This window comes from Streptomyces sp. NBC_00285, assembly GCF_036174265.1.
GTDB lineage: Bacteria > Actinomycetota > Actinomycetes > Streptomycetales > Streptomycetaceae > Streptomyces.
The window spans coordinates 5822003-5879673 of record NZ_CP108055.1 but is presented as its reverse complement, the minus strand read 5'-3'; the positions used below and the strand labels follow the sequence as shown (position 1 = coordinate 5879673).

49 protein-coding genes and 1 tRNA gene (1 of these 50 cut by a window edge) are annotated in these 57671 nt (G+C 70.7%); 24 read left to right on the top strand and 26 right to left on the bottom strand.

Translation table 11 applies throughout. From position 1 onward, the window contains the following. Window positions 1–40: 40 nt before the first annotated feature. A complete protein-coding gene (locus OHT57_RS27055; RefSeq protein ID WP_328749105.1) occupies window positions 41–865 on the bottom strand; it encodes an oxidoreductase in 825 nt (274 codons plus the stop codon). 101 nt (window positions 866–966) lie between these two features. On the opposite strand from OHT57_RS27055, the gene OHT57_RS27050 reads away from it, so the two are divergent. Then, on the top strand, window positions 967–1953 hold the full coding sequence (locus OHT57_RS27050) for an ATP-binding protein (protein ID WP_328749104.1): 987 nt from the start codon (window positions 967–969) through the stop codon (window positions 1951–1953). A 3-nt stretch (window positions 1954–1956) separates the two neighbouring features. Here OHT57_RS27050 and OHT57_RS27045 read toward each other — a convergent pair whose 3' ends face one another. After that, the gene (locus OHT57_RS27045; protein ID WP_328749103.1) at window positions 1957–3234 is read right to left on the bottom strand and encodes a hypothetical protein; all 1278 of its coding nucleotides are present in this window, start codon (window positions 3232–3234) and stop codon (window positions 1957–1959) included. Window positions 3235–3533: 299 nt separating this feature from the next. Between OHT57_RS27045 and OHT57_RS27040 the strand changes: the two genes are divergently transcribed. Then, the gene (locus OHT57_RS27040) at window positions 3534–5933 is read left to right on the top strand and encodes a bifunctional SulP family inorganic anion transporter/carbonic anhydrase (RefSeq protein ID WP_328749102.1); all 2400 of its coding nucleotides are present in this window, start codon (window positions 3534–3536) and stop codon (window positions 5931–5933) included. Window positions 5934–6021: 88 nt separating this feature from the next. On the opposite strand, the gene OHT57_RS27035 is transcribed toward OHT57_RS27040, so the two are convergent. Continuing rightward, a complete protein-coding gene (locus OHT57_RS27035; RefSeq protein WP_328749101.1) occupies window positions 6022–6645 on the bottom strand; it encodes a hypothetical protein in 624 nt (207 codons plus the stop codon). Further along, window positions 6642–7277: an RNA polymerase sigma factor gene (locus OHT57_RS27030; RefSeq protein WP_328749100.1), complete on the bottom strand. Its 636-nt coding sequence runs from the start codon at window positions 7275–7277 to the stop codon at window positions 6642–6644. Before OHT57_RS27030 ends, OHT57_RS27035 begins: the two co-directional genes overlap by 4 nt. Before the next feature lie 238 nt (window positions 7278–7515). Between OHT57_RS27030 and acs the strand changes: the two genes are divergently transcribed. The 5 genes from acs to OHT57_RS27005 all read left to right on the top strand — a co-directional run bounded on the left by acs (window position 7516) and on the right by OHT57_RS27005 (window position 12899). Continuing rightward, window positions 7516–9474 carry an acetate--CoA ligase gene (gene acs, locus OHT57_RS27025; protein ID WP_328749099.1) on the top strand — a complete coding sequence of 653 codons (1959 nt, stop codon included), beginning with the start codon at window positions 7516–7518 and terminating at the stop codon, window positions 9472–9474. A gap of 177 nt (window positions 9475–9651) precedes the next feature. After that, a complete protein-coding gene (gene nhaA / locus OHT57_RS27020) occupies window positions 9652–11076 on the top strand; it encodes a Na+/H+ antiporter NhaA (protein ID WP_328749098.1) in 1425 nt (474 codons plus the stop codon). Window positions 11077–11140: 64 nt separating this feature from the next. Further along, on the top strand, window positions 11141–11647 hold the full coding sequence (locus tag OHT57_RS27015; protein WP_328749097.1) for a phage holin family protein: 507 nt from the start codon (window positions 11141–11143) through the stop codon (window positions 11645–11647). Beyond that, window positions 11644–12585 carry an alpha/beta fold hydrolase gene (locus OHT57_RS27010; RefSeq protein ID WP_328749096.1) on the top strand — a complete coding sequence of 314 codons (942 nt, stop codon included), beginning with the start codon at window positions 11644–11646 and terminating at the stop codon, window positions 12583–12585. Before OHT57_RS27015 ends, OHT57_RS27010 begins: the two co-directional genes overlap by 4 nt. Before the next feature lie 128 nt (window positions 12586–12713). Continuing rightward, window positions 12714–12899 carry a hypothetical protein gene (locus OHT57_RS27005; protein WP_328749095.1) on the top strand — a complete coding sequence of 62 codons (186 nt, stop codon included), beginning with the start codon at window positions 12714–12716 and terminating at the stop codon, window positions 12897–12899. A gap of 20 nt (window positions 12900–12919) precedes the next feature. Here the strand turns inward: OHT57_RS27005 and OHT57_RS27000 are convergent, their stop codons facing one another. The 3 genes from OHT57_RS27000 to nth form a co-directional block, all read right to left on the bottom strand. Further along, complete coding sequence (locus OHT57_RS27000) at window positions 12920–14119, bottom strand: MarP family serine protease (RefSeq protein ID WP_328749094.1); 1200 nt, start codon at window positions 14117–14119, stop codon at window positions 12920–12922. Between the two features lie 119 nt (window positions 14120–14238). Next, window positions 14239–14928, bottom strand: a complete 690-nt coding sequence (locus OHT57_RS26995; RefSeq protein WP_328749093.1) for an NUDIX hydrolase — start codon at window positions 14926–14928, stop codon at window positions 14239–14241. A 97-nt stretch (window positions 14929–15025) separates the two neighbouring features. Beyond that, on the bottom strand, window positions 15026–16015 hold the full coding sequence (gene nth, locus OHT57_RS26990; RefSeq protein WP_443053492.1) for an endonuclease III: 990 nt from the start codon (window positions 16013–16015) through the stop codon (window positions 15026–15028). Window positions 16016–16351: 336 nt separating this feature from the next. On the opposite strand from nth, the gene OHT57_RS26985 reads away from it, so the two are divergent. Together OHT57_RS26985 and OHT57_RS26980 are read left to right on the top strand one after the other, a co-directional pair. Next, on the top strand, window positions 16352–17026 hold the full coding sequence (locus OHT57_RS26985; RefSeq protein ID WP_015658871.1) for a Crp/Fnr family transcriptional regulator: 675 nt from the start codon (window positions 16352–16354) through the stop codon (window positions 17024–17026). Between the two features lie 293 nt (window positions 17027–17319). Then, window positions 17320–18150 carry a nucleotidyltransferase gene (locus OHT57_RS26980; protein WP_328749091.1) on the top strand — a complete coding sequence of 277 codons (831 nt, stop codon included), beginning with the start codon at window positions 17320–17322 and terminating at the stop codon, window positions 18148–18150. A 151-nt stretch (window positions 18151–18301) separates the two neighbouring features. On the opposite strand, the gene OHT57_RS26975 is transcribed toward OHT57_RS26980, so the two are convergent. The 4 genes from OHT57_RS26975 to OHT57_RS26960 all read right to left on the bottom strand — a co-directional run bounded on the left by OHT57_RS26975 (window position 18302) and on the right by OHT57_RS26960 (window position 21003). After that, window positions 18302–19132, bottom strand: coding sequence for an MBL fold metallo-hydrolase (locus OHT57_RS26975; RefSeq protein WP_328749090.1), 831 nt, complete (start codon window positions 19130–19132; stop codon window positions 18302–18304). Next, window positions 19129–19995 carry an NUDIX hydrolase gene (locus OHT57_RS26970; protein ID WP_328749089.1) on the bottom strand — a complete coding sequence of 289 codons (867 nt, stop codon included), beginning with the start codon at window positions 19993–19995 and terminating at the stop codon, window positions 19129–19131. The genes OHT57_RS26975 and OHT57_RS26970 overlap by 4 nt, the downstream gene beginning before the upstream one ends. A 379-nt stretch (window positions 19996–20374) precedes the next feature. Next, window positions 20375–20842, bottom strand: a complete 468-nt coding sequence (locus tag OHT57_RS26965) for a RidA family protein (protein ID WP_328749088.1) — start codon at window positions 20840–20842, stop codon at window positions 20375–20377. Continuing rightward, window positions 20839–21003 (bottom strand): DUF4177 domain-containing protein, encoded by a 165-nt coding sequence (locus OHT57_RS26960; protein ID WP_328749087.1) that lies wholly within the window; start codon window positions 21001–21003, stop codon window positions 20839–20841. The genes OHT57_RS26965 and OHT57_RS26960 overlap by 4 nt, the downstream gene beginning before the upstream one ends. A gap of 149 nt (window positions 21004–21152) precedes the next feature. On the opposite strand from OHT57_RS26960, the gene OHT57_RS26955 reads away from it, so the two are divergent. Together OHT57_RS26955 and OHT57_RS26950 are read left to right on the top strand one after the other, a co-directional pair. Continuing rightward, window positions 21153–22130: an ArsA family ATPase gene (locus OHT57_RS26955; RefSeq protein ID WP_328749086.1), complete on the top strand. Its 978-nt coding sequence runs from the start codon at window positions 21153–21155 to the stop codon at window positions 22128–22130. Further along, entirely contained in the window at window positions 22127–23602 is a 1476-nt protein-coding gene (locus OHT57_RS26950; protein ID WP_328749085.1) for an ArsA family ATPase, read from the top strand. The genes OHT57_RS26955 and OHT57_RS26950 overlap by 4 nt, the downstream gene beginning before the upstream one ends. Window positions 23603–23619: 17 nt before the next feature. Here OHT57_RS26950 and wblA read toward each other — a convergent pair whose 3' ends face one another. Next, complete coding sequence (gene wblA / locus OHT57_RS26945; protein WP_328749084.1) at window positions 23620–23958, bottom strand: transcriptional regulator WblA; 339 nt, start codon at window positions 23956–23958, stop codon at window positions 23620–23622. 527 nt (window positions 23959–24485) lie between these two features. Here wblA and OHT57_RS26940 point away from each other — a divergent pair. Further along, window positions 24486–26771 (top strand): transglycosylase domain-containing protein, encoded by a 2286-nt coding sequence (locus tag OHT57_RS26940; protein ID WP_328749083.1) that lies wholly within the window; start codon window positions 24486–24488, stop codon window positions 26769–26771. A gap of 180 nt (window positions 26772–26951) precedes the next feature. On the opposite strand, the gene OHT57_RS26935 is transcribed toward OHT57_RS26940, so the two are convergent. Beyond that, window positions 26952–27416 carry a GatB/YqeY domain-containing protein gene (locus tag OHT57_RS26935; RefSeq protein ID WP_328749082.1) on the bottom strand — a complete coding sequence of 155 codons (465 nt, stop codon included), beginning with the start codon at window positions 27414–27416 and terminating at the stop codon, window positions 26952–26954. Between the two features lie 113 nt (window positions 27417–27529). On the opposite strand from OHT57_RS26935, the gene OHT57_RS26930 reads away from it, so the two are divergent. From OHT57_RS26930 to OHT57_RS26915, 4 genes are all read left to right on the top strand, one after another. Beyond that, window positions 27530–28459, top strand: coding sequence for a metallophosphoesterase (locus OHT57_RS26930; protein WP_328749081.1), 930 nt, complete (start codon window positions 27530–27532; stop codon window positions 28457–28459). A 200-nt stretch (window positions 28460–28659) separates the two neighbouring features. Continuing rightward, window positions 28660–29445, top strand: a complete 786-nt coding sequence (locus tag OHT57_RS26925; protein WP_328749080.1) for a Pr6Pr family membrane protein — start codon at window positions 28660–28662, stop codon at window positions 29443–29445. 40 nt (window positions 29446–29485) lie between these two features. Beyond that, window positions 29486–29559, top strand: a tRNA-Pro gene (locus tag OHT57_RS26920). A gap of 329 nt (window positions 29560–29888) precedes the next feature. Further along, a complete protein-coding gene (locus OHT57_RS26915; RefSeq protein ID WP_328749079.1) occupies window positions 29889–31139 on the top strand; it encodes a helix-turn-helix domain-containing protein in 1251 nt (416 codons plus the stop codon). A gap of 230 nt (window positions 31140–31369) precedes the next feature. Here OHT57_RS26915 and OHT57_RS26910 read toward each other — a convergent pair whose 3' ends face one another. Both OHT57_RS26910 and OHT57_RS26905 read right to left on the bottom strand, forming a co-directional pair. Further along, window positions 31370–31951 (bottom strand): hypothetical protein, encoded by a 582-nt coding sequence (locus OHT57_RS26910; RefSeq protein ID WP_328749078.1) that lies wholly within the window; start codon window positions 31949–31951, stop codon window positions 31370–31372. Window positions 31952–31998: 47 nt separating this feature from the next. Further along, a complete protein-coding gene (locus tag OHT57_RS26905) occupies window positions 31999–32289 on the bottom strand; it encodes a hypothetical protein (protein WP_328749077.1) in 291 nt (96 codons plus the stop codon). A 1200-nt stretch (window positions 32290–33489) separates the two neighbouring features. Between OHT57_RS26905 and OHT57_RS26900 the strand changes: the two genes are divergently transcribed. Both OHT57_RS26900 and OHT57_RS26895 read left to right on the top strand, forming a co-directional pair. Further along, a complete protein-coding gene (locus OHT57_RS26900) occupies window positions 33490–34956 on the top strand; it encodes a DUF4041 domain-containing protein (protein WP_328749076.1) in 1467 nt (488 codons plus the stop codon). A 31-nt stretch (window positions 34957–34987) separates the two neighbouring features. Next, window positions 34988–35881: a phosphorothioated DNA-binding restriction endonuclease gene (locus OHT57_RS26895; protein WP_328749075.1), complete on the top strand. Its 894-nt coding sequence runs from the start codon at window positions 34988–34990 to the stop codon at window positions 35879–35881. A 116-nt stretch (window positions 35882–35997) separates the two neighbouring features. On the opposite strand, the gene OHT57_RS26890 is transcribed toward OHT57_RS26895, so the two are convergent. After that, a complete protein-coding gene (locus OHT57_RS26890; RefSeq protein WP_328749074.1) occupies window positions 35998–36282 on the bottom strand; it encodes a polymorphic toxin type 24 domain-containing protein in 285 nt (94 codons plus the stop codon). Window positions 36283–36412: 130 nt separating this feature from the next. On the opposite strand from OHT57_RS26890, the gene OHT57_RS26885 reads away from it, so the two are divergent. After that, entirely contained in the window at window positions 36413–36643 is a 231-nt protein-coding gene (locus OHT57_RS26885) for a hypothetical protein (RefSeq protein WP_328753341.1), read from the top strand. 29 nt (window positions 36644–36672) lie between these two features. Here the strand turns inward: OHT57_RS26885 and mgtA are convergent, their stop codons facing one another. Then, entirely contained in the window at window positions 36673–39369 is a 2697-nt protein-coding gene (mgtA, locus tag OHT57_RS26880) for a magnesium-translocating P-type ATPase (RefSeq protein ID WP_443053630.1), read from the bottom strand. Window positions 39370–39574: 205 nt separating this feature from the next. Next, window positions 39575–39934: an ArsR/SmtB family transcription factor gene (locus OHT57_RS26875; protein WP_328749073.1), complete on the bottom strand. Its 360-nt coding sequence runs from the start codon at window positions 39932–39934 to the stop codon at window positions 39575–39577. A gap of 358 nt (window positions 39935–40292) precedes the next feature. Between OHT57_RS26875 and OHT57_RS26870 the strand changes: the two genes are divergently transcribed. After that, on the top strand, window positions 40293–44264 hold the full coding sequence (locus OHT57_RS26870) for an nSTAND1 domain-containing NTPase (RefSeq protein WP_328749072.1): 3972 nt from the start codon (window positions 40293–40295) through the stop codon (window positions 44262–44264). Window positions 44265–44460: 196 nt separating this feature from the next. Next, window positions 44461–45201 (top strand): glycosyltransferase family 2 protein, encoded by a 741-nt coding sequence (locus OHT57_RS26865; protein WP_328749071.1) that lies wholly within the window; start codon window positions 44461–44463, stop codon window positions 45199–45201. A 132-nt stretch (window positions 45202–45333) separates the two neighbouring features. Here OHT57_RS26865 and OHT57_RS26860 read toward each other — a convergent pair whose 3' ends face one another. The 3 genes from OHT57_RS26860 to OHT57_RS26850 form a co-directional block, all read right to left on the bottom strand. Further along, window positions 45334–46575, bottom strand: coding sequence for an amidohydrolase family protein (locus OHT57_RS26860; protein ID WP_328749070.1), 1242 nt, complete (start codon window positions 46573–46575; stop codon window positions 45334–45336). A 345-nt stretch (window positions 46576–46920) separates the two neighbouring features. After that, window positions 46921–47682, bottom strand: a complete 762-nt coding sequence (locus OHT57_RS26855; RefSeq protein WP_328749069.1) for a TIGR03943 family putative permease subunit — start codon at window positions 47680–47682, stop codon at window positions 46921–46923. Next, window positions 47679–48713, bottom strand: coding sequence for a permease (locus OHT57_RS26850; RefSeq protein ID WP_328749068.1), 1035 nt, complete (start codon window positions 48711–48713; stop codon window positions 47679–47681). The genes OHT57_RS26855 and OHT57_RS26850 overlap by 4 nt, the downstream gene beginning before the upstream one ends. Before the next feature lie 222 nt (window positions 48714–48935). Here OHT57_RS26850 and OHT57_RS26845 point away from each other — a divergent pair, with 222 nt between their 5' ends. Further along, entirely contained in the window at window positions 48936–50813 is a 1878-nt protein-coding gene (locus tag OHT57_RS26845; RefSeq protein ID WP_328753339.1) for an NAD-binding protein, read from the top strand. Between the two features lie 155 nt (window positions 50814–50968). Here the strand turns inward: OHT57_RS26845 and OHT57_RS26840 are convergent, their stop codons facing one another. Beyond that, entirely contained in the window at window positions 50969–52783 is a 1815-nt protein-coding gene (locus OHT57_RS26840; protein ID WP_328749067.1) for a S9 family peptidase, read from the bottom strand. Window positions 52784–53024: 241 nt separating this feature from the next. On the opposite strand from OHT57_RS26840, the gene OHT57_RS26835 reads away from it, so the two are divergent. Beyond that, complete coding sequence (locus OHT57_RS26835; RefSeq protein WP_328749066.1) at window positions 53025–53399, top strand: nuclear transport factor 2 family protein; 375 nt, start codon at window positions 53025–53027, stop codon at window positions 53397–53399. 43 nt (window positions 53400–53442) lie between these two features. Continuing rightward, the gene (locus OHT57_RS26830; RefSeq protein WP_328749065.1) at window positions 53443–54255 is read left to right on the top strand and encodes an SURF1 family protein; all 813 of its coding nucleotides are present in this window, start codon (window positions 53443–53445) and stop codon (window positions 54253–54255) included. 28 nt (window positions 54256–54283) lie between these two features. On the opposite strand, the gene OHT57_RS26825 is transcribed toward OHT57_RS26830, so the two are convergent. From OHT57_RS26825 to OHT57_RS26810, 4 genes are all read right to left on the bottom strand, one after another. Further along, the gene (locus OHT57_RS26825) at window positions 54284–55309 is read right to left on the bottom strand and encodes a hypothetical protein (RefSeq protein ID WP_328749064.1); all 1026 of its coding nucleotides are present in this window, start codon (window positions 55307–55309) and stop codon (window positions 54284–54286) included. 107 nt (window positions 55310–55416) lie between these two features. Continuing rightward, window positions 55417–56070 (bottom strand): SigE family RNA polymerase sigma factor, encoded by a 654-nt coding sequence (locus tag OHT57_RS26820; RefSeq protein ID WP_443053491.1) that lies wholly within the window; start codon window positions 56068–56070, stop codon window positions 55417–55419. A 377-nt stretch (window positions 56071–56447) separates the two neighbouring features. Then, window positions 56448–57506 (bottom strand): aspartate-semialdehyde dehydrogenase, encoded by a 1059-nt coding sequence (locus tag OHT57_RS26815; RefSeq protein WP_328749063.1) that lies wholly within the window; start codon window positions 57504–57506, stop codon window positions 56448–56450. Then, window positions 57506–57671, bottom strand: the final stretch of a protein-coding gene (locus OHT57_RS26810) for an aspartate kinase (RefSeq protein ID WP_328749062.1). The gene runs 1115 nt beyond the window's last position; the window shows 166 of its 1281 coding nt (coding positions 1116–1281); its start codon lies off the right edge, out of view; its stop codon occupies window positions 57506–57508. Before OHT57_RS26810 ends, OHT57_RS26815 begins: the two co-directional genes overlap by 1 nt.

Sequence of the window (57671 nt, the reverse complement as noted above, 5' to 3'; positions counted from 1 at the left end):
TACGAATCCTCGTACCGCCGCATCCCTGTTCCGGGGCCTTTTACGCCGCCCCGCGCTGGAGCGCCTCGCACACCGCGGTCGACTCGCGGGCTCCCAGTTCGATCGCCCTGCCGCAGTGGGCGATCCAGGCGGCCATGCCCTCGGGGGTGCCGGAGACGTATCCGTCCAGTGCCGCCAGATAGGCCGCGCGGCCCAGTTCGGCGTGACCGACCTCAGCCGGGCAGACCGACTTCGGGTCGAGGCCGCTGCCGACCAGGACGACCCGCGCCGCCGCACGCGCGACCAGGCCGTTGTACGAGACGAAGGGCCTCAGGGCGAGCAGTTCTCCCTGTACGACGGCTGCCGTGACCAGGGCGGGGGCGGAGCCGCCCGCGATGATCAGCTCGGACAGCCCCTCCAGCCGGACCGAGACCTCTGCCGCGCCCGGCGGTGACAGCTCGATGAGTGGCTCCTGGACGGCCTCACCCGCCTGACGCGGACGCCCGACCTCCTCCCCGTCGGTGGCCGCGGCCACCAGGTGCAGCCGGGCCAGCACGCGCAGGGGTGACTGCCGCCAGATGGACAGCAGTTGGCCGGCCTCGGCGGTCAACCTCAGAGCCGCACCCATGACCCGTGCCTCGTCGTCGACACCGAAGTCCGAACGCCGGCGCACCTCTTCGAGGGCCCAGTCCGCACCGGACAGCGCGGCTGAGCCGCGGGCTCCGCGCAGGGCCGCCTCTGAGGTGATCTCGTTGCTGCGGCGCCGCATGACACGGTGTCCGTAGACCCGGTCCACGGACTTGCGCACGGACTCCACGGACTCGGCCACGCCGGGCAGCGAGCCCAGGGCCGCGAGCGGATCGGCGGTCGCGCCTGTCGTACTCATGAGTACGACATTACGCATCCCAGCCCCACACTCCTCGATGGAGTGGTCTTCTTCACGCACCGCTGACACGCACGGCTATCTCACGACTACGCTTCGTGAACATGAAAATTGCTTTCGTCGGGAAGGGCGGCAGCGGCAAGACCACCCTGTCCTCCCTGCTCATCCGCCATCTCGCGACCACCGGAGCACCGGTGATCGCCGTCGATGCCGACATCAACCAGCATCTGGGACCGGCGCTCGGCCTGGACGACGCGGAGGCTGCCGCGCTGCCCGCGCTGGGCGACCGACTGCCGCTGATCAAGGAGTACCTGCGCGGCAGCAACCCGCGGATCGCCTCCGCCGCGGAGATGATCAAGACCACTCCGCCCGGCGAGGGCTCGCGGCTGCTGCGGGTGCGCGAGGACAACCCGCTGTACGACGCCTGCGCCCGGCCGGTGGAACTCGACGGCGACGTGGTCCGTTTGATGGTCACCGGCCCCTTCACGGACGCCGACCTGGGGGTCGCCTGCTACCACTCCAAGACCGGAGCGGTGGAGCTGTGCCTGAACCACCTGGTGGACGGGCGGGGTGAGTACGTCGTGGTGGACATGACGGCGGGCTCCGACTCCTTCGCCTCCGGCATGTTCACCCGCTTCGACATCACGTTCCTCGTCGTCGAGCCGACCCGGAAGGGGGTCTCCGTCTATCGCCAGTACAAGGAGTACGCCCGCGACTTCGGCGTCACCCTGCGAGTCGTCGGCAACAAGGTGCAGGGCCAGGACGACCTCGACTTCCTCCGCGCCGAGGTCGGGGACGACCTGCTGGTGACGCTCGGGCACTCCGACTGGGTACGCGCCCTGGAGAAGGGGCGGCCGCCCCGGTTCGCTCTCCTGGAGGACGTCAACCGCCGCGCCCTGCACAGGTTGCGGACGGCTGTCGACGCGACGTACGACCTGCGGGACTGGGAGCGCTACACCCGGCAGATGGTGCACTTCCATCTGAAGAACGCCGAGTCCTGGGGCAACGAGCGCACGGGGGCCGACCTGGCGGCGCAGATCGACCCCTCGTTCGTGCTCGGCGAGAGCGCGGTGACGGCAGCGACCGTCTGACGGCTACTGCTTCTTGGCCGCCGGCGCCCCCGGTACTCCCTTCGGTGCCGGAGCGGGGCTGCCGGACATGAAGGCCGGCCAGCCCTGCTTCGGTGCCTCGCCGACCTCCAGGGCGCCCAGCTTCTGAAGGGTCTTCGGGTCCTGGGCGTCCAGCCAGTCGGCGAGCTGCCGGAAGGAGACACAGCGCACGTCGGGCTTGTTGCACACCCGCTCGACGGTCTCCTTGACGGCACGCATGTAGGTGCCGCCGTTCCAGGACTCGAAGTGGTTGCCGAGGATCAGGGGAGCGCGGTTGCCGTCGTAGGCCCGGTGGAAGCCCTTGAGCAGGCCGTCGCGCATCTGGTCGCCCCAGAACTCGTACTTGTTCGGGTCGCCCTGGGTCGCGGTGCCGGACTGGTTGACCATGAAGTTGTAGTCCATAGTGAGCTGCTCGTAGGAGTGCCCGGGGAAGGGCACGAGCTGCATCGACAGGTCCCACAGGCCCTGCTTCTTCTTCGGCCACAGCTGCTCATTGACGCCGCTGGTGTCGTAGCGGAAGCCCAGCTCGGCGGCGGCCCGCATGAAGTTCTTCTGACCCTCCAGGCAGGGGGTGCGGGCGCCGATGAGCTCCTTGTCGTAGTCGAACGGCAGCGGGGACGCCTTCGTCATCCCCGTGTTGGTCTTCCAGGACTTCACGAACTTCTTCGCCTGGGCGATCTCGTCCTTCCACTCCTCGACCGACCACTGGCCGACCCCACCGCCGCTGCCGCAGAAGTGGCCGTTGAAGTGGGTGCCGATCTCGTTGCCCTCCAGCCACGCGAGGCGCAGCTGCTTGACGGTGTCGGCGATGCCCTGCTCGTCGTTGAAGCCGATGTCGGAGCGGCCCGGGGAGTGCTGCGGCGGCTTGTACTCGTCGCGCTTTTCCTCCGGCAGCATGTACACGCCGCTCAGGAAGTACGTCATCGTCGCGTGGTTCGCCTTGGCGACCTCGCGGAAGTGGGAGAACAGCTTCTGGCTGTCCTCGCCCGCGCCGTCCCAGGAGAAGACCACGAACTGCGGGGGCTTCTGACCGGGCTTCAGGCGCTCGGCTCTGGGCAGGTGCGGCTGGGCTCCGGTGTACGAGGTGGAGCCGTCGCCGATCAGGCGGACCACGTGCTTGGGGGGTGCCTGGGCCGGCTTCGCCTTCTGCGGACCGGCAACCCCTCCTTTCGAGGCGTCGGTGCCGGTCGCGCAACCGGCCAGTGAGGCGGCACAGACCGCGGCGACCACGGCTCCCGCGGCAATCCTCTGGGTGGCGGCCATCTTCCGCCCACCTTCTTCCTTCTCTCGGGGCCAACGACAGCGCCGCCAAGTTCGCATGAGACCGAGAAGGAATTAATACGACAAGCCGATGAAATTGCCACTTCACCCATTCAGGGGAGTTGTTAGCCTATTTGACCGGAAAGTCTATGCCTGGCCTTTACTCTGCATTACGATCCATTTACCGAGCGTTGATCCATCCCGCCGCTGCACGCCGTGACCCACGGCCGCGACCCGACCCTCCGTCACCGATGGGGGTCCACCTGTTCCGCGACCGCGCTGCCCCGGAGGAGACGGGAAATATGTCAGCCTGCGTCCCCGCCCGCACCACCGACCCGAGCGACTCGGACCGTACGAGGCGCACCCACCGACCCCACAGCCCCCCGCCGACACCGCCCCGCCGCTTCCGCATCGCGGGTGCCGACGTGTCGGCCTCGATCGCGGTCTTCCTGATCGCCCTGCCCCTGTCCCTGGGCATCGCCCTCGCCACCGGAGCGCCCCTCCAGGCCGGCCTCGTGGCCGCCGCCGTCGGAGGGATCGTCGCCGGTCGGCTCGGCGGATCCCCCCTCCAGGTCAGCGGCCCCGCCGCCGGACTCACCGTGGTCACCGCCGACCTGATTCACCGTTACGGCTGGCGGACGACCTGCGCCATCACCGTCCTGGCCGGAGTGGTCCAACTCTGCCTCGGCTGCCTGCGCGTGGCCCGCACCGCGCTCGCCGTCAGCCCCGCGATCGTGCACGGCATGCTCGCCGGCATCGGCGTCACCATCGCCGTGGCCCAACTGCACATCGTCCTCGGCGGCACCCCGCACAGCGCCGTCCTCGACAACCTCCGTGGTCTGCCGTCCCAGTTGGCGCGCGTCCAACCGTCCGCGGTGTCGGCCAGCGCGCTGACCCTGTTGCTGCTCTTCCTCTGGCCGCGCATCCCCGGCCGGGCCGGTCAGCTGCTGCACAGGATCCCTGCCGCCCTCGTCGCCGTCGGCGGAGCCACCGTCGCCGCCTCGCTCGCCGGGCTGACCCTGCCCAGGGTCGACCTGCCGTCCTGGAGCAGCCATGCCCTGGCCGGACTGCCCGAAGGCCCCGTGCTGGGCCTCGTCGCCGCCGTGCTCACCACGACGCTGGTGTGCAGCGTGCAGTCACTGCTCGGCGCGGTCGCCGTGGACAAGCTGGTCGCCGGCCGCCCCGATCTGCTCACCACCGGCCGCGCTGCCCGTGTCGGCCGCTCCCATCTGGACCGCGAGTTGCTGGGACAGGGCGCCGCCAACATCGTCTCCGGCACGCTCGGCGGACTGCCCGTCGCCGGTGTGGCGGTGCGGAGTTCGGCGAATGTCCAGGCGGGTGCCGTCAGTCGGAACTCCACGATGCTGCACGGCGTTCTCGTAGTGATCGCCGCGCTGCTGATGGTCCCGGTCCTGGAGTTCATCCCGCTCGCCTCGCTCGCCGCCCTGGTGATGGCCGTCGGCATCCAGATGGTGTCCCTGCACCACATCCGTACGGTGACCCGCCACCGAGAAGTGCTGGTCTACGCCGTCACCACCCTCGGTGTGGTCCTCCTCGGCGTCCTGGAGGGCGTCACGCTGGGGATCGCCGTCGCGGTCGGGGTCGCCCTGCACCGCCTCACCCGCACCCGCATCACGCACGACGCGAGGGAGGGAGTCCATCACGTACACGTACGAGGCCAGTTGACGTTCCTGGCGGTGCCCCGGCTCAGCCGGGCCCTGCATCTCGTCCCTCAAGGCGCCGACGCCGTCGTGGAGTTGGACGGGTCGTTCATGGACCACGCGGCGTACGAGTCGCTCCACGACTGGCAGAAGACGCACACCGCGCAGGGCGGCACGGTCGAGCTGACCGGCCGCAGACCGGGCACACGGATCGCCGAGCCGTCCGATTCCGCCGACTGCCGCTGCCGTCCCTGGACGGCCTGGCGCAATCACCAGTGCGAGCGCCCGAACACCGCGTCCGCCGCCACAGCACCGGGAGCGCCCGGTGAGCCCGGTACAGCGCTCGGTCCGAGCGCGCCCCGTGAGTCGAGCGGGCGTGAACTGGCCCGTGGGATCAGCGCGTTCCAGCGCAACACCGCGCCGATCGTGCGGGGCGAGCTGGCCCGGCTGGCGCGCGAGGGCCAGCAGCCGTCGCAGCTCTTCCTCACCTGCGCCGACTCACGGCTGGTCACCTCGATGATCACCTCCAGTGGCCCGGGCGACCTCTTCGTCGTGCGCAACGTGGGCAACCTCGTCCCGCTGCCCGGCGAGGAGAGCGGGGACGACTCGGTGGCGGCCGCGATCGAGTACGCCGTGGACATCCTGAAGGTGCGGTCCATCACCGTGTGCGGTCACTCCGGCTGCGGGGCCATGCAGGCGCTGCTCAACTCCGAGCCGGGCGGCGCCCAGACCCCGCTGAAGCGGTGGCTGCGGCACGGACTGCCGAGTCTGGAGCGGATGGCCGACGACAGCCGCCCCTGGGCGAGGCTCGCCGGGCGGGCCCCCGCCGACGCGGTCGAACAGCTCTGCCTGACCAACGTGGTGGAGCAGCTGGAGCATCTGAGCGCTCACGACTCGGTCGCCCGGGCCCTGCGCGCAGGGGCGCTGGAGCTGCACGGGATGTACTTCCACGTGGGTGAGGCCCAGTCGTACCTGCTCAGCGGGACGGGTGGGGACGAGCGATTCGACCATGTGGAGGCGGCGACCGACCTGCCGGTGTGAGCCGGCCGGCGACCGACCTCACGGTGACCGCCACGCGGTGTGCGGCCCTCCGTTGGAGAGGCTGCACACCGCCGGACAGGCACTTCGCCTAGGCGCGCTGGGACCGGTTCGGCGTCGGCTTCACCGGGACGCAGGGCTCGACGTCGGCCTCGGTCGGGTAGACGTAGACCCTGTACGGCTCCGTCCAAGCGTTGAGGTTCACGAAGACCAGCACATTGCCGCGACGCAGGGTGATCTTCCGGGTCCACTGGAAGACGAAGAGCGGAGTCCGTTCGCCCCGGACATCGATTCCCCAGAGCACCGGATCGCCCTTGCAGGCATAGCCGGGGCGGAGGATCTGCACGTCCGTCTCGATGCCGTTCTGGCGCAGCTTCCGCGCGAGTTCACGCTGGGCGTCCACGTCGATGTCCTGGTCCTTGACGGTGAGCGTGACAGTGCCGTCGTCGTGGCGCTCCAGCGCGTACGCCGGGGCGCCCGCCGGCGTCCCGGGCGCCAGCACCACTCCGAGCCCGGCCACCACACAGGCCGCCACGGCCAGGGCCAGCCGACGGCTCGTGAGCACAGAGCCCTTGAGCACAGAGCCCATGCGCTCAGGCCCCCTGAGCAGACGGCGACGCGCGGTCGGCGCCCGTTCCGGCACGGCCTGCCGCCGCTCGATCTCCTCCCGCAGCTCCGCCAGCAACCGGTCCTCGAACGTCGTCCTCGTCGTCATGCCTCTCCCCCGTTTCCTCCGCTGACGTACGACAGTGATGCCCCGCGCGGACCCACGCCCGGCGAACCCGCGCCCGGCGCATCCACGGCGGCCGAATCCGCCGCCCCCCGCAGGGACTTGCGCGCCCGGTGCAGCCGTACACGCGCCGCGACCTGGCTGATGCCCAGCGCCGTCGCGGCCTCGGTGACCGTGAGCTGGTCGACTGCGACGAGTTCCAGGACGGCTCTCTCCCCCGCGGGGAGCCGTTCCAGCGCGGCCAGGGCGCGGCGGCCCGGGCTCTCCGCGTCGAGCTTGTCCTCCAGACGGGCGATGTCGTCGGGCTCCAGCAGTCGCCGCCCCGAGATGCGCCGGGCGCGGTCGGTCTCGCGGGCGACCCGGCGGCGCTCGCCGGCGACGACGTTGCGGGCGATGCCGTACAGCCACGCGCGTTCGCTGCCCCGGGAGGCGCGGTAGGTGTGGGCCGAGTCCAGGACCGCCAGGAAGATCTCGGCGGTCAGGTCGGCCACGGTGTGCGGGTCGGCGACACGCCGGGCCACGAAGGACGTGATCGCGTCCACATGGCGCCGGTAGAACTCCTCGAAGATCTGTGGGTCGCGAGCCGCCGCCCGCGGCCCGCCCCGTATCCCGTCCACTCGGGCTCCCTTCACGTCGATGTGCCGATGGCGCTTCACCCGTACTTGGGCGGGAGTGTGAAAGGCGTTACAGGCGCTGAACTCCGCCTGGTCGGCGTACGTGGGTACGGATGACCCGGGCGGCCGGACTCGACGCCCGACTGGTCTAAACCAATTCCCAATCGACCCTTGTCATCGCACCTTTGGTCTGATGAGCTGTGGCCCGGGACACAACGGACACCCTGGAAAGGCAGATGCCGTGAGCAACGAAAGCCTGGCCAACCTGCTCAAGGAAGAGCGCAGGTTCGCACCCCCCGCCGACCTGGCCGCCAACGCCAACGTCACCGCGGAGGCGTATGAGCAGGCCAAGGCTGACCGGCTCGGTTTCTGGGCCGAACAGGCCCGCCGACTGAGCTGGGCCACCGAGCCGACCGAGACGCTGGACTGGTCGAACCCGCCGTTCGCCAAGTGGTTCAAGGACGGCGAGCTCAATGTGGCGTACAACTGCGTCGACCGGCATGTCGAGGCGGGCAACGGCGACCGGGTCGCCATCCACTTCGAGGGCGAGCCCGGCGACAGTCGCGCGATCACCTACGCCGAGCTCAAGGACGAGGTCTCCAAGGCCGCGAACGCCCTGCTGGAGCTGGGCGTGCGCAAGGGCGACCGGGTCGCCGTCTACATGCCGATGATCCCCGAGACCGCGATCGCGATGCTCGCGTGCGCCCGGATCGGCGCCGCGCACTCCGTGGTCTTCGGCGGCTTCTCCGCCGACGCGCTCGCCACCCGCATCCAGGACGCCGACGCCAAGGTCGTCATCACCACCGACGGCGGCTACCGGCGCGGCAAGCCGTCCGCGCTCAAGCCCGCCGTCGACGAGGCCGCCGACAAGGCCGGCAACGTCGAACACGTGCTCGTCGTCCGCCGTACCGGCCAGGAGGTCGCCTGGAACGACAGCCGGGACGTGTGGTGGCACGAGGTCGTCGACCGGCAGTCCGCCGAGCACGCCCCGGAGGCGTTCGGCGCCGAGCAGCCGCTGTTCATCCTGTACACGTCCGGGACGACGGGTAAGCCGAAGGGCATCCTGCACACCTCCGGCGGCTACCTCACCCAGACCGCGTACACCCACCACGCCGTCTTCGACCTCAAGCCCGAGACCGACGTCTACTGGTGCACTGCCGACGTCGGCTGGGTCACCGGGCACTCCTACATCGTCTACGGCCCGCTCGCCAACGGTGCCACCCAGGTCATGTACGAGGGCACGCCGGACACCCCGCACCAGGGCCGTTTCTGGGAGATCATCCAGAAGTACGGCGTCACCATCCTGTACACGGCGCCCACCGCGATCCGTACATTCATGAAGTGGGGTGACGACATCCCCGCGAAGTTCGACCTCAGCAGCCTGCGTGTGCTCGGTTCGGTCGGTGAGCCGATCAACCCCGAGGCGTGGATCTGGTACCGCAAGCACATCGGTGCGGACCGGACCCCGATCGTGGACACCTGGTGGCAGACCGAGACCGGCGCGATGATGATCTCCCCGCTGCCGGGTGTGACCGCGACCAAGCCCGGTTCCGCGCAGACCCCGCTGCCCGGCATCTCGGCCACCGTGGTGGACGACGAGGCCGAGGAAGTCCCCAACGGCGGGGGCGGCTATCTCGTCCTCACCGAGCCGTGGCCGTCGATGCTGCGCACGATCTGGGGTGACGACCAGCGCTTCCTCGACACGTACTGGTCGCGCTTCGAGGGCAGGTACTTCGCCGGCGACGGCGCGAAGAAGGACGACGACGGCGACATCTGGCTCCTCGGGCGCGTCGACGACGTCATGCTCGTCTCCGGCCACAACATCTCGACGACGGAGGTCGAGTCGGCGCTCGTCTCGCACCCCTCGGTCGCCGAGGCGGCCGTCGTCGGCGCCGCCGACGAGACGACCGGGCAGGCGATCGTGGCCTTCGTGATCCTGCGCGGCACCGCGAACGCCGAGGACGAGAACCTCGTCGCCGACCTGCGCAACCACGTCGGCGTCACCCTTGGCCCGATCGCCAAGCCCAAGCGGGTCCTGCCGGTGCAGGAACTGCCCAAGACCCGCTCCGGCAAGATCATGCGCCGCCTGCTGCGGGACGTCGCCGAGAACCGTCAGCTCGGTGACGTGACGACCCTGACCGACTCATCGGTCATGGACCTCATCCAGACGAAGCTGCCGGCCGCGTCCAGCGAGGACTGACAGCCGTGACCGCGAAGGGGTGCCGGGCGCGCGGAGCGCCGGGCACCCCTTTTAGGTAAACTAAACAAAGCTAGGTAAACTAAACAAGCAACACGTTTCTCCACGTGATCCTCAAGGTGTGCCGGGAAGTCTGGTCGGCGAACAGTTCCGCCCTGCCCCCGACCGGAGGTCACCCTCATGGCAGCGCCCGCCCGCAAGGCCCTCGGACGCCTGTCCCTCCCCGAGCGGACCTACGTCACGGATGCGCTGCGCACCGAGACGGTCGGCGGGGTACTGCTGCTCGTCGCCGCGCTCACCGCACTGATCTGGGCGAACGTCCCCGCGCTGCACGACAGTTACCAGAGCGTCAGCCACTACCACCTGGGCCCCGCGACTCTGGGCCTGAACCTCTCCGTCGCCCACTGGGCCGCCGACGGGCTCCTCGCGATCTTCTTCTTCGTGGCCGGCATCGAGCTCAAGCGCGAGCTCGTCGCCGGTGACCTGAAGGACCCCAGGGCGGCCGCGCTGCCCGTGGTCGCGGCCCTGTGCGGCATGGCCGTACCCGCGCTCGTGTACACGCTCACCAACCTCACAGGCGGCGGCTCCCTCAGCGGCTGGGCCGTGCCCACCGCCACCGACATCGCCTTCGCGCTCGCCGTGCTCGCCGTCATCGGCACCTGGCTGCCGAGCGCGCTGCGCGCCTTCCTGCTCACGCTCGCCGTCGTCGACGATCTCTTCGCGATCCTGATCATCGCGGTCTTCTTCACCGCCGACATCGACTTCGCCGCGCTCGGCGGCTCGGTGGCCGGCCTCGCTGTCTTCTGGGTGCTGCTGAGGAAGGGCGTACGCGGGTGGTACGTCTATCTCCCGCTCGCGCTGGTGAACTGGGCGCTGATGTACAACAGCGGGGTCCACGCCACCATCGCGGGCGTCGCGATGGGCCTGATGCTGCGCTGCAGCACCCGGGGCGACGAGAAGCACTCCCCCGGCGAGTACATCGAGCATCTCGTACGACCGCTCTCGGCGGGCCTGGCCGTGCCCCTGTTCGCCCTGTTCAGCGCGGGTGTCTCCCTCTCCGGCGGGGCGCTCGGCGACGTGTTCACGCAGCCGGAGACGCTGGGCGTGGTCCTCGGGCTGATCGTGGGCAAGACGGTCGGCATCTTCGGCGGGACCTGGCTGACGGCCCGTTTCACCCGGGCCTCACTCAGCGACGACCTCGAGTGGGCCGACGTGTTCGCGGTGGCGACCCTGGCCGGTATCGGGTTCACCGTCTCGCTGCTCATCGGGGAACTCGCCTTCGACGGCGACGCCACGATGACGGACGAGGTCAAGGCCGCCGTACTCATCGGCTCGCTCATCGCCGCGACCCTGGCGACCGTGCTGCTGAAGCTGCGCAACGCCAAGTACCGCAGGCTCTACGAGACCGAGGAGCGCGACGACGACCTCGACGGCATCCCGGACATCTACGAGGAGGACGATCCGGCGTACCACCTGCGCATGGCGGTCATCCTCGAACGCAAGGCCGCCGAGCACCGCCGGATCGCCGAACTGAAGGCCGCCGAGCGCGCGCGGCTTGCCGAAGTGGCGGGCGGGGCAGGCGAGGACGACGGCCGTCCGGCATGATCTGACGGGACGGTACAAAAAGACGAGACCATACGCACTTGGTCGGAAGCAGGGAGACCGCGACATGAGCGCACCCGACGGCAGCCCGGTCGGCGCCGAACGCAGCATCGGCCAGCTCTTCGCCTCGGCGACGACCGAGATGTCTGCGCTGGTGCACGACGAGATCGCACTGGCGAAGGCGCAGCTCAAGCAGGACGTCAAGCGCGGCGCGGTGAGCGGCGGCGCGTTCAGCGTGGCCGGCGCCGTCCTGGTGTTCTCGCTGCCGATGCTGAGCTTCGCACTGGCCTACGGCATCCGGACCTGGAGCGACTGGAACCTCGCGGTCTGTTTCCTGCTGTCCTTCGCGGCCAACGTCCTCGTCGCGCTCGTCCTCGCGCTGATCGGCGTCGTCTTCGCGAAGAAGGCGCAGAAGGGCAAGGGCCCGCAGAAGGTCGCCGCGTCGATGAAGGAGACGGCGGGCGTGCTCCAGAACGCCAAGCCCCACCCGCGGACCGACGACGACACCAAGGTCCTTGAGGAGCGGGTCCGAAACACGAAGGCCATCGAGGCTGTGGCACGCTCGTCGTCATGACGGATCCCGCCCCTTCTTCGGCGCAGCAGCCCGCCTCTCTCGTACGGCCCGACGGTCCCTGGACGCACCGGGACGTGGCCGCCAACGGCGCGCGCTTCCACATCGCCGAACTGGGCGACGGACCGCTGGTGATGTTCCTGCACGGCTTCCCCCAGTTCTGGTGGACCTGGCGGCACCAGCTGGAGGCGCTCGCCGAGGCCGGCTTCCGGGCCGTGGCCATGGATCTGCGCGGAGTCGGCGGCAGCGACCGCACTCCGCGCGGCTACGACCCCGCCAACCTCGCCCTGGACGTCACCGGGGTGATCCGCTCCCTCGGCGAGCCGGACGCCGCGCTGGTCGGACACGACCTGGGCGGCTATCTGGCGTGGACGGCGGCCGCGATGCGTCCCAAGCTCGTCCGGCGGCTCGCGGTCGCCTCGATGCCTCATCCCCGGCGCTGGCGCTCGGCGATGCTCTCGGACGTCAAGCAGACGCGTGCTGGTTCCTACATCTGGGGGTTCCAGCGGCCCTGGATCCCGGAGCGCCGGCTGACCGCGGACGACGGCGCGCTGGTGGCCGAGCTGATCCGGGACTGGTCCGGCCCGCGCCTGCCGGACGACGACGCGGTGGAGACGTACCGCAGGGCGATGTGCATCCCCTCGACGGCGCACTGTTCGGTCGAGCCGTACCGCTGGATGGTCCGCTCGATGGCCCGTCCGGACGGGATCCAGTTCAACCGGCGCATGAAGCGGCCCGTGCGGGTGCCGACGCTGCATCTGCACGGCTCGCTCGACCCGGTGCTGCGCACCCGGAGCGCCGCCGGGTCCGGGGAGTACGTCGAAGCGCCGTACCGCTGGCGGCTGTTCGACGGTCTCGGGCACTTTCCGCACGAGGAGGATCCGGTCGCGTTCTCGACCGAGTTGATCAACTGGCTGAAGGATCCCGAACCCGATCGGTGACCGTGTCACCGCGCCCGGTATCCGAACAGCGAACACCTGTCCTACGAACGGCCACTTGCCTGGCGCATAGGCCAATTGAGGGGCGTGGGGGAGGTTATCGACCTTGGGGCAGGGGCAGACGTCGGGGTATGGGCTGGACGCACGACTACAGTGACGTAGCACGCAACCGACGCTCGGGCGGTGGCCTGAGCTCCCCTCATCAGGGCGGTGCCCCGCAACTGGCGGGCGGCACGGACCTGAGGGTGGGCATCCCGCGCATCCTGCGCCGCCGGGCCCGCTGGGTCTCGGTGCGCCTGCGTCACCCTCGAGGCTGACGCGCCCGGCCCGACACCTCTCACAGCGCGCAGCTGTCGCTGTCCACCTGCTGGTTCGCGGTGCGCCCCTTGGCGATGTCCTCCTGGATCTCGTCCGCGGTGAGCGCGTAGCCGGTGTCGGCGTCGTCGAGCGACTTCGCGAAGACCACGCCGTACACCTTGCCGTCGGGGGTCAGCAGCGGGCCGCCGGAGTTGCCCTGGCGGACGGTCGCGTAGAGGGAGTAGACGTCGCGGCTGACGGTGCCGCGGTGGTAGATGTCCGGTCCGTGGGCGTCGATGCGCCCGCGCACACGCGCGGAGCGGACGTCGTACGAGCCGTTCTCCGGGAACCCTGCGACGATCGCGCTGTCGCCGCTGGCCGCGTCCTTTGACGTGAACCGGAGGGCGGGCGCCTTCAGATCGGGCACGTCCAGTACGGCGATGTCGCGCCGCCAGTCGTAGAGGACGACCGTGGCGTCGTACTTGCGGCCCTCGCCGCCCAGCTGGACGGTGGGCTCGTCGACGCCGCCGACGACATGGGCGTTGGTCATGACACGGCGGTCGCCGAAGACGAACCCGGAGCCCTCCAGCACCTTGCCGCAGCTCTGGGCGGTGCCCATGACCTTGACGATGGAGCGCTGGGCTCGGGCGGCGACCGCGCTGTTCGCGAGCTTGGGGTCGGGCGGCTGGACCTCCTTGATCGGCTCGTCGGAGAACGGGCTGAAGACCTGCGGGAAGCCGTTCTGCGCGAGGACCGAGGTGAAGTCCTTGAACCAGGTGTCGGCGTCGGAGGGCAGCGCCTCCTGCACGCCGAGGAGCACCTTGGAACCGCGGACCTCCTTGCCGACGGTCGGCATCGTGGTCTGCGCGAGGGTGGCACCGATCAGCCAGGCGACCAGGAGCATCGCGAGGACGTTCACCAGGGCGCCGCCGGTCGCGTCGACGGCGCGGGCCGGGGACCAGGTGATGTAGCGGCGCAGTTTGTTGCCGAGATGGGTGGTCAGGGCCTGGCCGATGGAGGCGCAGACGATGACGACGACCACCCCGACCACGGCGGCGACCGTGCCGACCTCGGCGTGGTCGGTCAGCGCGTCCCAGATGACGGGGAGGGTGTAGACGGCGACGAGACCGCCGCCCAGGAAACCGATCACCGACAGGATGCCGACGACGAAGCCCTGGCGATAGCCGACGATCGCGAACCACACGGCGGCGACCAGCAACAGGATGTCCAGCACGTTCACCGGTTCGAGCCTCGCCTCATCACTTCACGTACACCACGGGTCGGCCGGGGTCTGGCCCGCCGCGAAGCGGCAGTCGGACACAGCGTCCCCCGATAAGACCCAACACGGAGTTCACCCTGTCATGCGCGCCAGTCGAGCGGGACCTGCTTCTCGCGGTCCCAGGGGCGCTCCCAGCCCGCGTAGTGCAGGAGCCGGTCGATGATTCCGGCGGTGAAGCCCCAGACAAGGGCCGATTCGACCAGAAATGCCGGACCTCGGTGACCGCTGGGGTGGACGGTCGTCGCACGGTTGTCGGGGTCCGTGAGATCCGCCACGGGGACGGTGAAGACGCGTGCCGTCTCGTTCGGGTCGACGGCGCCGACCGGGCTCGGCTCGCGCCACCAGCCCAGCACCGGGGTCACCACGAACCCGCTGACCGGGATGTACAGCCTGGGCAGCACTCCGACGAGCTGGACGCCGGACGGGTCGAGGCCGGTCTCCTCCTCGGCCTCGCGCAGGGCGGCCCTCAGGGGCCCGTCGCCCTTCGGGTCTCCGTCCTCGGGGTCGAGCGCGCCGCCGGGGAACGACGGCTGCCCGGCGTGCGAGCGCAGCGAACTCGCCCGCTCCATGAGCAGCAGTTCGGGACCGCGCTCTCCCTCGCCGAACAGGACCAGCACGGCCGACTGCCGCCCCGTGCCGTTCTCCGGCGGCAGGAAGCGGCTCAGCTGCCGCGGCTCGACCGTCTCCACGGCGCGCACCACCGGCTCCAGCCAGCCCGGCAGGCCGTCCTTGTCGATCATCACGCCCTTCGTATGGCTTGCGCGTGTCATCGCCACCCCCGTTCTGCCGGTTCCAACGCCCGACGCACCTGTGATCGTTCCTGGGAACGTACCCAACGGCGTGTCGCCCGGCAGGTGTTCCGGCGTGTCATCCGGCCCCCAGGGGCGGCGCGGCCTTCCCGCCCGCGTCGAGGTAGGCCTGCGGCGGATTCAGCCGCTGTCCGGGGAAGCCGCCCTTCTCGTACTTGAGGAGCTTCCGGGCCTTCTCCGGGTCGGTCTCGCCTTCGCCGTAGGCCGGGCAGAGCGGGGCGATGGGGCAGGCACCGCAGGCCGGCTTACGGGCGTGGCAGATACGGCGGCCGTGCCAGATGACGTGGTGCGAGAGGTCGGTCCAGTCGCTCTTCGGGAAGAGTGCGGCAACGGCGGCCTCGATCTTCTCGGGCTCGCTCAGGTCGGTCCACTTCCAGCGCCTGACCAGCCGCTGGAAGTGCGTGTCCACGGTGATGCCGGGCCGGCCGAAGGCGTTGCCGAGCACGACGAAGGCGGTCTTGCGGCCGACGCCGGGCAGCTTGACGAGGTCTTCGAGCCGCCCCGGGACCTCGCCTCCGAAGTCCTCCACCAGGGCCTTGGACAGCCCTATCACCGACTTGGTCTTGGCCCGGAAGAAGCCCGTCGGCCGGAGGATCTCCTCGACCTCCTCGGGGTTCGCCGCGGCCAGGTCCTCGGGGGTCGGGTACTTGGCGAAGAGCGCGGGGGTCGTCTGATTGACCCTCAGGTCAGTGGTCTGCGCGGACAGGACCGTGGCGACGACGAGCTGGAAGGGGTTCTCGAAGTCCAACTCGGGGTGGGCATACGGGAACACCTCCGCGAGTTCGCGGTTGATCCGGCGGGCACGGCGGACCAGGGCGGTCGGCGACTCGGCCCCCGACTGCTTGACGGCGACTTTCTTGAGCGGCGCCTTTTTCGCGACGACCTTAGGAGCGGCGACCTTCTTGGCGACGCCCTTCTTAGCGACGCCCTTCTCAGTCGCATCCTTCTCCACAACGGCCTTCTCGGCAGCGCCCTTCGCCGTAGCGCTCCGCTCGGTCGTGCCCCGCCTCGTGGTGGCCGTCTGCACAGCCTCCGGAACCTTCTTCACCACAGCCTTCTTCGTCGCTTTTGCCGCTTTCTTTCCACCACTCGAGCCTTGTTCGCCCACGGCGGAATCCCGACCTGCAACCACCCGCCCAACCCCCTCGGCCTGCGCTCTCACCGGCGTTTTGGACACCCGGCCAGCCTAGAGCCCGACACTGACAATCGCCCCGGACCCAGAAGATCGGTCCCCGATTGGACCCCTGCCGCTTACCGGTGGACAGGTGTACGGCATCCTTGTGACAGATCACACTGTTTGGACCGTCCGGCAAAATGGGCACCACGGTCCCTTGGTACCAAGGGGGAACAAGATCCCCTGAGCAGGTCGACAAGGAGAGAACTCGTGGACGACGTTCTGCGGCGCAACCCGCTCTTCGCGGCACTTGACGACGAGCAGTCCGCGGAACTGCGCGCCTCCATGAGCGAGGTGACCCTCGCGCGAGGCGACTCCCTGTTCCACGAGGGCGACCCGGGCGACCGGCTCTACGTCGTCACCGAGGGCAAGGTCAAGCTCCACCGCACCTCCCCCGACGGCCGCGAGAACATGCTGGCCGTGGTCGGCCCCGGCGAACTCATCGGCGAACTGTCGCTGTTCGACCCGGGCCCGCGCACAGCGACCGCCACCGCGCTCACCGAGGTCAAGCTGCTGGGTCTCGGCCACGGCGACCTCCAGCCCTGGCTGAACGCCCGCCCCGAGGTGGCCACCGCGCTGCTGCGCGCCGTCGCCCGTCGACTGCGGCGCACCAATGACGCGATGTCCGACCTGGTGTTCTCGGACGTCCCCGGCCGTGTGGCCCGCGCGCTCCTGGACCTCTCGCGCCGCTTCGGTGTGCAGTCCGAGGAGGGCATCCACGTCGTCCACGACCTCACGCAGGAGGAGCTGGCCCAGCTGGTCGGCGCCTCCCGCGAGACGGTCAACAAGGCCCTCGCGGACTTCGCCCAGCGCGGCTGGCTCCGGCTGGAGGCCCGCGCGGTGATCCTCCTGGACGTCGAGAGGCTCGCCAAGCGCTCCCGGTGAGCGACTGACCGTACGAACGACGTAGAGGGCCCCGCCACACGGCGGGGCCCTCTACGTGTACGGCCGCGGGCCGGTTCTCCGAGCGCCGCTCCTTCGGTGGGACCCCGCGCGCCGCCTCGACGTGACCCCCGCCAAAGACACGCTTCGCCGCCACGCCCTTCCCGCAGGGACACGCGTCACCTCCGCGCCCCCATCTCGATGCCGCCGCACGTTCGGCCCCACACGGCCCCACACGGCCCGTCCAGGGCCATAAATGACCTGACCCCGCGCCCACCCCCGGGCACAGTGATCCCATGGCCGCCGAAACCGTTCGCCCCGTCGCCCTCAAGGGGCTCGACGCCCAGGGCTTCATCGAGCGCGAGGGTTCCCTCGGGAGAATCCCGCTCCCCTTCCGCCCGGTCGTCGCTGCCGCACGGGACCGGGTGCTCGACCTGTTCGGGTCACGGCTGGACAGCGCCTACCTGTACGGCTCGATCCCGCGCGGCACCGCGCGGGTGGGCCGCAGCGACCTCGACCTCCTGCTCGCCCTGCGGGACGAACCGGCCGACGCGGACCGGGAGGGCGTACAGGCGCTCGGGGAGGCACTCGACAAGGAGTTCCCGCAGATCGACGGCGTCGGAACGCTGCTGTACGGCCGCGGGCTGCTGCTGAGCGAGCTGGAACGACACGACCTGGGCTGGTTCGTGGCGTGCCTGTGCACCCCGCTGCTCGGCGAGGACCTGGCCGAGTACCTGCCCCGCTACCGTCCCGACTCGCTGCTCGCCCGGGAGACGAACGGCGACCTCGCCCTCCTGCTGCCCCGCTGGCGCGAGCGGATCGACGCGGCGGACTCCGACGAGACCCGGCGCCCCCTGGTCCGCTTCATGTCACGCCGCCTGGTCCGCACCGCGTTCACCCTGGTCATGCCCCGCTGGAACGGCTGGACGAGCGACCTGGGCGAGATGGCGGAGATCTTCGCCGGGTACTACCCGCAGCGCGCCGACGAGCTACGGTCGGCGGCCGTTCTGGGCCACGCCCCGACCGCCGACCCGGCCGACTTGCGGAGGTACGTCGACGACCTGGGCCCGTGGCTGGCGGACGAGTACACGCGTGTGCACGGCACGAAGGCGCAGGGCCCCTTCTGATGGATCTCCGCGGGAGAAGGAGCGGCGTTCGGTGCGTGCGCTCGGCGTGCGGTGTGAAGGGTCATGTGGCGGAGCCACCTGGCCCTTCACACCGTGCGTCGAGGGAGCGTGCCGGGCGTCGCGACGCCGCGGAGATCCATCAGAAGGGGCCCTAGATGAGCCCGTGCTCCTCCAGGTACTCCAGCTGCGCCCGCACCGACAGCTCGGCGGCCGGCCAGAGTGAGCGGTCTACATCCGCGTACACGCGTTCCACGACGGCCTCGGGTGCCCGGTGGCCGTTCTCCACGGCCGTCTCGACCTGCGCGAGCCGGTGGGCGCGGTGCGCGAGATAGAACTCGACGGCGCCCTGGGCGTCCTCCAGGACAGGCCCGTGGCCGGGCAGGACCGTGTGGACGCCGTCGTCGACCGTCAGCGACCTCAGCCGCCGCAGCGAGTCCAGGTAGTCGCCCAGGCGGCCGTCAGGATGGGCCACCACGGTCGTCCCGCGCCCCAGGACGGTGTCACCGGTCAGGACGGCCTGATCGGCCGGGAGATGGAAGCACAGCGAGTCGGCGGTGTGCCCGGGCGTCGAAACGACCCTCAGCTCCAGCCCTCCGACGTTGACCACGTCCCCGGCGCCCAGGCCCTCCTCCCCCAGCCGCAGCGCCGGATCCAGGGCCCGCACCGCGGTGCGGGTCAGTTCCGCGAATCGGGCGGCGCCCTCGGCGTGGTCGGGGTGGCCGTGGGTGAGCAGCGTGAGGGCGACGCGCTTGCCGGCCGCCTCGGCCGTGTCGACGACGGCACGGAGGTGCCCCTCGTCGAGCGGACCGGGGTCCACGACCACGGCGAGCTCGGAGCCGGGCTCCGACAGGATCCACGTGTTGGTGCCGTCCAGGGTCATCGCGGAGGCGTTGGGCGCGAGAACGTTGACGGCCCGTGCGGTGGCGGGGCCCGCGAGAACCCCGTCCCGTGGCCGGCCGGGCAGGGCTGCGGCGTCGGTCATGCGGAGGCTCCACCGGTCGGGATGTGTTTGGTGAACTCGTCGTGTCCCGGCCAGGAGAGCACGATCTCGTCGTCCACCAGCCGGGCCCGCGCGAGGACGGGGGTCAGGTCGCGGTCGGCGGCGGCGGCGAGCGCGTCGGCGGCACCGTGGGCGGTGAGCTGCCGCAGGGTGGCGATGGTGGGCGGCATCATCAGCAGCTCGCCCTTGTCGTAGCCCTCCGCCGCGTCCTGGGGCCGGATCCACACGGTGCGGTCGGCCTCCGTGGAGGCGTTGCGGGTGCGCTGGCCCTCCGGGAGGGCGGCGACGAAGAACCACGTGTCATAGCGACGGGGTTCGAAGTCGGGCGTGATCCAGCGTGTCCAGGCGCCGAGCAGATCCGAGCGCAGGACGAGGCCCCGGCGCTCCAGGAACTCGGCGAAGGAGAGCTCCCGGGCGACGAGAGCGGCACGGTCGGCCTCCCATTCGGGGCCCGTCGTGTCCCCGACGACCGAATCGGGCGTCGGCCCGGCGAGCAGGACGCCCGCCTCCTCGTAGGTCTCCCGAACGGCCGCGCAGACGATCGCCTGGGCCGTGGTCTCGTCCACCCCGAGCCGAGTCGCCCACCACGCGCGTGTGGGGCCCGCCCAGTGGATCTGGTGGTCGTCGTCACGGGGGTCGACACCGCCGCCGGGATAGGCGTACGCGCCTCCCGCGAAGGCCATGGAGGCACGTCTGCGCAGCATGTGCACGACGGTCCCGGTCGCCGTGTCCTTCAGCAGCATCACGGTGGCCGCGCGTTTCGGCACGGCCGGCTGGAGCGTGCCGTCCGCGAGTGCGCGGATACGGTCCGGCCACTCCGCTGGGTACCACTGCCCGTTTGCCATGGGCGGAGGCTAACTCGTGGGGCGCGGATGTTCGAGAGCCGGGCCCGTGAGGGGATCGGCGGGTGAAGTCGCACGCCACGACGTGCCGGCGGCCGCCGGCGGCGCGAAGGGGCCGGGGTGGGGGGTGCCCGCCCGCAGCGGCCGGCGTCAGTCACCGAGCACTCTTCAAGGAACCGAGCCGCCGGACCGAGGACGGACACCCCCCACCCCAGCCCCGACCCACCCACCGCACCCGCACGCGCTACACGAGCCCCCACCGAACCGAAACAGGCCGCCGCAGGCATCAGGGGCGCGGGGAACTGCGCAAAAAACGCCCGCCCCCACCAACCCGCACAGACCGCCGCAGGCACCCGCAGGCACCCGCGGGCACCCGCAGGCATCACACCTCGGTGAGCTCCACCTGCACCTCGACCTCGACCGGCGCGTCCAGCGGAAGCACCGCGACACCCACCGCACTCCGCGCGTGCACGCCCTTGACGCCGAGCACCTCGCCCAGCAGCTCACTCGCGCCGTTGATCACACCCGGCTGGCCCGTGAAGTCCGGGGCGGACGCCACGAACCCCACGACCTTCACCACGCGCGCGACCCTGTCCAGGTCCCCCACGACCGACTTCACCGCCGCCAGCGCGTTCAGCGCGCAGGTGCGGGCCAGCGCCTTCGCCTCCTCGGCCGTGACCTCCGCGCCCACCTTGCCGGTGACGGGAAGCTTGCCGTCGACCATGGGCAGCTGGCCCGAGGTGTACACGTACACCCCCGACTGCACGGCCGGCTGATACGCGGCCAACGGCGGCACGACCGCCGGCAGCGTCAGCCCCAGCTCCGCGAGTCGCTCCTCGACCGCGCTCACGCCGCCCGCTCCCGCTTCAGGTAGGCCACCAGCTGCTCGGGGTTGTTCGGCCCGGGCACGACCTGCACGAGCTCCCAGCCGTCCTCGCCCCAGGTGTCCAGGATCTGCTTCGTGGCATGGACGAGCAGCGGCACGGTCGAGTATTCCCACTTCTTGGTCATGCGGCCGACTTTAGCCGCTGCCCGACCACGGCCCGCCGCCCGCCCATGAGCCGTGACCTGGCCAGGATTCGCCGTTCGCCCACAGCCCGTACCCGCGTTATCCACAGCCTCTTGCTTAGGTTCGCCGCCGACTGGTTACGCTCGAATACGTGAGCAGGCTCCAGGTCGTCAGCGGTAAGGGCGGGACCGGTAAGACCACGGTCGCCGCAGCCCTAGCGCTGGCCCTCGCCACCGAGGGGAAGCGGACGCTTCTCGTCGAGGTAGAGGGCCGCCAGGGAATCGCGCAGCTCTTCGAAACGGAGACGCTGCCCTATGAGGAACGGAAGATCGCCGTCGCTCCGGGGGGCGGGGAGGTGTACGCCCTCGCCATCGACCCCGAACTGGCCCTTCTGGACTACCTCCAGATGTTCTACAAACTGGGCGGAGCGGGACGCGCCCTGAAGAAGCTCGGCGCGATCGACTTCGCCACCACCATCGCGCCCGGCCTCAGAGACGTCCTTCTGACGGGCAAGGCCTGCGAGGCGGTCCGCCGCAAGGACAAGTCCGGCCGCTTCAGCTACGACTACGTCGTGATGGACGCACCCCCCACCGGCCGTATCACCCGCTTCCTGAACGTCAACGACGAGGTCGCCGGGCTGGCCAAGATCGGCCCGATACACAATCAGGCACAGGCCGTGATGCGGGTGCTGAAATCCCCGGAGACGGCCGTCCACCTGGTCACCCTCCTGGAGGAGATGCCCGTCCAGGAGACCGCGGACGGCATCGCCGAACTCCGGTCCGCCCGCCTGCCCGTGGGGCGGATCGTCGTGAACATGGTGCGCCCGGAGGTGTTGGACGGCACCGACCTGGAACTCGTACGGACCACCCCGCGTGCGGCCGTGGCGAAGGCGCTGTCCTCGGCCGGACTCGGCGGCGCCCGCCGCGGGGGCAACGCCGAGAAACTGGTCGGCCCGCTGGTCAGGCAGGCCGAGGAGTACGCCGAGCGGTACGAGCTGGAGCACGAACAGCGCGCGGTCCTCGGCGAGTTGGGACTGCCGCTGCACGAACTGCCCTTGCTGACCGAGGGCATGGACCTGGCAGGTCTGTACGAACTGGCCACCGAGCTGCGAAAGCAGGGGATGTCATGAGCCCGGACGCCGACCGGCACAACCGAACCCCCCAGAGTTCGCGCCCGGACCGCCCGCACCGCCTCTCCCCCGCACCCGTGCTCGACCTAGACCCTCTGATCGACGATCCGGGGACCCGCATCGTGGTGTGCTGCGGCTCGGGCGGTGTCGGCAAGACCACGACCGCTGCCGCCCTCGGCCTGCGCGCCGCCGAGCGGGGCCGCAAGGTCGTCGTCCTCACCATCGACCCGGCCCGCCGGCTGGCCCAGTCCATGGGCATCGACTCGCTCGACAACACCCCGCGCCGTGTGAAGGGCGTCGACGGCGAGGGCGAACTGCACGCGATGATGCTCGACATGAAGCGCACCTTCGACGAGATCGTCGAGGCGCACGCGGACGCCGAGCGGGCGGCCGCGATCCTGGGCAACCCGTTCTACCAGTCGCTCTCGGCGGGCTTCGCGGGCACGCAGGAGTACATGGCGATGGAGAAACTCGGGCAGCTGCGGGCCCGGGACGAGTGGGACCTGATCATCGTGGACACGCCCCCGTCCCGCTCGGCGCTGGACTTCCTGGACGCCCCGAAGCGGCTCGGGTCCTTCCTCGACGGACGCCTCATCCGGCTGCTCACCGCCCCCGCCAAGCTCGGCGGCCGCGCAGGCATGAAGTTCCTGAACGTCGGGATGTCGATGATGACCGGCACCCTCGGCAAGCTGCTGGGCGGCCAACTCCTCAAGGACGTCCAGACGTTCGTCGCCGCGATGGACACGACCTTCGGCGGCTTCCGCACCCGCGCGGACGCGACGTACAAGCTTCTCCAAGCGCCCGGGACGGCGTTCCTCGTGGTGGCGGCCCCGGAGCGGGACGCACTGCGCGAGGCCGCGTACTTCGTGGAGCGGCTGGCCGCGGAGGACATGCCGTTCGCCGGGCTGGTGCTCAACCGGGTCCACGGCAGCGGAGCCGACCGGCTCTCGGCCGAGCGGGCACTCGCCGCCGCGGAAAATCTCGAGGCCGCAGAAAATCTCGAGGCTGCGGAGAATCTCGAGGCCGTAGAAAATCTTGAAGTGCCCCGCATTGTCGATCAGGAGGGCGGGAAAGCTGGACTTCGTAACTCTCCCGACACGTACGGCAGTTCAGAGTCTCCCGCTTCCGAAGCACCGGCTCCTGACGAAGGCTCCCCCGCCGACTCGGAGAACACCGTCTCGGAGCGCACGGAGAAGGAGCGGTCCGCCGACCTTGGTGACCGGTCCGCCAACCCCGCCGACCGGTCCGTCGACCAGCTCACGGCAGGCTTGTTGAGACTGCATGCCGACCGTATGCAACTGCTCTCCCGCGAGCAGCGCACGCGTGACCGCTTCACGGCACGCCACCCCGAGGTGGCGGTGGCCGAAGTGGCCGCCCTGCCCGGCGACGTGCACGACCTCGCGGGGCTGCGGCACATCGGAAGCCGGCTCGCGGCCGGGCAACCGGAGCTGCCCGAGTCTGCCGGGGACTGAACCGGGGGGTGCCCCCCTCAGCTCACCGCCAAGTAGTTCTCGTACACCTCGTCGTCGTCGAGGGGCAGGATGCCGACCCCTCGCTCGTACTCGACGCGCGCGGTCTCCAGGAGCCGGCGCCACGAGGTGACCGTCGGACGCCTGCGCAGCAGTGCGCGGCGCTCGCGCTCCGTCATGCCTCCCCACACGCCGAACTCGACGTGGTTGTCCAGCGCGTCGGCGAGGCACTCCGTGCGCACCGGACATCCGGTGCACACTGCCTTCGCCCGGTTCTGCGCTGCTCCTTGAACAAACAGTTCATCCGGATCGGTAGTGCGGCAGGCCGCCTGCGCACTCCAGTCGACTACCCAGCCCATACCGGCGCCGTCCTCTCCCGAATCGAGGCTCCCCCACGGCGGCAGCGGCATATTCACCGCTGCCAGTTGAGGACGTTACGGAAGGCAGGCACAGCGCAACACCCCCTTCGGGCCCAATCTTGAATGGCCCGAACGGACTATGCGTAAGCGGCAGATCACCCGGGGGAGTGAGCCCGCGACATACATGACTATCCCGGCGAACCAGGACACTTGTCTTGCGTCACAACGGGCACCTGATGACACACGAGGCGGATTCGGACACGTGCCCACCAAAAAAAATGGGGACGACCGCAACGATTCGGGATCGGCGGACGTATTGATACGTAGCCCTACTGCTGTGACAGTTGAGAGCAGCTTAGGCCAAGGCCTGTGCGCGTGTCCGGTGAATGAGAAGGTAGAGCGCTCCTGTCGTCATGCCCTCTTGGCTGCCGTCGTGGAACCGCTCCGACGCCCTGGTGCCGCTTCCGTCGCCGTGCCGTGACATGGGCTCCCTCGGAACACACATCAGTACGGATTAGGCTGCCCCCATGTCGAAGAAGCGCTCGGGTGGCGGTCTGTCGCCCACGCAGCAGGCCGCCAAGTTCCTCGGAGTCAGTGTTCTCGCGGGAGCGGTGATGGCCGGCATCGCGTTGCCCGCGGCCGGCGCGCTGGGGCTCGCGGCCAAGGGGTCGGTGGAGAGTTTCGACGAGCTCCCGACCAACCTGAAGACGCCGCCGCTGAGTCAGCGCACCACGATCCTCGACAGCAAGGGCGGCACCATCGCCACGGTGTACTCGCGCGACCGCACGGTGGTCGAGCTCAAGGACATCTCGCCGTACATGCAGAAGGCGATCGTCGCGATCGAGGACTCGCGCTTCTACCAGCACGGCGCGGTCGACCTGAAGGGCGTCCTGCGCGCGCTGAACAAGAACGCGCAGAGCGGCGGGGTCTCGCAGGGCGCCTCCACGCTGACCCAGCAGCTCGTGAAGAACGTCGCGGTGGAGGAGGCCGGCGACGACCCGACGAAGGTCGCCGAGGCCACCCAGCAGACCATCGGCCGCAAGATCCGCGAGCTGAAGTACGCGATCCAGCTCGAAGAGGAACTCGGCAAGAAGAAGATCCTCGAGAACTACCTCAACATCACCTTCTTCGGTCAGCAGGCGTACGGCGTCGAGGCAGCATCCCAGCGCTACTTCTCGAAGCACGCGAAGGACCTCGACCTGGAGCAGTCGGCGCTGCTCGCCGGCATCGTGCAGTCCCCGAGCCGCTACGACCCTGTCAACGACGAGGCCGAGGCGACCAAGCGGCGCAACACCGTGCTCCAGCGCATGGCCGAGGTCGGCGATGTCTCCAAGGCGGAGGCCGACAAGGCCAAGGAGCAGCCGCTGGGCCTCAAGGTCAGCAAGCCCAAGAACGGCTGCATCACCGCGGTCAAGGGCGCGGGATTCTTCTGCGACTACGTCCGTGAGGTCTTCCTGACCGACCCGGTCTTCGGCAAGACCAAGGAGGCCCGGGCCAAGGTCTGGAACCAGGGCGGCCTGACGATCCGCACCACCATGGACCCGCAGGCCCAGAAGTCGGCACAGAAGTCCATCAAGGAGCACGTCTACCAGAAGGACGACGTGGCCACCGCGGCCACCATCGTCCAGCCCGGCACCGGCAAGATCCTGGCGATGGGCCAGTCGCGGCCGTACGGCATCAACACCAAGAAGAACGAGACGACGCTCAACCTCTCGGTCAACCAGTCCATGGGCGGCGGCGCGGGCTACCAGCCCGGTTCGACGTTCAAGCCGATCGTGGCCGCGGCAGCCATCGAGGGCGGTACGCCGGCGACGCAGATGTACCCCTCGCCGTACGAGATGGACTATCCGGCACCGGTCCAGGAGTGCAGCGGCAACGTCTGGAACGAGAAGGGTGTCCCGGTCTCCAACGAGAACGAGTCCGAGGTCGGCCCGTACGACATGAAGACCGCGACCGCGAAGTCGGTCAACACCTACTACGTGCAGCTGATCAGCGACATCGGCATCTGCCCGGTGACGGAGATGGCCGCGAAGATGGGTGTCGAGCGCGCGGACGGCGGCAAGATCCAGCAGGCCCCCTCGATCGCCCTGGGCACCCAGGAGATGTCCCCGCTGACCATGGCGAACGCGTACGCGACCTTCGCCTCGCGCGGCATGTACTGCACCCCGGTCGCCATCGAGTCGATCACCCAGCGGGTCGGCGAGAAGTCGAAGTCCCTGCAGGTTCCGAAGTCGACCTGCTCGCGGGCGATGTCGGAGACCACCGCCGACACCATCAACACGCTCCTCAAGGGCGTGGTCGAGGACGGCACGGGCTCGCAGGCGGGGCTCGGCCCCAGCCGTGACAGCGCGGGCAAGACGGGTACGACCGACGAGCGCTTCGCGGCCTGGTTCGTGGGCTACACCCCGAACATGGCCGGTGCCGTCTGGGTCGGCGACCCCGCTCACAAGCGCAAGATGCAGCAGATCACCATCGGCGGCGTCTGGCACTCCAAGGTGTTCGGTGGTGAGGTCCCCGGACCGATCTGGCGCGACATGATGAGCGGCGCCCTGGAGGGCCGGGACGCCCCGAACTTCACCCTCGTCAACATCCCGGACCCGCCGAAGAAGGACAAGGGCAAGGGTGACGGCAACAACGACGGTGACACCGCCGGAAACAACAACGGCGGTAACGACAACGGCGGCAACGACAATGGCGGCAACGACGGTGGCAACACCACCTTCCCGACGCCCACCTTCTCGATCCCGGAGGGCTTCATCCAGGGCACGACCAACGGGAACGGAAACAGCAACAACGGAGGCGGGCGCGGCTGACACCGGCTGACACGTCGGCCGCCCGGACGCCGTAGACACGTCGGAGCCCCGCCCCGCAGAGATGCGGGGCGGGGCTCTGGTGCGAGGCGGTGTTACGGCGGCGTCATGGCTGTTGCCCGGCACGTACGTGCTGCCTGCTACCTGCCAGCTTCGGTTTTGGCGTTGGCGTTGGCGTCGGCGTCAGTCGGCCAGGAGCTTCTTCACCACCGCGGCGACCCGGCCGCCCTCCGCCAGGCCAGCCACCTTCGGGTTCACGATCTTCATGACAGCGCCCATGGCCCGCGGCCCCTCGGCGCCGGCCGCCTTCGCCTCCTCGACGGCCTGGACGACGATGTCGTTCAGCTCGTCGTCGCCGAGCTGCTTGGGCAGGTACCCGGCGAGCACCTCGCCCTCCGCCTTCTCCCGCTCGGCGGACTCGGGACGACCACCCTGCGCGAAGGCGTCCGCGGCCTCGCGGCGCTTCTTCGCCTCCTTGGTGATCACTTTCAGGACCTCGTCGTCGGAGAGCACGCGCTTCACCTTGCCCGCGACCTCCTCCTTGGTGATCGCGGTGAGCGTCAGCCGCAGCGTCGAGGAGCGGAGCTCGTCGCGCTCCCTGACGGCGGCGGTGAGGTCTTCCTGCAGCTTCGACTTGAGCGTGGTCATGGGTTTGATTGTCGCAGGTGTACGACGGTCGGCGCCCGCGCATTTCGCGAGAGCGGTGGCGTCCTCGGCGACCGCCGGGAGTCGGTGTCCGCCGGGTCTGACACGATGGACGTATGCGCGCGCGATACGGAGTTCCCCTGGGAATCGCGGCGGTTGGCGCCGCCGGTCTGCTTTACTCCGCGGGTTTCGAGACCCGCTCCTTCCGCCTGCGACGGGTGACGGTCCCCGTCCTGCCGGCCGGCATGCGCCCGCTTCGGGTGCTCCAGGTCTCCGACATCCACATGGTCGGCGGCCAGCGCAAGAAGCAGCGCTGGCTGCGCTCGCTGGCGGGCCTGCGCCCGGACTTCGTGATCAACACGGGTGACAACCTCTCGGACCCGCAGGGCGTGCCAGAGGTACTGGACGCGCTCGGCCCGCTGATGGAGTTCCCGGGCGCTTACGTCTTCGGCTCCAACGACTACTTCGGCCCCTCGCTCCGTAACCCCGCCCGCTACCTGTACGAGAAGGCCCAGGGCCGGCACGGCCTGAACGGCAACGCGCCCGCCGTGGACGTCGTCCACAACCCGTGGGAAGACCTGCGGGACGGTTTCGGCGCGGCGGGCTGGCAGAACCTCACGAACACGCGGGGCATGCTGAAGATCGAGGGCGTGTCGGTGGAGCTGACCGGCCTGGACGACCCGCACATCAAGAGGGACCGGTACACGGAGGTGGCCGGCGGCCCGTCCGGCGCCGCGGACTTCTCGATGGGCGTGGTGCACGCCCCGTACCTCCGCGCCCTGGACGCCTTCACCGCGGACGACTACCCGCTGATCCTGGCCGGCCACACCCACGGCGGCCAGATCTGCCTCCCCTTCTACGGCGCGTTCGTGACGAACTGTGATCTGGACACCGACCGGGTGAAGGGCCTGTCCAGCCACACGGCGGAGGGCAGGACGTCGTATCTGCACGTGTCGGCGGGCTGCGGCGCGAGCCGCTACACACCGGTGAGGTTCGCGTGCCCGCCGGAGGTGACGTTGCTGACGCTGGTGGAGCGGGCGGTGTAGGGGGGTCGTGGGGCGGGCGTGGGCCGGTCTTGGGCCGGCGCCTCCGTGCCTTGCGGGCCTTCTGGCCTTCTGCGCGCTCGGCGTCTCCGCTCCGGTAGGTGCGGCGTGGAGTGGTGTGGGGTGGGGTGGGGCGGGGTGGGGATTAACCCGCACAGTCCGCCCGTATTGCCCCTTTTGTCAGTCCTGCCTAGCGTGAGGGCATGACCGCGCCGATACCCAGGGACATCCCGGACCTCCCCGCAGTGCCGGGCATGCCCACATTCCTGCCCTGCCCCGTCCCCGCCACGGCGGTGGTGGCTCCCGTACGGCATCCCGTGGCCGCCGCCTACCGCGTACTGGTGGCCATGGCGGCCGCGGCAACCGTGACCGCCGAAGTGCTGCAGACCAGCCCGGTCCGCGCTCTGAGCTACTTCTCCGTCCAGAGCGCGATCCTCCTGGCCGCGGTGCTCCTGCTCTCGGCCCGCAGAGCCTGGACCGCCCGCCACCCCCTGCCATCGGCCTTGACAGGCGCGACACTCCTCTACGCCACGATCACCGCCCTGGTGTACCACCTGCTCCTGGCGAACGCGTCGAGCCCGTTCTCCCTGACCGGATCCGCGGCGGCCCCGACGGGCTGGCACGCGGTGACCGCCCATCTCCTGCATACGGTGATCCCGGCGGCGGCGGTCCTGGACTGGCTGCTCCTCACGCCCCCCGGCCGCCTGCACTTGCGCCGGGCGGCAACCTGGCTGGTGTACCCGCTGGCGTACCTGGCGTTCTCCTTCACCCGAGGGGAACTGATCCCTCCGGGTACCGGCGGCCGCTACCTCTACCCCTTCCTGGACGTCGACCTCCACGGCTACAAGAGCGTCCTCGGCAACGCCCTCCTCCTCGGCCTCGCCTTCTACGCCCTCGCGATTGTGCTGGTCGCCCTCGACCACGCCCGCCCGAACCCCATCCGCCACCGCCCCAAAACCGGATTTCGTCTCCAGCCACCGGTGGGCTAAAGTAAACGACGTCGCCGCGGCTAGCAGCAGCAGCGACAATCGGGGTGTAGCGCAGCTTGGTAGCGCGCTTCGTTCGGGACGAAGAGGTCGTGGGTTCAAATCCCGCCACCCCGACAGTTACAACACCAGAGGGCCCTCACCGAGTCGGTGAGGGCCCTCTGGTATTGCTGAATGTTCTCGCTGTGCCCAGCGGAGGTTCGCCGGTGGCCGCTGACGCAGACCGTAGAGGATTGGCCCGGCCGCCAGGCTGTGCTGGGCTGCGTTCGTTGCGGGCCGAGAAGGCGTGGGATGTCCACCGTTCCCGGGAAACTTCAGCGCTGTGCAGTTGGTCGCTGGAACCATCCTCGGCGTATTGGCGTGCAGATACCGGGGGAGCGCCTGGGATGCCGTCCCCATCGGGACAGGCCTGCAGGGGCCGACAAGCGGATACGAGTACGGACCACATGGATTCGATCCACGATGACGTAGCGGAGTTCGCGTCACTGCTGACGTGTCTGAAGGAGCGCACCGACCGCAGTTACGCGGCACTGGCCCGCCGACTGGACGTGCACGCCTCCACCCTGCACCGCTACTGCTCCGGAGAAGCAGTCCCGCAGGACTTCGCCGGAGTCGAGCGGTTCGCCGCACTCTGCGGCGCCTCCCCCGAAGAGCGAACGGAGTTGCACCGCCGCTGGATCGTGGCTGTCGCGGCACGGCAACGACCACGCCCGTCCGATGGCCGACGGGCATCGGCCGCATCCGCATCCGCGAACCACAGCAGCCCTGCGGCTGAGACGCCGGAGCCTGCCCCACCCGCCGACCCGCGGCCCCGCGCCGGCCGCCTCCGACGGTGGCCCGTGCGAACGCCGGCGCTGGCGGTCTCGCTTGCCGTCGCGCTCGTCGGTCTCGCCGCTTCCGTTGCCGGGCCCTTTTCTGTCGGCGGTGCGTCGTCGGCCCCCACCCGCATCACACCGGAACGCTCCACCCCGGCCGCACAAAGCGGCCACAGCTCCCAGAAGAACCGGGCGAACGCCGGCACGGCCCCACAGGTGGCTCCTCTCACCTGGACCGCCAACTCCCACACGCTCGGACTCAGTGGTTGCGGCGAGGCCTACGTCGTCGCCAAGCCGCCGCGGCAGGTCCCGCCGCCACCACACCCGGAAGACATCGCGGCGTGGGTCGACTCCCAGCGTGCGGTGCACGGGGGCTCCACCGGCGTGCAGATCACGGTGCAGGGACGCGGCTCCGCCGCCGTCGTCCTGGAGGCCCTCCACGTGCGCGTGGTCAACCGCGTCGCCCCCGCCGTCGGCCGGGGCATCCTCTACTCCTTGAGCGACGGCTGCGGCGCCGGCATCACCCCCCGCTTCTTCTCCGTGAACCTCGACGCGCACCTGCCCCTGGTCCGTTCGATGCCTGGCGACAACGCGGCGGGCACGCCGATCCCCGCGATCGACTTCCCCTACCGGGTGTCCCTGCAGGAACCCGAAGTCCTGGTGGTCTCCTCGCTCAACGAGTCCTGCACCTGCGACTGGTACCTCGACCTCGACTGGTCCTCCCAAGGCCGTACCGGCACGGCCCGTATCGACGACCACGGCCGTCCCTTCCGTACCACCAGCACCAAAGGACTATTGGGCTACCGGTACGACCGCATCTATCACCACCCCGGTCGCTGGGTCCCGATCCCCGCCGCCAACATGGCGGCAACCGGCGACTGACGAAGTGACAGGTCACGTGGCCCGCCCGGCAGTACGGCCGGCGGGAGCTGGAGCATGTCCGGCCCCGCCGACAACCTCACGACGTATCTGTCCGGGGAGCACAAGCATGGGTCCGGGCCGCGTCGTCTCGGTGCACCGCGGAGCAGGGCCCGCCCGTGTGCGCCATCAGCGCTACCGGTGCCACCCCCGGCCGAAGCCGGAAGCGGACCCCAGGCGGAGCTGCTGTGTCGTCAGCGGGCGCTCGTTGTGCGGATGTCGGTGACGTCGCCGAACACCGGCTCAAGTTTCACGACGAGGTCGGTCCTCACCGTCGGCGACTCCCCGCCGCCGAAGGAGTGGGTGACGGCGATCTCGCCGCTGTTGGCACCCTCGCTCACCGTCCAGTCCACCGGAGCGTTCTGGGCACGCAGGACGCCGTCCACCTTGTTCTTCTTCTCCCAGGCCTGCAGCTTCTTGGCGAAGGCGGGCGTCAGGTAGTGCGTGCGCAGCGCCTTGACCAGTGCAGTGTCCGGGCCCACGGGGGCGTCCTTGGCGTCGACGTACGCGCCGAAGAAGTCGGCAACCCGGGTCACCGAGTCACCGGTGCTGCCACTGACCGACCGGTCCGCGGCGGACGCCTTCACAGAGGCGATGCTCGTGGTGCGGATGTCGGTGATCTGGCCGGTCGGCTCCTGCTTCACGATGAACCTGGTCGTCGTCGTGGGCGACTCCCCGCCGCCGAAGGTCAGGGTGACGACGACCTCGAGGCTGTCGCCGACCTCGCTCACCGTCCACTGCACCGGGATGTTCTGGGCGCGCAGAACACCGTCCACCTTGTTCTTCTTCTCCCAGGCCTGCAGCTTCTTGGCGAAGGCGGGCGTCAGGTAGTGCGTGCGCAGCGCTTGACCAGTGCAGTGTCCGGGCCCGTAGCGTCGTCCTTCGCGTCGATGTAGGCGCCGTAGAAGTCGGCGATCTGGGTCACCACGTCACCGTTGAAGCCACTGACCGACGGCGACGCGGCGGACGCCCTCACGGATGCCTTGGTGGGAGCGGGGGCGGTGGCCTGTGCCGCCGTCTGCGTCGACACGCCGAGTCCGACGGCCAGGACGAGACCGGCGGCGAAGGCCGCACGGCGGCCCGGGATGCGACGTGTGTGGATGTTCCTGCTCATGTCGTGTCTTCCTTCTTGGTCGGTGGTCGATAGGGAGTCGCTCCCGGTCCGCGTCCGATCGGAGGACATGACGGCCTGACCGCCCGGTCGGGCGGGAGTCGGCCGGATGTCCCCACCCTCAAGGTCGTGGGGCGTCGGGCAGCGCAGGACGCCACCACCCGTCGGAGGACAGAGGGGCACACGGATGCCAGGTACGCAGGCACAGGGCGGGAGTCGTCACCTGGCTGCTACCGAGGCCCTCAAGCCACCCCGGCCGGTGCGACATCCACAGCTTCGGAGACGCCGGGGACCCACCGCAACCACCACCGCCGAACCCGCAACGACGCAACCGTCTCACCCACCCTGAGCTGCACAAACAGGCACTGCCTGAGACGCCGTCCTGGGATGCGGAGATGACCTCGCGCCCTTTCGGTGGGTCTCCGGCCCCTCAATTACGTGATCTTGCGGGAAAACCTGGAAGGTGCGGCAGAGGTCGGGGTGTCTGCGGTGGCGATGGAACGGGGAGCTGACCGGCTGCTTGAGGTCGATCTTTCGGACCGGTCGTCCGGAGGCGCGGACGATGGCTTCGAAGTCACGGTCGTAGCCGGGGACTCCGAGATCCTCGCCGTACGACTCCGGAGCCATTGGGAAGCCGATCCCGCTTCCCAGGCTCTCCCAACGCCTTGCGAGACCCCTCGACACCAAGAACCTGACCCGCGGAACGCCGGATCGGCCCGGCAGGTGTCGGACTCGTCACGACTTCATCGGTGACGAAGAAGTCGCGGGATCCCATCCCACCGCCCCGGCGTCCGGTGAGTGGTGCTCCGCGTGCGACAAGCGACGAGTATGCCCCGCGGATGACGCACGCCTCTGGCTGCGGACACGAGAGGAGTCCTGACGCTCGGTCACAAGGAAGTCATGAATTGGAATGCGCGGGTGATCGGAAGGCTGATCACCGAGAAAATGTCACTCGATGTCTACCGAGATTGTCCGGTGCCTGCGGGCTGGTGAGCCTCAGGGACGAAGGGGTGCGGCATGAGCGCTTACCGTTTCAATCCACCGCCGGGTTGGCCTGTGCCACCTGAAGGATGGATGCCGCCGCCGGACTGGCGGCCCGACCCCTCGTGGCCCCCGCTGCCGGCGGGGTGGCAGTTGTGGGTGCCGGAGTCCGGGGCCGTGGGCGCCACCATTGTTGTCGATCCTGCCCCAGGAGCCTCCGAGATGCCGGACGCCGCCGCTCCCGACAGTACGGCGGCGGTGACGTCGCCGCGGAAGGGCGGGCTGTTCGGGCGCCGTCGTGCGGATGCCGTGTCCGAGGCCGACGAGCTGCGGGCATGGATCACCAGGACACAGGGGCTGGACGCCGCGCGGGTCGCGGTCCTCGTACGACAGGTCGAGGTAGAGGCTGTCGCGCTGCGCGAGACGGCGTCGGCCCAGGCCGTCGAGGAGGCCGAGGGGATCCTCAAGGACGCGCGCGAGACGGCGAAAGAGATCCTGGCGGACGTGCGCCGGACTGCGAAAGAGACAGAGCGGGTACGCAAGGAGGTTGACCGTCACCGCAAGGACATCGTCGACGCCGAGCGGCGACTCGCCGAACTGCAGGGCCAAATCGTCAACGCCGACGAGATCGCCATGCTGCAGGAAGCCGGGATCTATGCCTACCGGCACACGCTGCACGACGCGATCGCCTACCGCAGTCGGCTCGACACACTGCAGAACGAGATCAAGACACTCGCTCGTGCGGGCCGCGCCGCACAGGCGGCCACGGACTGGACGGTCAACGGCTCCAAGCGCGAGGGCCAGAAGATGGTCCGCGACTTCTCCAAACTCATGCTGCGCGCCTACAACGCCGAAGCCGACTACGCCGTGCGGTCGATGCGACCACACCGACTGAGTTCCCTCGTGGACCGGCTCTTCAAGAGCCGCGAGACGATCGCCAGGCTGGGCGCCACCATGCACATCAGGATCACCGACGAGTACCACAACGCGCGCGTAGGGGAGTTGGAGCTCACCGCCGACTTCCTGCAAAAGAAGGAAGAGGAGAAGGAGGTTCAGCGCGAGGTGCGCGCCCGGGAGCGCGAGGAAGCAGCGGTCCAGCGGGAACTCGACCGGCAACGGGAGAAGCTGAACAAGGAACTCAGCCACTATCAGGTAGCACTCGAACGCCTGCGCGAGCGCGGTGACGAGGCGGCTGTGGCGGAGATGCAGGCCAAACTGGCCGAGGTCGAAAGCGCTCTGCAGGACGTCGAGTCCCGCGCGGCGAACGTCCGCGCCGGCTATGTGTACGTCATCTCGAACATCGGGGCCTTCGGAGATCGGATGGTGAAGATCGGCATGACACGTCGACTCGAACCTCTGGAGCGTGTCTACGAGTTGAGCGGCGCGGCCGTGCCCTTCCGCTTCGACGTGCACGCGCTGATCTTCAGCAAGGACGCGGTCGGTCTGGAGACTGAACTCCACCGGCAGTTCGCCTCGCAGCGGGTCAACCAGGTCAACAGTCGTAAGGAGTTCTTCTATGTCACCCCGGCGGAAGTGCGCAACGCGCTGCAACGGTTCGCCGGGCAGCACCTGATCGAGTTCACCGAGGAACCCCAGGCGTTGGAATGGCGGGCCGGCAGGCGTACGGGCGATGCCGGTGCCGCCGCCGCAGGTGTGGGAGCCCGAGGAGCCGCCGCCGGGACCGCTTGATGTGCGGTGGGGCATCACTACGATCATCGCCATGGACTGGCTGGAGCGTGCCGCGAAGTTGAGGCAGTGGAGCCGGGACGGGGTGCGGGCGCCTCACAAGCCGTTGCTGCTGCTGTACGCGCTGGGCCGGTTTCAGGCGGATGCCGCGGACGAGTTGCCGTACAGCGCGGTGGAGGGGGATCTGAAGCAACTGCTGGCGGAGTACGGTCCGTCGCGTGGGACCACGCCCGCCTACCCCTTCCACCACCTGGTCAGCGACGGGGTGTGGGAGGTGCGGACCGAGCACGGCGTCGGCAGCCCCGGCACCGGGGTGCGGGAACTGCGGGCCGGTCGGGCCACCGGGCGGCTGGCCCCGGATCTTCAGGTGGCGTTGAAGCGGGAACCGTCGCTGCTGGGCCGTATGGCACGGGTGCTGCTGGATCTGCACTTCCCGGCGTCGCTGCACCAGGATCTGTGTGACGCGGTGGGCCTGGAACCGGAACTCGCCGAGACCGACACTCCGGCGGTACCCGCGAGGCGGCAACGGGACCGGCGGATGCGGGAGTTGGTGCTGACCGCGTACGAGTACCAGTGCGCCTTCTGCGGCTACGACGGCATGATCGGCGCGGCGCCGGTAGGTCTGGAGGCCGCGCATGTGCGCTGGTGGGCGTTCGACGGCCCGGACGACGTCGACAACGGGCTGTGCCTGTGCTCGCTGCATCACAAGCTCTTCGACAAGGGTGTCCTCGGCATCGGAGACGGCCGACGCATCCTGGTCTCGCAGCGATTCGTCGGCCGCAGCCAGGCTGCTCGCGTGCAGGTCACCGCACTCGCCGGCCGCCCGCTCACCGGCCCTCAGCCCGGGGCCCTGCCCATCGCGGCAGCTCACCGCTCCTGGCACACCGGCCAGGTGTTCCGCGGCAGCCCGCGCCCGGCCACCGCCTGATCCCACGGCCCACCGGCCAGGAGCGCGGCACCGAGAGCACAGTCTGGGCCAAGGCGGGCCTACGGGTTCCGGCTGGGCCTGGTCGAACACCGACTCGCGCGGTGATGTCCAGGAGGTCACCGTCGGGCCGTAGGCGCCGGAGTCCTCGTCGGTTGCCTCGGCTGTGATCTCGCGGTCGGGGTCGCGGGTGGCGGGGATTCCCTGCCAGGACTCGGCCGAGGCCAAGGCCAAGGCCAGGGCGAGTTGGGGGTGGTGGGTGGGGGTGTTGGTGAAGCGGTCCTTGAGGAACACGCCGCCGCGGTACTCGACCGTCTCGTCGGGCTGGTGTTGCGCTCGCACTTCACGACCTGCGGGGTGTGCACCCCGCCGTGCGGACGGCCTGCCAGATCGACCCGTTTCACGGCGCAGCCTCGGAGGCGTACGTCGTCCGGTTGGTGACTTTTCCGGTCTGCGGGTCCGAAAAGGTGATCTGTTCCGCTGATCGGATGATTGCGCAAGCTTTAAACTGTTGTCGTGGAAACAGCGGAGACAGTGCGGGCGCCGGACGTGACCGGGTGGGAAGTCGCCGTCCTGGACGGCGGACCGGCCGACGGGATGCGGGTCAAGGTCGTCGACCGGCCCCGGGTGGTGCAGGTGACGTATCCCTGCCAGGCGGACGGTGCGCCGGCCGGGGTGCGGGTCGAAGGGGTCTACGTCTACCGGCTCGACCACGGGGTGACGGACGAGCCACTGCGGTACGGGTTCGACATCGCCTGCCCCTGACGCGGCCCCAGGCGCCGCCCCCGACGCGCTCAGTCGGCGGGTTGCGCAACCGTCGAACGGTGGAGTGTCCGGTGCTCGTAGCGGGCTCTCGCCCTCGGCAGGGCCACGGCGTACAGCGCGAGGACGGCCGCCAGGAGGGCGTAGTACACGCCGGGCAGCGGGGTCAGGCCCAGGGCCGGGCCCAGCGGCGACGCGGGGAGCAGCAGGCCGACTCCGGCCAGCCCGGCGGCGGACCAGGTCACCGGGCCCAACCGCCTGCCGCCCCGCCGTCCGCCTCGTCCGCCTCGTCGGCCGAGTGACAGCAGCACCATCACCAGCGCCTGCGTCAGCAGGTTCTCCGTGAACCAGCCCGAGTGGAACAGCGCCTCGTCGTCCCCCGGCCCCCTCAGGGCCAGCGCGAGGACGCCGAACGTCGCCAGGTCGGCCACGGCGTTCAGTGCGCCGAATCCGACGATGAACCGGAGCAGTTCCCGGGGCTCCAGCACACGCGGACGGCGCAGCACGGACGGGGCGGGAAGGTCGTAGGCGAACGCCAGTTGGGCCGCGTCGAAGCACAGGTTCTGCACGAGGACCTGGGCCGGGAGCATCGGCAGGAACGGCAGGAGGAGGCCCGCGGAGAGCATCGCGATCACGTTTCCGAGGTTGGAGGAGAGCGTGATGCGCAGATACGTGGCGATGTTGCCGCCCGCGTGACGGCCGGCGGCGACCGCGTGGCCGATCGCGGTGAGGTCCTTCCCGGCGAGTACGAGATCGGCGTTCTCCCTGGTCACCCCGGCCGCGTCGGGTGGTGCGACGCCTACGTCGGCGGTCCGCAGGGCGGGCAGGTCGTTGACGCCGTCGCCGAGGAAGCCGACCGTGTGGCCGCCGGCCTGGAGGGCTCGGGTGACGCGGGTCTTGTGGTCGGGGGTGCAGCGGGCGAAGACGGTCGTACGGCGGGCCAGTTCGGTGAGTTCGGCGTCGGTGAGGGTGTCGAGGCGGTCGGCGGTGACGACACCGGCCACCGGCACCCCCAGATCACGGCAGGCCCGCACCGCGGTGCCTGGGTGGTCGCCGGTGAGGACCTTGACGGCGACGCCCTGTCCGGCGAGTCCGGCGAGGGCCTCGGCGGCGGTGGGGGCGAGGTCGTCCCGGAGGGTGACCAGGCCGCGGAAGGTGAGGCCGTGTTCGTCGAGGCGGCTGCCCGCGGGGCGTTCGGCGGTGGCTACCGCGAGGACGCGCACTCCGTCCGCGGCCAGGGCGTCGGCGAGGTCGAGGAGTCGGGCGCGCTCGTCGTCGGGCAGGGAGCAGCGGAGCAGTACGGCGTCCACGGCCCCCTTCGTGATCAGGGTCTGCGTGCCGAGCCGGCCGGGAGTGCGGACGACGACGGTGGCCAGGCGGCGGACCGGGTCGAAGGGGACGGCCGTGACGCCGTCGTACGCCATGAGCGCGTCCTCGTCGGCGGCGGCGAGCAGCGCCTCGTCCAGGGCGTCGGGGGCCGGCAGGTCGGTGAGCTGGAGGGACCACCAGGCGGCCGCCGCCGCCCAGCGCAGTACGCCGGGGTCGTCGTGGCCCGCGGCGTCCAGTGCGCGGTCGACGACCGGGCGGTCCTGGGTGAGGGTGCCGGTCTTGTCGACGCACAGGACGTCCATGGCGCCGATGTCGTGCAGGGCGGGGAGCCGCCGGACGATGACGCCGTGGGCGCGGGCGAGGGGGGCGGCGGCGCGGGCCAGGCAGGCGGTGACCAGGACCGGCAGCATCTCGGGGGTCAGCCCGACCGCCACCGCGACGGCGAAGGGGAGGGTCTCCAGGCCGCGGCCGCGGAGGGCGGCGTTCGCCATGAGCACCAGGGGCGGAGTCAGCAGGGCGAAGCGGATCAGGATCCAGGAGACGCCCTGGACGGAACGTTCGAAGGTGGTCGCGGGGGGCTTTCCGGTACGGCGGTGAGCTGCGGCGAACAGGGTGCCGGCGCCGGTCGCAGTGACGACTGCGATGGCGTTGCCGGAGGCGACACTGCTGCCCTGGAAGCAGAGCCGGGGGTGCGCGAGGATGCCCGTGCCGGACGTGTCGTCATCCATGCCGGCGTCATCCGCGACGGCGTCATCCGCACCGGCGTCCGCGGCCTTCTCCACCGGTGCCGACTCTCCGGTGAGCGCGGCCTGGTGGACCGTCAGTCCGGTCGAACGCAGCAGTCGTACGTCCGCGGGAATCAGGTCGCCCGGGACGAGCCGTACGACGTCGCCGGGGACGAGTTCCTCGACCGGGATCTCCCGGGTGACCGGTGGCGTGTCGTCGTGGGCCCGGCGCTGGACCGTGACCGTGTGGGCCACCAGGCGGCGCAGTCCCGCCGTGGAACGGTCGGCACGGTGTTCGCCCGAGGCGCGCAGCACACCGCTGACGACGACAAGCAGGAGGATCACCGAGGCGGTGCCCCAGGCGAGCACCGCGGCCGACACCAGCCCCAGGCAGAGCAGCACCGCGGTGAACGGGTCGCGCAGGCTGCGGGCGAACAGTCTGGGCCAGGAGGGGTCCCGGCCGTCGGGAATCACGTTCTCCCCGAACCGCGCCAGCCGCTCTCCGGCCTGTGCCTCGGTCAGCCCTCGCGGACCGCTGTCGAGGCCGCGGAACACTTCGAGGAGACCGGCGGCGGAGGAAACGGCCTGGTCGGAGCCGGGGGTGGGACGGGCCGTGCCGGGTGTGCGGCGAGGGACGGTCGGTCCGGCGTCGACCGTAGAGGGGACTATCCGCAGGGCCGGAGGAGGAGCGGGTTCGAACGACGAGGCCGGGTCCCTGGACTCCGACGCCAGGTCACCCACATCAATGGCCCCGCCCCCACTCCCAGCCGAAGCCGAAGCCGAAGCCGGACCCGAAGCCAGAACCGGGCTCGGACCCGGATGCGCGGGCGGCGCGGGCGCGTCAGCCGGCCGGTCTGCCTGCCTGCGCGCCTCCGACTCCTCAGGCACCGGCCTCGCGCAGTCGGTCCGTCGGTGTGATGGAGGTCTCTCGGGCCGTCAGCTGGCCGACCATGACGCGGACCACGGTCACGATGTCGGGGTCGTCGACGTAGTAGACCTGCCGTCGGCCTTCGCGGCGGGCGCGGACGAGGCCGGCGAGTTTCAGTTTCGCCAGGTGCTGGCTGACCGCGGGCAGTGCGCCGCCGACCCGGTCGGCGAGGTGGGTGACATCGCTCTCGCCCTGGGACAGGGCCCACATGATGTGCAGCCGGGCGGCGGAGGCGAGGAGTCCGAACGCGGCGGCCGCCTCGGCGAGCACGTCCGCCGAAGGGTCCTGGAAAGCGCCGACGACCTTCGCCACAGTCCGCTCCGTTCCGTCCTCCGCCGCGTGTGTCCGGCCAAGTGTAGGGCGGCACGGTGATCGTCCCGCTTCGTCCGGTACCGGTCCCTCCCCTCGTGGGGACCGGTACCGGAGGAAGCGGTGGACCGTGGACGGAATGTGACCGAGAAAGTGCGGCGCGCTGGGTGGAATACCGGGCGCCGGACTGATGGCCTGTGATGGCGTCGCCCGGTGGCTGCGCCGTGGACTCATGATCCTGCCAGCGCAGGGGCCAACAGAGGAGGTTCCGGTAGGGGAGACGGTGCGTCGCCGCAGGTCAGCCATATAAAGTGGGTTTTCCGGTCCGGATTGAACCGCGAGGGAAGTAAGGGGTGGAACCTTGAGTTCCGACTCAGGGACACGCACGGCCTTCGCGGAACGTCTTGCTCTGCTGTACCGGGAGGCGGGAAATCCGCCGCTCAAGCGGGTGTCCGAGGGAGTCGGCCGGCTCCAGCGTGTCGACGAGCGGGGGCGGCCCGTCCGGGTGTCCGCGCAGCGGATCAGCGACTGGCGGCGGGCCCGGAACGTACCCGCTCAGTTCGCCGTGCTGACCGCCGTGCTGCACATCCTCATTCCCGAGGCGCGGCGAATCAGTCCCACCCCTGTCGCGGCCGGACTGTACGACCTGGGCCAGTGGCAGCGGCTGTGGGAGCGGGCGGTGTCGCCGGAGGAGGACGAGGGTGCCTCGGCCGACGCCACGGCCCCCGCGCCCGCCGGTGTCTGCCCGTACCGCGGTCTGGCCTCCTACCGGCGCGAGGACGCCCGCTGGTTCTTCGGCCGGGAGCGGAGCGCGGAGGCGCTGGTCAAGCTGCTGCGTTCGGCGTCCGAGTCCGGCTCGGGCGGTCTGGTGATGCTCGTGGGCGCCTCGGGCGCGGGCAAGTCCTCGCTGCTCAACGCCGGTCTGGTGACCGCCCTGGAGGAGGGCGCGCTCCTCGGTGACGCCGAGGACGGCGGCCGTACGATCCTCCAGCTCGTGCCGGGCGCCGATCCGGTGACGGAACTGACCCGTCGTATACCCGAGTTGGAAGCCGTTCTTTCCGGCGCAGACAGCGAGATGACCGACCGTCCTCCTGAATTCGCGTCCGCCGTGCGGGAAGCGGTCGCCTCGTGGGATCGGCGCGGGGCCGCCGCCGCCCCGCCGGTGGTGATCGTGGACCAGTTCGAGGAGGCGTTCACGCTCTGCGCGGACGAGACGGCCCGGCGTACGTTCGTCCGGCTGCTGCACGCCGCGTGCACGCCGGAGGGGCCGGATGCTCCCGCGCCCGCCCTCGTGCTCCTCGGCGTCCGTGCCGACTTCTACGAGCGCTGCCTGAACCACCCCGAGCTGGCCGACGCGCTCCAGCACCGGCACATGGTGCTCGGGCCGCTGACCGGCGGGGAGCTGCGCGAGGCCGTGACCGGTCCGGCCCGGGCCGTGGGCCTGGAGCTGGAACCGGGGCTCGCCGAGCTGATCGTCCGGGAGGTGAGCGCCGACGGTCCGCGGGGGGCACACGACGCGGGCGTGCTGCCGCTGCTCTCGCACGCCCTCCTCTCCACCTGGCAGCGCCGCAAGGCGGGCCGGCTGACCCTGTCCGGCTATCGCGCGGCCGGCGGTATCCAGGGCGCGGTCGCGGCGACGGCCGAGCGGGCCTGGACGGGTCTGGACCCGGCGGCGCGTACGGCGGCCCGGCTGCTGCTGCTGCGCCTGGTGCGCCTGGGCGAGGACACCCAGGCCACCCGCAGGCGCGGCACCCGGCGTCAGCTGGCCGCGGAGTCGACGGACCCGGGCAAGACGGAGGAGTCCCTGGAGGCGCTGGTGCGCGCCCGCCTGGTGACCCTGGACGCGGACACCGTGGAGATCACCCACGAGGCCCTGCTGACGGCGTGGCCGCGGCTGCGCGAGTGGATCGACGAGGACCGCAGTGATCATCTGCTGCGCCAGCGGATCGAGGAGGACGGCCGGTCCTGGGAGGGTTCCCACCGCGACTCCTCGCTGCTGTACCGGGGATCGCGGCTGGAGCAGGCGCGCACCTGGGCGAAGTCCGCCGGGGACACCTTCCTGACCCGCAGCGCGGTGGAGTTCCTGGCCGCCTCGGTCCGGCTGCGCCGGCGCACGGTCCTGATCGCCCGGGGCGCGGTGTCGGCACTGGTCGTCCTCGCGATGGTGGCCGTCGGGTCGGCGGTGGTCGCCTGGCAGCAGCGCAACGACGCGGTGTTCGAGCAGGTCGTCGCGGAGGCCGACCGCGTCCAGTACACGGACCCGTCGCTGTCCGCCCGGATCGACCTGGTCGCCCACGGTCTCCGGCCCGACGACGAGGGCACCAACACCCGGCTGATCTCGATCGTCAACGCGCCGCTGGCCACCTCGCTCACCGGCCACACCGGCGCCGTCTACCTCACCTCGTTCAGCCCGGACGGCAAGCTCCTCGCCACCGCCAGCTACGACCGGACCGTCCGCCTGTGGGACGTCAGCGACCGCGCTCACCCCAGGGCGCTGGGCAAGCCCCTGGCCGCTGGCACGAGCTGGGTGAGCAGCGCGGTCTTCAGCCCGGACGGCAAAACCCTGGCCAGTGCCGGGGACGACGGGACGATCCGGCGGTGGGACATCACCGACCCGCGCCGCCCGAAGCCCCTCGGCGCTCCCCTGGCCGGCCATCGCGGCACGATCTACCTGATCGCGTTCAGCCCGGACGGGCGCACGCTGGCCTCCGCCGGCGAGGACCGCACCGTACGGCTGTGGAACATGCGCGACGCGAAGGAGCCGTCCCGGGCGCTGACCGGCGCCGGTGCCGCCGTGCGTTCCGTGGCATGGAGCCCGGACGGGCACACGCTCGCGGCCGGTGGCGACGACGACACGGTCCGGCTGTGGGACACCACGGATCGGCTGCGGCCGACGGCGTACGACCGGGTGCTGACCGGGCACACGGGGCTGGTGCACTCGGTCGCGTTCAGCCCGGACGGGACCATGCTCGCCAGCGGCAGTGCGGACGACAGTGTCCGGCTGTGGGACGTGTCCGACCCGGCCGACCCGAGTCCCGTCGGCTCGCCGCTCACCGGCCACACCGGCCCGGTCTGGTCCGTGGCCTTCAGTCCCAGGGGCGGCATGCTGGCCGCCGCCAGCGCGGACAGCACGGCGAGCCTGTGGAACGTGAGCGATCCGGAGTACCCCTCACAGGTCGGCGAGCCGCTCGCCGGAAGCAGCGGTGAGATGTACGCGCTGGGCTTCAGCCCCGACGGCCGTACGCTCGCGACGGGCAGCGGCGACAGCAAGGTGCGCCTGTGGTCGATCCCCACGTCGGACATGGTCGGCGGCAACGGGGCGTTCCGACCCGACGGCAAGGTGCTCTCCACGGCCGCGCGCGACGGCCGGATCCGGCTGTGGGACGTCCGGGATCCCGGACGTCCGGTGGCGCTGAGCAAGCCGTTCCTTCCCGGGGACACCGGCCAGCGCGCCCAGGTGTTCTCGCCCGACGGCCACACGCTCGCGGTGACCACGGGCGCGCAGTCCGTGCGCCTGTGGAACGTCACCGACCCGGCCCACCCGACCCCCTATGACTCCCTCATCGGGCTGCGCACCCGGTTCATGGGCCCCGACGCACTGGCGTACAGCCCGGACGGGAAGACCCTGGCCACCGCCTACACCGACCGCACCCTGCAGCTGTGGGACGTCGCCGACCCGGCGCATCCACGGCCGCTCGGCGCGCCGCTCACCGGCCACAAGGGCTACATCAACGCCCTCGTCTTCAGCCCGGACGGCACCACCCTGGCCAGCGGCAGCGCGGACGGCACGATCCGGCTGTGGAAGCTGGGTGCCGCCCGACCGCCCACTCCCCTCGGCACGCCGCTCACCGGGCACACCGGCCCGGTCAACGTGCTCGCCTACAGTCCGGACGGCACGACCCTGGCCAGCGGCAGCGACGACGACACAGTCCGGCTGTGGGACGTGTCCGACCCGGCCCGGGCCCGTCAGTCGGGCGCCGCGCTCACCGGTCACACCGAGGCGGTCGTGTCGCTGACCTACCGCAGGGACGGGCGCACCCTGGCCAGCGGCGGCAACGACAACACGGTCCGGCTGTGGGACGTGTCCGACCCGGCCGAGGCCCGCCGTATCGGACAGTCGATGAGTCCCAACGCCAAGACCGGCAACTTCCTCTCCTTCAGCCCCAACAGCCGCATGCTCGGGGTGTCCAGCGGCTCCGACACCATCCGCCTGTGGGACCTCGACGTCGACGACGCGATCAGCCATATCTGCGCCACGACCGGGAACGTCCTGACCCGCGAGGAGTGGGAGAAGTACCTGCCGCGGCTCTCGTACGATCCTCCGTGCGACTGACCCGTATGACGTGATCCCGCTCACAACTTCTCCCCACAGCAGAGCAGTCCGCTCCCGCTGTCCGGACAGCCTTGTTAGTCTTGGCCACAGCCCGACCGCTGGTGCATCCCCCGTCGCCAGCGGTCGGGCGTTTCCGTGCCTGGTCAGGCCATGGGTCAGGTCATGGGCGGGCCCGGCCGGGTCATAGTCTGGGTCGGTGCGTATCACTGTCGTCACGGCCGTCCACGCCCCGTCCGCCCGCTTCCTGCCAGAGGCCTACGCCTCCCTGTGTGCGCAGGAGTTACCCGCCGGCTGGGAGTGGCGGTGGCTGATCCAGGAGGACGGCCACACGGACGAGGTCCGGCCCTACGTCCCCGACGACCCCCGGGTGACCTTCCGGCAGGGCCGGCCCGGCGGACCGGGTGTCGCCCGCACCATCGCGCTCGCACACGCCGTCGGGCCGTACGTGAAGGTCCTGGACGCCGACGACCAGCTCACCGAGGGCGCGCTCGCCCGGGACCTGGCCGCGCTCGAGGCCGACCCCGCGGTCGGCTGGGCGACCTCCCGGGCGCTGGACCGGCTGCCGGACGGCTCGACGTCGGGTTTCCCCGGGGATCCCGCGGAGGGTCACGTCGAGCGGGGTGCCGTACTCGCGCACTGGTCGGCGAACGACTTCCGCGCGCCGGTGCACCCGGCGACCCTCTTCGTGCGCCGGGAGCTGCTGCTCGCCCTGGGTGGCTGGATGGCCCTGCCCGCCTCGGAGGACACCGGCCTGCTGCTGGCCCTGGACGCGGTGAGCCGCGGCTGGTTCACCACCGAGCCCGGCCTCCTGTACCGCAAGTGGGACGGCCAGATGACCGGCCACGCCGACCACGTCGACACGGCCGAGCGTGCGGCCCGGATGGCGGTGGCGGAGCGGCGGGCACGGTCGCTGGCCACGTTCGAGTGGACCTTCTAGGGGTTTTCGTCCCCTTCGCACCTCCATGCCGCCGCGAGGCAGTCGGGAAGTGACGACAGCGCTGGGGCGTGTTCCGAAGTTGCCGGGCCCGCCCTCGGGGCGGACGACGCCACTCTCGGAACACGCCCTGGCTCACTTGTCGAACCCGAGCTCCAGCATCCGGATCGCGTTGCCCCGCAGCAGCTTGTAGGTCACGTCCTCGGACAGCCCGGCCACGTGCTCCCACGCGACCTTCTTGGTGTTCGGCCAGGTCGAGTCGACGTGCGGGTAGTCGGTCTCGAAGGTCGCGTTGTCCACGCCCACGGTCTCGATGGCCTCGATGCCGTGCTTGTCGCGGAAGAAGCAGCAGAAGATCTGCCGGTAGTAGTACGTCGACGGCGGCTCCGGGATCAGGTCCCTGACGCCGCCCCAGGCACGGTGTTCCTCCCAGACGTCGTCGGCGCGTTCCAGGGCGTACGGGATCCAGCCCATCTGGCCCTCGCTGTACGCCAGTTTGAGCCGAGGGAACTTCACCAGGACCCCGGAGAACAGGAAGTCCATCATCGAGGCCATGGCGTTGTTGAAGGAGAGGGAGGCCTGGACTGCGGGCGGGGCGTCGGGGGACGCGGCCGGCATCTGCGAGCTGCTGCCGATGTGCATGTTGACGACCGTCCCGGTCTCCTCGCAGGCCGCGAAGAACGGGTCCCAGTAGCCGGAGTGGATCGACGGCAGCCCCAGATAGGTCGGGATCTCGCTGAAGGTGACGGCCCGTACGCCCCGTGCGGCGTTGCGGCGGATCTCCGCGACCGCGAGCTCGACGTCCCACAGCGGGATCAGGCACAGCGGGATCAGCCGGCCCCCGCTGTCCCCGCACCACTCCTCGACCATCCAGTCGTTGTAGGCGCGCACACAGGCGAGCCCGACCTCCTTGTCCTTGGCCTCGGAGAAGGTCTGCCCGCAGAACCGCGGGAAGGTCGGGAAACACAGGGAGGCCTCGACATGGTTCATCTCCATGTCCTCGATACGGGCCTTCGGGTCCCAGCACCCCCGCCGCATCTGCTCGCGGGTGATCCCGTCGAGGGTCATCTCGTCCCGCGAGAAGCCGACGGCCGCGATGATCCGCTTGTACGGGAACAGGTCGCCCTCGTACTCCCACCAGTCGGTGAGCTGGCCTTCCGGATCGGTGGTGAACCGGTACTTCCCGCCGACGTACGCGAGGTCCCCGATGCCGGCGGTGATCGGTTTCGGCCCCCTGTCCCGGTACTTGGCCGGGAGCCAGGTCTCGAAGAGATGCGCGGGCTCGATCACGTGATCGTCCACGCTGATGACTTTGGGGATGTCCCTGATTCCAGGTCCCGTTCCGGATCCGGTCCCGCTCTCGGTGGTGACGGCCATTGCCTGCCCCCTAGCCGGTATCTGATGGGTCGTCAGATTGCAGGCTAGGGGGCGGGTCCTACGACGGCAAGGGCTTCCGGGGGTTCGGCGCGACACGGCGGCCATCGCTACCCGGGCCCGTTCACGGAAGGCTTCCAGTTTGTCCACCGCCTCCTCGACGAGCCGGGGCGCCGGGTCTCCTCCGGCCGGCACCGGCACCGGCACACCGCGCGGGCCCGTGCCCCGAGTTCCGCGACGAGGCCGGCGAGGCTCTCGGGGTCACGGGAGTTGCCCACCGCCCCACCGCCCCATCGAGTCCGGCGGCGACGGCGAGCCCGGCCGGACGCTGAGGAAGCAGGGGACCCTTCAGTTGTTCCAGGTCTCGTCGTACGGGTCGTGCGGTGTCGGGACCGGCTTGGCCTGCGTGATCTTCAGGTACGGGATCGGGCCGCCGTTCACCGTGTCCTTGGTCCGCTGCGCGGTGTAGGTGCCGGTGACCTGGAGCCAGCTGTCCGGCTGGAGGACCGGCGGGATCTTGCCGGTCAGGCCGACTTTGACCGGCTGGGCGTCCGCGGCACAGCAGTTGAGGGCCATGCGGACCAGGTAGGGCGCGCCGGAGCGGTCCAGGGCGACGAACCCGGTGACGACGACCTGCCGACCGACGAGGTCACGGCCGTGCCCGTAGTACGCGCGGCCCGCGTAGTCGACGAGGCTGAGCCGCACGGGACCGCTGGCGGGAAGCTTCGTATAGCCGTACGACTGCTGCAGGGCCGTGCCGGTGCGCATGGCGCTGTAGGAGCCGAGGGCCGGCGGGGCGACGAGGATCAGGGCGAAGAGGGGGAGGACCAGGAGCCAGGAGACACGGGGTTCACGGTGGGCGTGCTCCTCGTGACCGTCGTGACCGTCGTGATCGCCCTGGGGGCCGTCCTCGTGATCCGTCCGGTGCCGCTTCGGGCGCCACTCGTACCAGGCCGTCGCCAGGGCCGTCACGATGAGGACGATCCCGGCCGCCAGGACCAGCGGGCGCAGCCCCGCCTTGACGTAGCGGAGGTAGAGGTCGGTGAGGCCCGCGTGCAGCAGGGCCGCGCCGAGGACGAACAGGACCGCCGACTGTGCCTGCCGGTTCACAGCAGCACCGCCCCGGTCAGGACCGAGCCCACGATCGCCATGGCGAGGGTCGCGGGGGCGAAGCGCAGGGCGAAGGCACGGCCGAAGGTGCCCGTCTGCATCGCGAACAGCTTCAGGTCGATCATCGGGCCGACGATCAGGAAGGTCAGCCGCGCGGTCAGCGAGAACTGGGTCAGCGAGGCCGCCACGAACGCGTCCGCCTCCGAGCAGATCGACAGCACGACCGCGAGGGCGGCGAGGGCCAGCACGGCGATCACCGGGTTCTCGGCCGCCGTGCGCAGCCACGTCTGCGGGACCACGGCCTTCAAAGTCGCCGCCGCCATCGCGCCGACGACCAGGAAGCCGCCCGCGTGCATCACGTCGTGCCGCACCGAGCCCCAGAAGGCGGCGCCCTTGCCCTGGCCCTCGTACGACTCCCGGGCCGGCGGCTTCAGCAGGTCGGCCCGGCCCAGGCGCAGCCACAGCCAGCCCATCGCGCACGCCACCAGCAGGCTCCCGACGAGCCGGCCCACGACCATCTCGGGGTTGCGGGGGAAGGCGACGGCGGTGGCGGTCAGCACGATCGGGTTGACCGCCGGGGCCGAGAGCAGGAAGGCGAGGGCCGCGGCCGGGGTGACCCCCCTGCGCACCAGCGCCCCGGCCACCGGCACGGACGCGCACTCGCAGCCCGGCAGGATCGCGCCCGCCACCCCGGCCACCGGCACCGCGAGGACGGGGTTCTTCGGCAGCGCGCGGGCGAAGAACGACGGCGGCACGAACACCGCGATCGCCGCCGACAGCAGCACCCCGAGCACCAGGAAGGGCAGCGCCTGGACGAGCACGGCGACGAACACCGTCATCCAGCTCTGCATGACCGGCGCGCCCAGCGCCTCCCGGATCGGGCCCTGGCACAGCACCATCAGGAGCATCAACAGGGTCAGCACGAGCGGGGAGTTGAGGCGCCGGGCGTCCGCATCCGGTGTCGGACCGGGTGCCGGGCTCCGGTCCTCGTCGGTGGCCCGCGTGAGCGGGGGTGCTTTGGTGACGGCCACGGCCGGGATCCCTCCGGTGGTGAGGTGCTGGTTCCCCTGCTGGTGCGTACGACAGCGAAGGTCCGTTTGCTCAGCGTGCGCGGGGGTTTGGGGATTTCTTGACGGTTCGAAGCGGCCCGGGGCCCCGGACATGGCACCATCCGCCTCGGTGAGGCAGTCTTCTCCCTCGTGGGGAGCGTTCCGAACCAGAGTCCAGGGCAGCCGGGCGGCACGGCCGCGCACATGGTGGTGTGCGGGGACGACGGGCTCGCGCACCGGTTGGCCGCCGAGCTGAGAGGCGTCTACGGCGAGCAGGTCACACTCGTCGTACCGGCCTCCGAACGATCCGTGCGGCCACCGGTGGTCGTACGGGCCCGTGCCGCGTCCGCGCTGCTCGACCGGATGGTCAACGCGGCCGTCGGCCTGGCCGGCAACGGCAACGGCAACGGGGGTGCCGTCGGCGCCACCAGCGGCACCGCCCCCGGTGCCGAACCCCCGGGCGGCGTACGGGTGATGGAGGCCACCGAGCCGAACGAGGCCGCGCTCGCCGGGGCGGGCGTGGAACGGGCGGACGCACTCGCGCTCGTGTACGACGACGACGAGACCAACATCCGCGCCGCCCTCACCGCCCGCCGCCTCAACCCCCGGCTGCGGCTCGTCCTGCGGCTCTACAACCGGCGGCTCGGCCAGCACATCGAGGAACTCCTCGACCAGGCCGCCGCGTTGGCCTACGGCGACGCGGACGGCGGTCCGGACGACGGCGCCGGTTTCGACGCCTCCACGACCGTGCTGTCCGACGCCGACACGGCCGCGCCCGCGCTGGCCGCCACCGCCCTCACCGGCACCAGCAAGGTGCTCCAGACCGGCGGTCTGATGCTGCGGGCGGTCGAACGGCCCCCGGCCCGGGACGGGGTGAGCTCCGCCCCCGGACTGGCCACACTGGCCCTGCTCTCGCCGACCGACACCGCCGAGCCCGGCGCGGACCAGGGACCGACGCTGCTGCCGGACACGGCGGCGGTACGGAACGGGGCCGGGCGTACGACCGTCGTGCTGGAGCAGGTGTCCTACGCCGGGACCTCGTTGCCCGACGGCCGGGGTGTGCTGCCGTGGTTCGGTTCGCTGTTCTCGCGGCGGCTGCGCTGGTCGCTGGCGGGAATGGCGGCGTGTGTGCTCGCGCTCGCCGTCGCCCTGTGGCTGGTGACCGGGATCCATCCGCTGAGCGCCTTCTATCTGACGCTGCTGGACCTGTTCGCGATCGACGACCCCGCGATCGGGGAGTCCGTCGGCCGCCAGATCCTCCAACTCCTGTCCGGACTGACCGGGTTGCTGCTCCTCCCGGTCCTCCTCGCCGCGGTCCTGGAGGCGCTCGGCACCTTCCGCACCGCGTCCTCGCTGCGCAAACCGCCCCGCGGACTGGGCGGACACGTCGTGCTGCTCGGGCTGGGCAAGATCGGCACCCGGGTGCTGACCCGGCTGCGGGAACTGAACATCCCCGTGGTCTGCGTCGAGTCCGACCCCGAGGCCCGCGGACTGGCCACGGCCCGGCGACTGCGCGTACCGGTGGTCCTCGGTGACGTCACCCAGGAGGGCGTCCTGGAGGCCGCCAAGATCCACCGGGCGCACGCACTGCTCGCGGTGACCAGCGCGGACACGACGAATCTGGAGGCCGTGCTGTACGCACGGGCCGTGCGGCCCGATCTGCGGGTGGTGCTGCGGCTGTACGACGACGACTTCGCGACGGCGGTGTACCGGACCCTGCGGGCGGCGCACCCCCATGCGTCCACGCGCAGCCGGAGTGTGTCCCATCTGGCGGCTCCCGCGTTCGCCGGGGCGATGATGGGACGGCAGATCCTGGGCGCGTTCCCCGTCGAGCGGCGGGTGCTGCTGTTCGCGGCGGTGGATGTGGGCGGCCATCCCCAGCTGGAGGGGAAGACGGTCGGCCAGGCGTTCCGCGCCGGGTCCTGGCGGGTGCTGGCCCGGGAGGAGTCCGGGGACTCCCCCGGACTGACGTGGGATCTCCCGGACACCTATGTGCTTCAGGAGTCGGACCGGGTGGTCCTGGCTGCGACCCGACGGGGGTTGGCGGAGCTGCTGGGGCGGCGCGGACGGGTGGGGGCATAGCCGTTCGCTGCGGGCCGCGGGTGCGTTGTCGCTGGTCGCGCAGTTCCCCGCGCCCCCAGGTGGGTGCATCTGAAGTCGGTCGAGCTGTGCCCACTCAGGGGCGCGGGGAACTGCGCGACCGGCCCCCACCGGCCCGCAGCCGACAACGCTCCCGCTTACCCCAGATGCCGCTCGGCGAAGTCCAGTTCCAGCTTCACCTGCTTGATCCGCTCGCCCACCACCAGCGAACCGTGACCGGCGTCGTACCGGTAGACCTCGTGCACCGCCCCCCTCGACTCCAGCCGCTTCACGTAGTTGTCGACCTGACGGATCGGGCACCGGGGGTCGTTGACGCCGGCCGAGATGTACACCGGGGCCTTGACCTGGTCCACGTAGGTCAGGGGTGACGACGCCTCGAAGCGCTCGGGAACCTCCTCCGGCGTGCCCCCCAGCAGCGTGCGGTCCATGGCCTTCAGCGCTTCCATCTCGTCGTGGAACGCCGTGACGTAGTCGGCGACCGGGACCGCCGCGATGCCCAGCGCCCACGCGTCCGGCTGGGTGCCCAGGCCGAGGAGTGTGAGGTACCCGCCCCAGGACCCGCCGGTGAGGACGAGACGCGCGGGATCGGCGAGGCCCGAGCTCACCGCCCACTCCCGCACCGCCGCGATGTCCTCCAGCTCGATCAGCCCGACCCGGTGCTTGAGCGCGTCGGTCCAGGCCCGCCCGTACCCCGTGGAACCGCGGTAGTTGACCCGGACGACCGCGTATCCGTGGTCCACCCAGGCTGCCGGGCCCGCAGCGAAGGAGTCGCTGTCGTGCCAGGTCGGGCCGCCGTGGATGTCGAAGACCGTCGGCAACGGTCCCGTGGCTCCCGCCGGCTTCTGGACCAGCGCGTGGATCCGGCCGCCCGGCCCCTCCACCCACACGTCCTCCACCGGCACCGAGCCGGGGGACTTCAGGCCCGGCGGGTCCAGGACCACCTCGCCCGTCGTCGAGCGCACCGCCGACGGCTCGGCCGAGGAGGACCACAGGTACTCCACGCTGCCGTCGGGGCGGGCCGTCGCCCCGGAGACCGAGCCGGGCGGGGTGGGGACCTTCTCCAGCTTGCCGCTCGCAAGGTCGTACCGGAACAGCTCGCTGCGTGCCTCGAAGCTGTGCGCGACGAGCAGTCCGGTCCCGTCCGGGTACCACTCGGCGCCCACGTCACCGGGCAGGTCCAGGGCGAGATCGGTCTCCTCGCCCGTCGCCACGTCCCACACCAGGGGCTCCCAGCGACCCCGCCGCTGGTGGCCGATGAGCAACCGGGTGTCGCCGTCGACGGGCGCGAACCCCAGGACCTCCAGGCCCAGTTCCTCTGCGCCGCCCTTGGTGTCGTCGAGCTCGGCGACCGTGCGGCCGTCGGGGCGCACGACCCGCAGCGCCGAGTGCATGGCGTCGCCGTGCTCGGTGTGCTCGACCGCGATCAGCGAGCCGTCGTGGGAGAGGTCGCCGACACCCGCGGACTCGCGGTGCCGGTAGATCTCCACCGGCTCCTCGCCGGAGCGCACGAGGAGGATGGAGGTGCCCTCGTCGTCGGTCGAGCGGCCCACGACCGCCGTACGGCCATCCCGGCCCAGGGCCACGCCCGCCGGGTAGGAGGCGTCCAGGCCGGGCGCGGCGATCTCGTCCGGGCCGCCCTCGAAGGGCTGGCGGCGCCAGACACCGAACTCGTCGCCGTCCTTGTCGTCGAACCACCAGATCCACGCGCCGTCCGGGGAGAGCACGCCGTCCGTGGTGCCGTTGGGCCGGTCCGTCACCTGGCGCTGTCCACCGGTCGCCCGGTCCCAGGCGTACAGCTCGTACGTCCCCGTGGCGTTGGACACGAACAAGGAGCGGTCCGGGGCGTCCTCCGCCCAGTCGGGCAGGGACACCCGGGGCGCCCTGAAGCGCTCCTCCCAGTCCGGCACATCGTCGTTCCGCTCGGCCGCGGCGGACCCGTTGCTCTCAGTCATGACCCCATACTGCCCGCCCTCACAGACAATCCGTAGGCGAGGTCCCCAGCCTGTGGAAAACTTCTACCACCCACTTACCCGAACCCGTCCCACCAGGCCGAAAAGGCCCACCCGGTCCGGTTGTCCGGGCCCGCCGCCCGGACCCGCCGCCCAGGATGTTGCCAGGGCCTGTTCCCTGAGCCCGCCGCCCAGGCCTCTTCCCCACGCCCCGTTGTCAGTGCCGGGGTGCAGACTCGTCCGCATGACCGATCTGCGCAGGACCGTGGAGAGTTTCTGGGCCTCGGCCGAGGTCGGCGACTGGAGTGCATTCGCCGAAACCCTGGCCGAGGACGTCGTCTACACCTTGCCGCAGACCCGCGAGCGCATCAGCGGCCGGGAGCGGTACGTCGAGTTCAACCGGGAGTACCCCGCCGACTGGCACCTGCGGATCGAGCGGGTCGTCGCCGAGCCGGGCCACGTCGTCACCTGGGCCCGCGTCACGGTGGGCCTCGAGGAGGTGGACGCCGTCTCGTTCTTCACCGCCGACGAGAGCGGCCGCATAGCCACCGTGACGGACTTCTGGCCGGAGCCGTACGAGCCGCCCGCGGGCCGCGATCACCTCACCGAAAGGTACTGACCCCGCGCCCGCGCGGCCCGGGACAGCCCCGTACCGTGGGAGTGTGTACCGGTTTCTGCTGACGCCCCGCTGGTTTGGCATCAACGTCTTCGTGCTGCTCGCCATCCCGTTCTGCATCTTCATGGGGTCCTGGCAGCTGAGCCGGTTCGAGGACCGGATGACGGAGAGCCGCGAAGCCGGGAAGCAGGTCGTCACCGACAGGCATGAGGCACCGCGGCCACTGGCCCAGCTGCTGCCTGTGGACAAGGTGACCTCCGGCAAGCCGGTCACCGCGACCGGGCGGTACGCCAGGCAGCTGCTCGTCCCCGACCGGCAACTGGACGACCGCGAGGGCTACTACGTCCTGACGCTGCTGCGCACCGACGACGGCAAGGCCCTGCCCGTCGTCCGGGGCTGGCTGCCGGGCACGCCCGACCCGGCGAAGGTCCCGGCCGCGCCGAAGGGCGAGGTCACCGTCACCGGTGCGCTCCAGGCGTCCGAGACGCCGGGGGACAACGGCGTCAGCGCGCAGGGCGGCCTGCCGGCCGGGCAGACCTCGGCGATCAGCGCGGCCTCGCTGATCAACCTCGTGCCGTACGGCGTGTACGACGCGTGGGTCACGCTCACCACCGCCGACTCCGGGATGACGGCCGTACCGGCTACCGCGCCCGCCAACAGCGGGCTGGACCTGAAGGCGTTCCAGAACCTCGGCTACACCGGCGAGTGGTTCGTCTTCGCCGGCTTCGTGGTCTTCATGTGGTTCCGTCTGCTGCGCCGCGAGGTGGAGTTCATCCGGGACGCGGAACTGGGCATCGCCCCGGACGACGAGCAGCCTCGGCAGGAGCGGGACCGGCCCCAGGAGAAAGCGACCGCCTGAGGCCGGCTCACACCCGCCACCGACGACGTCACGACGCCGTCAGTACGCCCGTCCAGTACACGGTCCCCGCGCACGCGTTGGACACCGTCGTGGACACCGAAGGGCCGCCGCCCGCCGCCGTGTTCGTCACCAGGACACTCCCGTCGGTCGCGCCGTCCTCCCTGACGAGCTGAGTGGAGGTGCCGGTGTCGCCGCCGGTCGAGGAGCCCGCGCTGGAGGAGGTGTCCGGGGAGGTCGTGGGGTCGGGGGTGGGCTCGGTCGAGGGGTCCGACGTGGGACAGGTCGAGGACGGCACCCAGGCGAACCTCACGTCGTAGGAGGAACCCGGCTGCAGCAGCAGCTGCGAGACCTCCTGGGACGGGTCGGGCAGTCCTGTCGCCACATCACCCGAGACATGCCGGACAGCGCCGATCTTGCTGCCGTCCGCCGCGCCCTGCGCGCTCGACGTCACGGTGCCGGGGCCGGTGACCGTACAGGCGGTGGTGGAGCCGTTGGTGATGTGGAAGGTGCCGTAGACCGTCCCGGCGGAGTCGGCCACGTCGGTGGTGGCCGTGGGCGTGCCGAGTTCCGCGGCCGTGCAGGCCGGGGCGCTCGCGGCGGTCGTGGAGGACGGGTCCGCGCCGCCGCCGGTGCCGGTCGTGGCGCCGGCGGTCTTGCCCTTCCCGTCGCCCTTCGTCTCACCCTTGCCCTTGTCCTCGGTCTTGCCCGAGGAGCCGCCGGAGGTGGACTCGCCGCCCTCCGTCTCCTTGCCCTGGCCCGCGCCGCCCTGCATCTGGGAGGTGTGGCCGGCGTTGGAGGTGTTGGCATTGGTGTTGGTGGAGGAGACGTGCACCACAGCGGGGACAGCGGTGCCGAAGAAGAGGGCCGCGGCCGCCATCCCGACGAGGGCCTGCCGCTTGCGCGCCCGCCTGGCGGGGACCGCCTTGCGCAGATGGTCGAGGGTGCCGTCCCGTGGCTCCATCTCCTGGACCGCCTGCTGAAGCAGGCGTCGCAGTGCCAGCTCGTCCGAGTCGAACTCCCCCGTGGAGCTCTGATCTTCGGGGCCGTGATTCACAGTTCCGTTCCCAGCGTGTGATTGCTTGTGCTCTTGCTTGGCGGCCCATGTCGGCTCTCGCCACGCGTAGGGCTCATGGCGCCGTTCCCGGGATTCGCCGTCCGTGCTCATACCGGCTCCTCCATGGCGACCCGCAGCGCGGCTATCCCGCGGGAGCCGTATGCCTTCACGGAGCCCAGCGAGATGCCGAGCGTATCGGCGACCTGGGCCTCGGTCATGTCCGAGAAGTAGCGCAGGACCAGGACCTCGCGCTGGCGGCGCTGGAGGCCCTTCATCGCCTTGATGAGGGAGTCGCGCTCCAGCAGGTCGTAGGCCCCCTCCTCGGCGCTCGCCATGTCGGGCATCGGCTTGGACAGCAGCTTGAGTCCGAGGATGCGCCGGCGCAGGGCCGAGCGGGAGAGGTTGACGACCGTCTGACGCAGGTACGCGAGCGTCTTCTCGGGGTCGCGGACGCGCTTGCGCGCCGAGTGGACGCGGATGAAGGCCTCCTGGACGACGTCCTCGCAGGAGGCGGTGTCGTCGAGCAGGAGGGCGGCGAGACCCAGCAGCGAGCGGTAGTGCGCCCGGTAGGTCTCGGTGAGGTGGTCGACGGTGGTTCCCGCCGCGGCTTCCTCGGTGCCGTCACGCTGACTGGGTATGCGCGTGGGCCGCGCTGCGGGCATGGGGGCGATCACCGGCATGCCGCCGGGCGCCCCGGGCAACCGGGGCCTGAGGACCGCCGCGCCGCTCGGCGCGGCGCGGAATTCGAGTACCTGAGCCACGCCAGTTGGACGCGCTCACCCCGGTGAGGGTTGTACGCGACCGCCCATCTTCTCTCAGGCAGCACAACTGACCGTGCGTCAAACGTGCTCATGCCCTACCCGCTCTTCCCCTGTGTCCTGTGTGACCGAGGCGTCCCCACGCCTCGCACGCATCCCCGTTGCCCCCTGAAAGGGCGTTCGCAAAGACGCTCCCCGCCCTTCGCATGGTTGCGGAGAACGGGGAGGAAAATCTTCGGACGCCGAAGCGCCGGGATCAAGTGGTCGGGACCATTAGTCGCACCACATGTCGTCCACAGATCCTACAAAGCGTTTCGGCCATGGTCAGGACTTTTTCCGGTGGGCAGCCGTGCGCACCGGCAGTGCGCCGCCGGGCGGGGTCACCCGAACTCGGCCGCCAGGAGCTCCGCGATCTGCGCCGTGTTGAGTGCCGCACCCTTGCGCAGATTGTCTCCGCACACGAAAAGTTCGAGCGCCGTGGGGTCGTCGAGGGCCCGCCTGACCCGCCCTACCCAGGTGGGATCGGTGCCGACGACGTCGGCGGGGGTGGGGAACTCGCCGGCCGCCGGATCGTCGAAGAGGACGACCCCGGGGGCGGTCGCGATGATCTCGCGCGCCTTGCGGACGGTGACCTCGCCCTCGAAGCGGGCGTGGACGGTGAGGGAGTGCACGGTGACGACCGGGACCCGCACACAGGTCACGGCGACCGGCAGCTTGGGCAGCCCGAGGATCTTGCGGGACTCGTCCCGCACCTTCATCTCCTCCGAGGACCAGCCGTCCTCGCGCAGCGACCCGGCCCACGGTACGACGTTCAGCGCGACCGGCTCCGGAAACGGCCCGGTGTTGTCGCCGACGGCCCGCCGCACGTCACCGGGGTGCGTGCCGAGCTCGGTGCCCGCGACCAGGGACAGCTGCTGCCGAAGTGTCTCGACACCTGCGCGCCCGGCGCCGCTCACGGCCTGGTAGCTCGACACCACCAGTTCCCGCAGCCCGAACTCGGCGTGCAGCGCGCCCAGGGCCACGATCATGGAGAGAGTCGTGCAGTTGGGGTTGGCGATGATTCCGCGCGGCCGCTTCCGGGCCGCGTGCGGATTGACCTCGGGGACGACCAGGGGCACGTCCGGGTCCATCCGGAAGGCACCCGAGTTGTCCACGACGACGGCACCGCGCGCGGCGGCGACCGGCGCCCAGTGCGCCGCCACCTCGTCGGGGACGTCGAACATGGCGACGTCGACCCCGTCGAAGGCGTCCTCCGACAGGGCCACCACCTCGACCTGCTCGCCGCGCACGGTCAGCTTGCGGCCGACCGAGCGCGGGGAGGCGATCAGACGGATCTCGCCCCAGATGTCCGCGTGCTGGGACAGGATCTGGAGCATGACCGTGCCGACGGCTCCGGTCGCCCCCACGACCGCGAGCGTCGGTCGTCCGCTGCCGGCCATCAGCGGCCGGTGCCCCCGTAGACGACGGCCTCGTCGCTGTCGGAGTCCAGCCCGAAGGCGGAGTGCACGGCCCGGACGGCCCCGGGGACGTCGTCCTGGCGGGTGACGACCGAGATACGGATCTCGGAGGTCGAGATGAGCTCGATGTTCACGCCCGCGTCGGCC

Bases quoted from the DNA above. Each gene is read 5' to 3' on its own strand.
- OHT57_RS27055 (WP_328749105.1), bottom strand. From the start codon at position 865: ATGAGTACGACAGGCGCGACCGCCGATCCGCTCGCGGCCCTGGGCTCG.
- OHT57_RS27050 (WP_328749104.1), top strand. From the start codon at position 967: ATGAAAATTGCTTTCGTCGGGAAGGGCGGCAGCGGCAAGACCACCCTG.
- OHT57_RS27045 (WP_328749103.1), bottom strand. From the start codon at position 3,234: ATGGCCGCCACCCAGAGGATTGCCGCGGGAGCCGTGGTCGCCGCGGTC.
- OHT57_RS27040 (WP_328749102.1), top strand. From the start codon at position 3,534: ATGTCAGCCTGCGTCCCCGCCCGCACCACCGACCCGAGCGACTCGGAC.
- OHT57_RS27035 (WP_328749101.1), bottom strand. From the start codon at position 6,645: ATGACGACGAGGACGACGTTCGAGGACCGGTTGCTGGCGGAGCTGCGG.
- nhaA (WP_328749098.1), top strand. From the start codon at position 9,652: ATGGCAGCGCCCGCCCGCAAGGCCCTCGGACGCCTGTCCCTCCCCGAG.
- OHT57_RS27015 (WP_328749097.1), top strand. From the start codon at position 11,141: ATGAGCGCACCCGACGGCAGCCCGGTCGGCGCCGAACGCAGCATCGGC.
- OHT57_RS27010 (WP_328749096.1), top strand. From the start codon at position 11,644: ATGACGGATCCCGCCCCTTCTTCGGCGCAGCAGCCCGCCTCTCTCGTA.
- OHT57_RS27005 (WP_328749095.1), top strand. From the start codon at position 12,714: ATGGGCTGGACGCACGACTACAGTGACGTAGCACGCAACCGACGCTCG.
- OHT57_RS26995 (WP_328749093.1), bottom strand. From the start codon at position 14,928: ATGACACGCGCAAGCCATACGAAGGGCGTGATGATCGACAAGGACGGC.
- OHT57_RS26980 (WP_328749091.1), top strand. From the start codon at position 17,320: ATGGCCGCCGAAACCGTTCGCCCCGTCGCCCTCAAGGGGCTCGACGCC.
- OHT57_RS26975 (WP_328749090.1), bottom strand. From the start codon at position 19,132: ATGACCGACGCCGCAGCCCTGCCCGGCCGGCCACGGGACGGGGTTCTC.
- OHT57_RS26970 (WP_328749089.1), bottom strand. From the start codon at position 19,995: ATGGCAAACGGGCAGTGGTACCCAGCGGAGTGGCCGGACCGTATCCGC.
- OHT57_RS26960 (WP_328749087.1), bottom strand. From the start codon at position 21,003: ATGACCAAGAAGTGGGAATACTCGACCGTGCCGCTGCTCGTCCATGCC.
- OHT57_RS26950 (WP_328749085.1), top strand. From the start codon at position 22,127: ATGAGCCCGGACGCCGACCGGCACAACCGAACCCCCCAGAGTTCGCGC.
- wblA (WP_328749084.1), bottom strand. From the start codon at position 23,958: ATGGGCTGGGTAGTCGACTGGAGTGCGCAGGCGGCCTGCCGCACTACC.
- OHT57_RS26940 (WP_328749083.1), top strand. From the start codon at position 24,486: ATGTCGAAGAAGCGCTCGGGTGGCGGTCTGTCGCCCACGCAGCAGGCC.
- OHT57_RS26935 (WP_328749082.1), bottom strand. From the start codon at position 27,416: ATGACCACGCTCAAGTCGAAGCTGCAGGAAGACCTCACCGCCGCCGTC.
- OHT57_RS26930 (WP_328749081.1), top strand. From the start codon at position 27,530: ATGCGCGCGCGATACGGAGTTCCCCTGGGAATCGCGGCGGTTGGCGCC.
- OHT57_RS26925 (WP_328749080.1), top strand. From the start codon at position 28,660: ATGACCGCGCCGATACCCAGGGACATCCCGGACCTCCCCGCAGTGCCG.
- OHT57_RS26915 (WP_328749079.1), top strand. From the start codon at position 29,889: ATGGATTCGATCCACGATGACGTAGCGGAGTTCGCGTCACTGCTGACG.
- OHT57_RS26905 (WP_328749077.1), bottom strand. From the start codon at position 32,289: ATGAGCAGGAACATCCACACACGTCGCATCCCGGGCCGCCGTGCGGCC.
- OHT57_RS26900 (WP_328749076.1), top strand. From the start codon at position 33,490: ATGCCGGACGCCGCCGCTCCCGACAGTACGGCGGCGGTGACGTCGCCG.
- OHT57_RS26895 (WP_328749075.1), top strand. From the start codon at position 34,988: ATGGACTGGCTGGAGCGTGCCGCGAAGTTGAGGCAGTGGAGCCGGGAC.
- OHT57_RS26860 (WP_328749070.1), bottom strand. From the start codon at position 46,575: ATGGCCGTCACCACCGAGAGCGGGACCGGATCCGGAACGGGACCTGGA.
- OHT57_RS26845 (WP_328753339.1), top strand. From the start codon at position 48,936: ATGGTGGTGTGCGGGGACGACGGGCTCGCGCACCGGTTGGCCGCCGAG.
- OHT57_RS26840 (WP_328749067.1), bottom strand. From the start codon at position 52,783: ATGACTGAGAGCAACGGGTCCGCCGCGGCCGAGCGGAACGACGATGTG.
- OHT57_RS26835 (WP_328749066.1), top strand. From the start codon at position 53,025: ATGACCGATCTGCGCAGGACCGTGGAGAGTTTCTGGGCCTCGGCCGAG.
- OHT57_RS26815 (WP_328749063.1), bottom strand. From the start codon at position 57,506: ATGGCCGGCAGCGGACGACCGACGCTCGCGGTCGTGGGGGCGACCGGA.